Here is a 56,142-nt window from a genome sequence, read left to right on the forward strand (position 1 = left end):
CACCAGGTCCGCCTTGGTGAGCAGCACGACCGGCTCGGGGCGGTGCTCCCCGGGGCCGTTGCCGTCGCCCAGCAGGGCCGCGCCGCCGGAACTCGACAGGGCGAGCGCGAGGAAGCGCTCGATCCGCCCGAGGTCCAGCTCCACGGCGAGCGAGACACAGATGGCGATGTGGTCGATGTTGGTGGCGAGGACCTGGCCGTCGGACCGCTTCGAGGAGGTCGAACGGACGAAGGCGGTACGGCGCGGCAGCAGCGTACGGACGAACCGCGGGTCGCCGTCCGCGTCGAGCGCCACCCAGTCGCCCGTGCAGACGATCCGCATCGGGTCGCGCGGCACCACGAACGCGGTGTCGGCCCGGACCGGGCCGTCGGAGGTGATCACGTCGCACTGACCGCGGTCCACCCGCACCACACGCCCCGGCACGAGGCCCTGCTCGGCGTGGGGGGAGAAGGCCGTGGCCCAGTCGTCGTCCCAGCCGTACGGAGCCAGCGGGTGCGAGGAGGACGGAACCGGAAGAAACGGGAGAGACAAGGGAAACCCTTCACAGGGTGGCCCCGGCACCGCGCGCTCGGCGCGGGAGATATGTGACGAAAGGTCAGCCGGCGGCCACAGGGGGGAGAACGATGATCTTCTGGTTGCGGGCAGTGCCCGTCGCAACGACAGTCATCAATGTCCTCACCTCCTGATTCCTCGGGTCTTCCGCGTACGTACGTCTCTCCGTACGCGCTGCGGCGTACGGAACGTCGCTCACCTTAGCCCCGGGGCTCCCCACGGCGTCAACGGGTTTTCGGCGCACCCCCTGACGAGGCGTCCGACGGGTCGACGTCACCACCTTCGTTGGGTTTGCTCCACGATCTACCTCGATCGGGTGATACGCATGCATACCGACCGGTCCGGGGCCGTTAGGGTGCCGGTCATGACCACACCTCAGACCTCCAGCGGTACGTTCGCACCGGCCCAGTTGGGCACCCAGATCCTGATCGGCTGGAGCAGCCGGCAGCCCGACGCCGACCAGGACACCGCCTACCTCCTCGCCTACTCGCTGGGCGACGGACGGGACGGCCCGGAGGTCGGCCGGCACGCGCTGCGCACCGCGCTGGAGCGGGCGGGCCTCCAGGTCGGCGGCCCGATCCAGGACGCGGCCGAGGCACCGGGTATCCAGGCCAAGCTCCTCGTCCAGGCTGGTCAGGCCATCCTGACGATGCCTCACCTCAAGGCGCAGTACCCGGCCCCCGATGAGTGGCTCGCGGCAGCCCTGGCGCAGGGCCAGGTGTACGGGATGTTCGCCACCACCCCGTGGCCGGAGGCCGTTCCGGGGCAGCCGGTCAGCGAGGACCAGCTGCGGGCCTTCGCGGCGAACGAGGAGGTCGTCCGCAGCGCCGCCCACTGCCTGCTCCCGGTCCGCTCACTCGGCTGACCCCTCCCCCACCGGTCTTCCCGGACACGAAGATGCCCACCACCCCCCATGGAGTGGTGGGCATCCCCGTGTCACGGTGGCGCGGTGGCCGGACAACGAGGGCGGGCGGCCCGGGGAGTGACCCCGGACCGCCCGCGCTCGATACATCAGGCTGTGGTGCGTCAGTTGTTGCCGACGCCGTTGCCCGACAGGACCGGGATGTCGTCCAGGATGTGCGACAGCGGCTCGTCGCCCTTGGCCTGGGTGGAGTTGTCGGTGCACTGCTGGTTCTGCGGGTTGGACAGGACGTTGATGTCCTGGACCGTGATCGGCACCAGGCCGACGAGCGAACCGACGTTGACCTTGGCCGGCAGGCCGACGCAGAGCTTGTTCAGGGTGCCCTGGACGAGCTGGTTCTGCGGGCTCCAGTCGCCCTCGGTCTCGGCGTTGCCGATCTCCGACTCGGCACCGTTGCCGTTGACGGTGGTGGTGCCACCGTCGTTGCCGATCGCCATGGCCGTGGGAGCCGCGACTGCGGACAGGCCGAGCAGGGACACGGCCACTGCGGCGCCGGCCATCATCTTCTTCATCAACTTCACCTTTCGGAGCGTCCCGTTGTGGAACGTACTGATCAACTGCCGGCGGACCCGATCGGTTGCGCGGTACCACTCAAATGGGTTCGTTCCGGCGCAAGGTCGACGCCGCTCGCCGGTTCTCCGGGGCCTCAGCCGCCAGGAACCTCGGCGGGGGTGCGTGCCGCCGGCACGAAACCGCCGGTGCGGCGGGGGGCGGGTTCCTGGTGCGGTTCGGCGAGGGGGTGGTCGTGTCCGGCCGCCTGCCACTCGGCGACGAGCCGGTCGTAGATCGGTGTGCCGCCCGGCGCGGGCCGCCACTGACTGCTCTGCGGGGTCTGACTGTCGTACGGATCCATGCGGAGGCCCTACCCGGCCGGGCACGGTTCTCCAGCCGGGGCTACGGCATCCGGCCCAACCAGGCGCTCCTCGCGCACCGGGAGCGCCGCGCACGGCGTCGCGCACCGGGAGCGCCGCGCACGGCGTCGCGCACCGGGAGCGCCGTGCACGGCGAAGGGCCAGTCCGTCCGGTCCGGCGAAGGAGGGTCGCCGGACGGATGGACTGGCCCCACGCGGGTCACGCGGTGCGGACCGGAGCTACCCGGTCTCAGTTGTTGCCGGCGCCGTTGCCGGAGAGGATCGGGATGTCGTTCAGCAGGTGCGACAGAGCCTCGTCACCCTTGGCCTGGGTGGAGTTCTCGGTGCACTGCTGGTTCTGCGGGGAGGACAGGACGTTGATGTCCTGGACCGTGATCGGCACAAGGCCGACGAGCGAACCGAGGTTGGCCTTGGCCGGCAGGGCGATGCAGGGCTTGTTCAGCGAACCCTGGATCAGCGCGAACTGCGGGCTCCAGTCACCGTGGGTCTCGGAGTTGCCGTAGGCCTGCGAGGCACCGTTGCCGTTGACCGTCGTGGTGCCGCCGTCGTTGGCGATGGCCATGGCGGACGGGGCTGCCGCGGCGGAGACACCGACGACGGAGACAGCGACGGCCGCCGAGGCCATGATCTTCTTGAGCATGAGAGAGCCCTTCTGGGGAGTGATGCGGATCGGTACGGGAACCAGCGGGAACGGTCGTGCCGCGGCGGTCAGCCGCCGAGGGGAACTCCCCCGAGCAGCGGGGCGGCACCCTCGGCCGCACCGGTCGCCTGGCCCGCCAGCTTGCCGACCGTGCCGTCCTTCGAGACCGTCTCGGCGGTCTCGGCGACCGTGCCCACGAGGGGGTTCACGACCTGCGGGGCGTTGGCCATCACCTGGTTGAGGCCGCTGTCGAGGCTGAAGCTGGGGACCGTGGGGACAGTAACGGCGAAGGCGGGAGCCGCCGTTCCGAGGGCAGCCACGGAACCGACGACGAGTGCGGCGGTCTTCGCGTACTTCACTTTTCTGGTTCCCTTCTGCGCGGCGTCTGCTTCGGTCACGTTTCCGTGCCGCACACAAGCTTTCTTTACCTGTGACTTCTGCCGCTTTCCTCAGGGATAACGATCAGGCCGCGTACGGGAAACTGCGCCCGCGCGACTTTCTCCCGCCGGGAACGGGAAACCGGCGGGCAAGACAAAGGCCCCGGGCGACCGTTGCCGTCCGGGGCCGACCGGTTCCGGGCGCTGGGCCCGGCCGGTCAGATACTCACTTGTTGATGCAGGTGTTGCCGAAAGCCGGGTTCAGCAGACCGATCACGTTGATGGTGTTGCCGCAGATGTTGACCGGGATGTGCACCGGCACCTGCACGATGTTGCCGGACAGGACGCCCGGGGAGTGCGCGGCGATGGCCTCGGCACCCGAGTCGGCCATGGCCGGCGCGGCGGCGCCCATCGCCATGAGCGTTCCGGCGGCGACCGCGGCAACCTTGGTGTACTTCACTTTTCGTCCCTTTCCTCGGCGGAGTCCGGTGCGGCCACGACTGTCGTGCCCGCCCGAGCCAGGTCCTGATGGCTCATGACTCCGGCGCTGTCCTACGTAACGATGAACGCCCGGGATCGAAACTGCTCGACGGGGGGATTCCCGGATTGTCCGCCCGAATGCCGCAATGCCCGTCGGGCCGGCGCGCGGCAAGGAATGCGGACGGGGAAACGATGCCGCATTCCGGGGAAAGTGGACGGGCCCGAGCCGCTCGGTGGAGGAACGCCGATGGCCCGGACCCGAGTAGGGAGGCTGCTGATCAGCCGTTGCCGACACCGTTGCCGGAGAGGATCGGGATGTCCTCCAGGATGTGCGACAGAGCCTCGTCACCCTTGGCCTGGGTGGAGTTCTCGGTGCACTGCTGGTTCTGCGGGGAGGACAGGACGTTGATGTCCTGGACCGTGATCGGCACCAGGCCGACGAGCGAACCGAGGTTGGCCTTGGCCGGCAGAGCGATGCAGGGCTTGTTCAGCGAACCCTGGATCAGCGCGAACTGCGGGCTCCAGTCACCGTGGGTCTCGGAGTTGCCGTACGACTGCGAAGCGCCGTTGCCGTTGACCGAGGTCGTGCCTCCGTCGTTGCTGATCGCCATGGCCTGCGTCGAGCCGAGCCCGAGGATGGAGGCGGCGACAGCGCCCGTAGCCAGAACCTTCTTGATCACGATTAACCCTTCTCGTACCGGTCGCCCCGTAGCGGGGCGCCCTGATCAACTCGGCACCGGGTGTTTGGTTCCGCGCGTTCACCCGAATGCCGGGCATGCCGCTGTTCGCACGGTCATCTGTTCGTGAAGGAATTGCGAACGCGCCGTTCGGCGGGATCGTCCGAACGGGTCGACATGAGTGGACCGCCGTCCCGCCGCACTCCCGCTTCGGCGGCGTCCGCTCGAAGGGTCAACAGCGTTCGCGCGGACGAAAGTTGGGGCCGAATCGTTTCCCTTCAACGGCGGCCGGGTCAGCGTGCGGCTCACCCGATTCACCCCTTCGGGTGATGACACAATTTCCACGCTTCTCCGAGTTTCCCGCGCGGCCACCGGTCGTTATGGCAGTCGTCCAGCGCGTATGTCTCACGACTTTCACCACGGCTCGCCCGCGGGATGGACACGGGGGTCCCGGCACAGCGGCGGCACCACCCGATGGCCCCGCGCGCGAAGCACCCACGCGAATGTCCCCGCGAATGTCCTAAGGAAGGGCAAGTAATGCGACAGGCCTTGAACAAGAGCATGATCGTCATGGCGGCCGCGTCAGGCCTCCTGGCCGCGGCCGGCGGCTCCGCGCACGCCGATGCGTCGGCCGAGGGCGCGGCCGTCGGTTCGCCGGGGGTCGGCTCGGGCAATGCCGTACAGGTGCCGGTGCACGTTCCGGTCAACCTGTGTGGCAACACCGTCAATGTGATCGCCCTGTTGAACCCGGTGTTCGGCAACACGTGCGCGAACGTGAGCGACCCGGACCACGAGTACCCGCCCACCGAGCCGCCGACCGAGGAGCCTCCGGTCGACGAGCCCCCGGTCGACGAACCCCCCACGGAGGAGCCGCCCTCCGAGGAGCCGCCCGTCGACGAGCCGCCGACCGAGGAGCCCCCGGTGGACGAGCCGCCCACCCAGGAGCCCCCGGTCGACGAGCCCCCCACCGAGGAGCCCCCGGTCGACGAGCCGCCGACCCAGGAGCCGCCCGTCGACGAGCCGCCGGTCGACGAGCCCCCGGCCGAGCAGCCGCCGACCGACACCCCCGGGTCGAACACTCCGGGTACGCACACCTCCGGTTCCGGGACCCCGGGTCTCGCCGACACCGGTGCGGCCGGTCTCGGCATGGCGGCCGGCGCGAGCGCCGCGCTGCTGCTCGGCGGGACGGTGCTGATGCGCCGCACCCGCGACGCGCGGGACTGACCACCGCCCGCCGCAGGAACGAGGTCCGGCCGGACAGCGGGGACTGTCCGGCCGGGCCTTTCGCGCGTCCGGAGACCGGAACGCCCCGGGGATGGTCAGAGGCCCCTGGGCCGTGGCGGGGTGCCGTCAGCGGGTGACGCGTTCGAAGACCGCGGCGAGCGCCTGTCCGCCGCCGATGCACATCGTCTCCAGGCCGTAGCGGCCCTCGCGGTGGTGGAGCTCGCGGGTGAGGGTGGCGAGGATGCGGGCGCCGGTGGCACCGACGGGGTGGCCGAGCGAGATGCCCGACCCGTTGACGTTGATCCGCTGCTCGTGGTCGCTCTCGCCGAGGCCCAGCTCCCGGGTGCAGGCCAGGACCTGGGCGGCGAACGCCTCGTTCAGCTCGATCAGGTCGAGGTCGGCGAGGGTGAGTCCGGCGCGGTCCAGTGCCGTGCGGGTGGCGGCGACGGGGGCGATGCCCATGGTCGCGGCCGGGACGCCCGCGCGGGCGCAGGAGACGAGGCGGACGAGCGGGGTGAGGCCCAGGCGTTCGGCGGTCTCGGCGCTGGTGACCAGGCAGGCGGCGGCCGCGTCGTTCTGGCCGCTGGCGTTGCCCGCCGTGACGGTGGCCTCCGGGTCGGACTTCGCCATCACCGGGCGGAGGGCGGCGAGTTGCTCGGCGGTGGTGTCGGGGCGGGGGTGCTCGTCGGCCGTGACGGTGCTCTCCCCCTTGCGGGTGCGTACGGTGACGGGGACGGTCTCCGCCGCGTACCGGCCCTCGGCGGTGGCGGTGGCCGCCCGCTGCTGCGAGCGCAGGGCCAGGGCGTCCTGGTCCGCGCGGCTGATCCCGTACTCCCGGCGCAGGTTCTCCGCGGTCTCGATCATGCCGCCGGGGACCGGGTGGTGGACGCCGCCCGCGGTGACCCGGCCCCGGGCGAGGGAGTCGTGGAGCTGGAGGCCGGGTCCCTTGATGCCCCAGCGTCCGTCGTGGGTGTAGTAGGGCGCGACGCTCATGACGTCGACGCCGCCGGCGATCACGACCTCGCTGAACCCGGTCTGGATCTGCATCGCCGCGTCCAGGACCGCCTGGAGTCCCGAGCCGCAGCGGCGGTCGATCTGGCTGCCGGTGACCGTGCTGGGGAGTCCGGCGTCCAGGGCCGCGACCCGGCCGATGGCGGGCGCGTCGCACGACGGGTAGGCGTGGCCGAGGATCACCTCGTCCACCCGGTCCGGGTCGATGCCCGTGCGGGCCACGACCTCGGCGATGACGCGCGCGGCGAGCGAGGCCGGTGTCTGCTGCGCGAACGCTCCGCCGAAGCGTCCGATGGGGGTGCGCAGCGGTTCGCAGATGACGACTTCGAGCGGCACGGCGGGGCCTTTCCTGAGGCGGTGACGGGGCGGGCGGGAGCGGGTGGCCTTTCCTCCGGGTGACCTTCGCATCGCGCTACTGAGTCGGTCCAATATCGAATGCGCACCGGGTTGAGAGGCTCCACGTCTCAATCGGGGGTGAGCGGGGGTGTCGGCAGCGCTTCCTCCGCCACGGCGAGCACCGCGCGCAGGGCGGCGGAGGGGTTGTCGGCGCGCCAGGCCAGGGCCGCCCGGAGGCGGATCGGAGGTCCGGCGACGGGGCGGTAGACCAGGCCGTTCTGCTGGATGTGCTGGACGGAGGTGACCGTGAGGGTGACGCCGACCCCGGCGGCGACGAGGGCGAGGATCGTGTACGAGTCGGGGGCCTCCTGGACGACGCGCGGGGTGAATCCGGCGCTCTCGCAGGCCTCGGTCATGGCGTCGCGGACGGTGGAGCCGGAGTTGGCGGGGAAGGAGACGAACGGTTCGTCGGCGAGTACGTCGAGCGGTACGGTCCCGCGCCGGGCGAGCGGGTGGTCGAAGGGCAGCGCGCACACCAGCTCCTCCTCGTCGATCACCCGGTGGGCGACGCCGGGCCGGGTCACCGGGAGCCGGACGAAGCCGAGGTCCAGCGAGCCGTCCGCGACCCGGGACAGGGCGGTGTTGGCGTACGTCTGGCCGGTCATGACGAGTTCGAGCCCGGGGTGCGCGGCGCGCACGGCCCGGGTGAGGCGGGGCAGCGTCTCGTGGCTGGAGGCCCCGGCGAAGCCGATGGTGACCCGCCCGTACTCACCGATCCCCGCCGATCTGGCGGCCCGGACGGCGGTGTCCAGGTCGTCGAGGACGGTCCGTACGGGTTCGAGGAACGACTCCCCCGCGCTGGTGAGCCGGACCGAGCGGGTGTTGCGCCGCAAGAGCTCGACGCCGAGCTCCTTCTCCAGCTGGCGGATCTGCTGGCTCAGCGGCGGCTGGGCCATCTGGAGCCGCTTGGCGGCCCGGCCGAAGTGCAGTTCCTCGGCCACGGCGAGGAACGCGTTGAGGTGGCGTAGTTCCATATTCATACTCCTGGCGTCCTGATCCGACCCTAATTCGGTATTGGACAGCCATCAATGGGTGCTGACACCGTGGGGCCGGCGCATGCGGAGGTGAGGAGCACGGTGGAGCGGACGGCGGTGATCGGGGGGTGGGAGCGCCCGGCGGTCCGGCTGCCGGGCTCGGGGGGTGCGGTCGAGGTGATGGCCAACGCCCGTGAGGTCTTCGTCGTGACGCGCCGCCACACCCCGCGCTCCTTCGCCGGCACGCTCGACTTCCGCACCACGCCCGGCCCGGACCGGGCGCTCGCGGACGGCATCCGCCCGCTCGGCGTCGGCGTCACCCGGGTCATCACCGAGCTGGGCATCCTCGCCCGGGACGGCGTCGGCGACGAGCTGCGGCTGGTCGCCGTGCACCCCGGGGTGAGCGTGGAGCAGGTCAGGGCCGCGACCGGCTGGGAGCTGAAGGTGGCCGACACGGTCACGACGGTGGAGCCTCCCACGGACGCGGAACTGCGGCTGCTGCGCGACGATGTCGATCCCCACCGTTTCTACCTCCGCTGACACCCCCATCATGACCATCTCCGCCGGAAGGGCCTCAACTGCCATGCGTATCAGGATCGTCGGAGCCGGGGCCATGGGCCGCGGCATCGCCCAGTGGGCGGCGAGCGCGGGACACACCGTGGAGCTGGGTGACGTACGCGCCGAAGCGGTGGCGGACGCCGTGGAGTTCATCGGCTCGATGCTGGACCGGGCGGTGGCCAAGGGCCGGATGTCCGCCGCCGACCGGGACGCGTCCGTGGCGCGGCTGGTGCCGCTCGGCGACCCGTGGGCGGCCGGGCCGGACGTGGAGCTGGTCATCGAGGCCGTACGGGAGGACCTGGAGACCAAGGCCGAGGTGTTCCGGCAGCTGGAGCGGGCGCTGCCCTCCTCGGCCGTCTTCGCGACCAACACCTCGTCCCTGTCGGTGACCCGGATCGCGGCGACCCTCCAGGACCCCTCGCGCCTGGCCGGGCTGCACTTCTTCAACCCGGTGCCGCTGATGCGGATCGTGGAGGTGGTGCCGGGCGCGGCGACCCGGCCGGAGATCCCGGGCGCGCTCACCGAGCTGGTGGAGGGGTGCGGGCACCGCGCGGTGACCGTGGCCGACACCCCCGGCTTCCTGGTCAACCACGCTGGGCGCGGGCTGGTGACGGAGGCGCTCGCGCTGCTGGAGGAGTCGGTGGCCGGGCCCGCCGACATCGACCGGATCGCGCGGGACGTGCTGGGGCTGCGGATGGGCCCCTTCGAGCTGATGGACCTGACGGGTCTGGACGTCACGGCCGCGGTGATCGACTCGATCTGGCAGGGCTTCCGGTACGAGGACCGGCTGCGCCCCTCCTACCTCACCCCGAACCGGGTGGTGGCCGGGCTGCACGGCCGTAAGACGGGGCGGGGCTGGTACGCCTACGGTGAGAGCGCCGCGGGACCCGCGCCGGAGCCGGCGGTCTCCGGGAACGGCGACCGGCCGGTGTTCCTGGCGGCGAGCGGGTCCGTGGAGACCACGTCGTACGTCGAAGCCCTCACCGGTGCTCTGGAGGCGGCGGGGGTCCGGGTCGAGCGGGGCGAGGGGCCGTCCGGCGGGGCGCTGGTGCTGGTGCCGGTCTGGGGGACGACGGTGTCCGGTGCGATCCGGGCGGGCGGGCTGCCGGCGGAGCGGACGCTGGGCGTGGAGGTGCTGCCCGCGGCCGGGCGGCGGCGGGTCCTGGCGGTGACGGCCGCGACCGATCCGGCGGCGGCCCGGGACGCCCGGGCGGTGCTGGCCCGGGCGGCGGCGGACGAGCCGCACACCGTGACGGTGGTGCGGGACACGGCGGGGTCGGTCGCGCAACGGCTGCTGTCGTCGATCGTCGCGGTCGGCGCCTCGATCGCGGAGCGCTCGCTCGCCACCCCCGACGACATCGACCTGGCGGTGACGACCGGCCTGGGCTACCCGGCCGGGCCGCTGGCCTGGGGCGAGCGGATCGGGGCCGCCAGGCTGCTGGAGCTCCAGCGGGCGCTGCACGCGGTGACCGGCGACCCGCGCCACCGCCCGACGCGATGGGTGACCGAACGGGCGGATCTGGGGCTCGCGCTGACCGGGGCGGGGACTTCGGTGGACGACTGCCGGGGGTGACTTCGGTGGACACCCCGTGTCCGATTGGTACAAGACCCCGGGGGCGGCGAGCGCCTACCGTCGTTCCATGACTCCACGATTCGACGCGATCAGCATCATCACGGCCGACCTGGCGGCCTCGCTCGCCTTCTACCGCAGGCTCGGCCTCGACATCCCGGCCGGGGCGGAGTCCGCCCCGCACGTGGAGGTGGACCTGCCCGGGGGGCAGCGGCTGCTGTGGGACACCGAGGACGTCATCCTCTCGTTCGACCCGAGCTGGGAGCGTCCGGCGGGCGGGGAGCGGCTCGGGCTGGGGTTCGTCTGCGACAGCCCGGCGGAGGTGGATGCCCGGTACGCGGAGCTCATCGGTGCCGGGTACGCCGGGCACCTGAAGCCCTGGGACGCGGTGTGGGGGCAGCGCTACGCGGTGGTGCTGGACCCGGACGGCTGCGGGGTGTCGCTGTTCGCCGACGCCTCCGTGCCGTCCGCCGAGAAGTAGGCCCCCCAGGGTCGTGCCGGCCAGGTCGCGCGTCTCACGGGCGAGATGGGCCTGGTCGGTGCAGCCCGCCGCGCAGGCCGCTTCGGCGTACGGCCGCCGAGGGCCAGAGGTCGGCGAGCTCGGCCCGGTGGTCGCGCAGTTCGTCCGCCGGTACGCCGAGGAGTACGGGCGCGGTGCCGGGGCGAAGCGGATCGCGGCGCACGAGGCCCGGTTCTGCGGTTCCACCTCGAAGGCGCGGGTGTCCGGGCCCGCGACGACCAGGCGGCCACCGGTCCCGATCAGGTCCGTGCAGCCGTCCGGCAGCACGGAGCGGGCCCTCCCGGGCGGGTGGTCGGGGGCCTCCCAGGTCCGGACGACGGCACCGGGCAGCCGGGAGGGCCGTTCCCGGTACCGCTGCTGTTCCTGGGGCATGTCGCCACGCCGACGCGGGGTCAGGAGAACGGTGGCCCGGAGTCGTCCCGGGGCTGTCCGGACTCCTTGCCCGACCTGCTGTTCTCCCTGCCGGCCTGCTCCTTGGGCTCCTTCGCCTCCCTCGGCTCCTTCTCCCAGGTCGACTGGAGCCGCGCCTTGACGTCGTCGGGGGGCAGGAAGCGGGACCAGCGCTCCGGGAACTCCGAGGGCATGTAGGCGGGGTCGTCGTCCTCGTCGTCGTCCATGCCGTCCCAGGACGGGCGGGTCCGGGCGACGAACTCGGCGGCCTGCGCGGCCCGGACCCGTTCGGTGGCTTCGCGGGCCGCGGCGGTGGCGACGGAGGGCCACACGTGGTCGATGGCCGCGTTGACCGCGGCGCCGACCAGGACGGCGAAGGCGGAGATACCGATCCAGAGGAGGACGGCGATGGGCGCGGCCAAGGAGCCGTAGATCGTGGGGCCTTCGACCGTGTTGGTGAGGTAGATCCGCAGCAGGAAGCTGCCGAGCACCCACATCGCGAGCGCCACGAGCGCTCCGGGCACGTCCTCGATCCAGGGCGATCGCACGGGGACGGACACGTGGTAGAGGGTCGTGAGGAACGCGATGGTCAGCAGTATGACCAGCGGCCAGTACAGGACGGCGATGACCTCGGTGCCCCAGGGCACGAACTCGACCACCCGGTCGGGGCCCACGACGAGCAGCGGCAGCACCACCGCGCCCAGCAGCAGGGCGACGACGTACAGCAGGAAGGCGAGCAGCCGGGTCTTGACGATGCCGCGGTGGCCGTCGAGGCCGTACATGACGGTGATGGTGTCGATGAAGACGTTCACCGCGCGGGAGCCGGACCACAGCGCGATGGCGAAGCCGATGGAGATGACGTCGGGGCGGGCGCCGGTGGTGACGTCGTCCAGCAGCGGTCTGGCGAAGTCATTGACCCCGCGCTCGGAGAGCACGGTCTGCGAGGCCGAGAGGATGTTGCGCTCGATGGAGGCGACCGTGGTGGTGGTCGTCCACTCGTCGACGTAACCGAGCAGGCCGATCAGGCCGAGCAGCAGCGGCGGCAGGGAGAGCAGGGTGAAGAAGGCCGCTTCGGCAGCCAGCCCGAGGATCCGGTACTCGATGCACGAGTTGACGGTGTCCTTGAGCAACTGCCATGCCATCCGCCGCTTGGAGACGTTGCGGTAGAGGGCTCGGGCCCGGTGGAGCCGGCCCGGTGGCCGCTCGGGTGTTTCATTTGCTGCCTGCACCTCCTTACCGTATCGGCATGGCAGCCACCACCCACACAGTGACCAATCAGGTTCCGCCGCTGGTCGGCTATGACGTCTTCACCGCCGACCGGGCCCTGTCCGAGGCCGTCGAGCGGCACATCGAGCCGGGCGTTCTGCCCGGGGCGCGGGAGGAGCTCGTAACGCTCGGGCGGTCCGCGGGTTCGGCGCAGGCCCAGGAGTGGGGTGCGCAGGCGAACGAGCACCCGCCCGTGCTGCGCACCCACGACCGGTACGGGAACCGGATCGACGAGGTGGAGTTCCACCCGTCCTGGCACCGGCTCCTGGGCCACGCCGTCGCCGCCGGACTGACCGACGCCTGGGGCCGCCCGGCCGGGCATGTCCGGCGTGCGGCCGGATTCCTGGTCTGGACGCAGGCCGAGGCGGGGCACGGCTGCCCGCTGTCGATGACGCACGCCGCGGTGCCCGCGCTGCGGACCGACCCGGCGCTGGCCGCCGAGTGGGAGCCGCGGCTGACCTCGTACGTGTACGAGGAGGGGCTGCGGCCCGCGTCCGAGAAGGCCGGGGTGCTCTTCGGGATGGGCATGACGGAGAAGCAGGGCGGCACCGACGTGCGGTCCAACACGACCCGGGCGGAGCCGCTCTCCGGTGAGGGCGAGTACCTGCTCACCGGGCACAAGTGGTTCTGTTCGGCGCCGATGTCGGACGGGTTCCTGGTGCTGGCACAGGCGCCGGGCGGGCTGACCTGCTTCCTGGTGCCTCGGGTCCTGCCGGACGGTTCGCGCAACGTCTTTGCGATCCAGCGGCTGAAGGACAAGCTCGGCAACAAGTCCAACGCCTCCAGCGAGGTCGAGTTCGACGGGACCTGGGCCCGCCGGGTCGGCGAGGAGGGGCGCGGGGTGCGCACCATCATCGAGATGGTGGCGGCGACGCGGCTGGACTGCGTGGTGGGTTCGGCGGCGCTGATGCGGCAGGCGGTGGCCCAGGCGATCCACCACAGCACCTACCGCAGTGCGTTCGGCGGGCTGCTGATCGACAAGCCGCTGATGCGCAACGTCCTGGCCGACCTGGCGCTGGAGTCGGAGGCGGCGACGGTGCTGGCGATGCGGCTGGCGTCGGCGTACGACACGGACACCGAGGAGGAGCGGGCGTTCCTGCGGCTCGCGGTGCCCGCCGCGAAGTACTGGGTGACCAAGCGCTGCACCCCGGTCGTCGGCGAGGCGCTGGAGTGCCTGGGCGGCAACGGGTACGTGGAGGAGTCCGGGATGCCCCGGCTGCTGCGCGAGGCGCCGCTCAACTCGATCTGGGAGGGCTCGGGCAACGTACAGGCGCTCGATGTGCTGCGCGCGCTCCAGCGGGAGCCGCAGGCGCTGGACGCGTTCCTGCGGGAGGTCGGGAAGGCGCGCGGGGCCGATCACCGGCTGGACGCGGCCATCAAGGACCTGCTGACCGAGCTGGCGGACCTGGAGGGCATCGAGGCGCGGGCCCGGCGGCTGGTGGAACGCATGGCGCTGGTGCTCCAGGGGTCGCTGCTGGTGCGCTGGGCGCCGCCGGAGGTCTCCGACGCGTTCTGCGCCTCGCGGCTCGGCGGGGACTGGGGCACGGCGTTCGGGACCCTGCCGCACACGCTGGATCTGGCCTCGGTGGTGGCGCGGGCCCGGCCCGTCGCGGAGTGAGCGGGGCCGCGGAGTAAGCCGGGGGAAGCGACGGAGGGTGGTGCTGCGCCGACACGGCACCACCCTCCATGCTGGAACCGTGCCGATCGCCGGGCACGGGCCCGGCGTACGGCACGCTGCCACTCTCGTACGGTCCGGTGGGGCATCGCCAGAGTTGCAGGGGGTTGCAACCGATGTGGGGACTGCGCGATGGGGACGTCCCGGCAGCGGCAGGATGGGGTCGGAGAGCGCGAAGTGTTTCGGGGGGAACGGGGACGGACCATGAGTCGGACAGGTTCTGCCGGGGTGGTGCGGGTGATCGGCCAGGAAGCGGACCGCGCGACCCGGCTGCTCCACCTGGCCAGGGAGGCCCGGCTGGCGGGCGAGCGGTCCTCCGTCGCCCCGCGGGCGGAGATCGACGCCTCCTGGCAGCGGGTGGTGCGCAGCGGCATCGACCCGGAGCAGTCGCCGGAGAGCGAGCTGCTGCGGGCGGAGGAGATCGAGCACCGGCGGCACAGCACGGCGCTGGGCGAGGTGATGCCGCTGCTGCGGGCGGGGCTCGCCTCGATAGCCGACGCGGCGCAGCAGATCATGGTGGTCACGGATGTGGAGGGCCGGGTGCTGTGGCGCCAGGGCGACTCCGGGGTGCTGCACCGGGCCCATGACATCTGCCTGGAGGAGGGGGCCGCCTGGGCGGAGGCGGCGACGGGGACGAACGCGATCGGTACGGCGCTGGCCGCCCGCGCGCCCATCCAGGTCCACTCGGCCGAACACTTCATCCGGGCGCTGCACAACTGGACCTGTGCGGCGGCCCCGGTCCGTGACCCCCGGGACGGGCGGCTGGTGGGGATCGTCGACATCAGCGGTCCGGCCGCCATGTTCCATCCGGCGACGCTGGCCCTGGTGGACTCGGTGGCGCGGCTCGCCGAGGCCGACATCCGCACCCGTCACCTGGTGGCGATCGAACGGCTGCGCGCGGTGGCGGCGCCCATCCTGTGCCGGCTGGGCGGCCGGGCGATGGCGGTGGACACCCACGGCTGGCTGGCGGCGGTGACCGGGATGCCGCCGGTGGACCGGCTGCCGCTGCCGAAGTCGCTGCGGGCGGGCCGGGTGTGGCTGCCCTCGCTCGGGATGTGCCGGGTGGAGCCGCTGCCGGGTGGCTGGCTGGTGCAGGTGTCGGACGGTACGGCGGAGGGGGCGCCGCGCCGGGCGGTGCTCGACCTGAGCCGGCCGCGGGCGCTCGCCGTGCATCTGGTGGGTCCGCTGGGCACCTCGACGCAGCGGCTCTCGCCGCGCCACGCGGAGCTGCTGTACGCGCTGGCGGTGCACCGTGAGGGGCGTACCGCCTCCGAGCTGGCGCAGGACATCTTCGGGGACGCGACCCGGACGGTGACGGTACGGGCCGAGGTCTCCCGGCTCCGGCGCCACCTGGCGGAGGTGCTGGCGCACCGCCCGTACCGCTTCGGGGACGGGGTGGAGGTGGAGGTGGTCCACCCGGAGCACCCCGCCGACCTGCTGCCGCACTCGAAGGCGCCGGTGGTGACGGGGGCGCGGCGGGGGGCCGCACCGGCCTGACCGGGGCGGAGGGGCGGGCCGGCGGGCGGGCCGGGGCGAGGGCCGGTGGGCGGGCCGGTGGACGGTCCAGGGCGAGGGCCGGTGGGCGGGCCGGTGGGCGGGCCAGGGCGAGAGCCGGAGGGCGGGCCGGTGGCGGGCCCGCTGTGCGCCGGCCGGTGGCGGCATGGTTTTCTGGCCGCCATGAGCAACCCCACCCAGCCCACCGCGTCCCGTACCGAGGCGACCGCCGAATCGATCAGCGAGGCGACCACCGAGGTGACCATCTGGTCGCTCGAACAGACCTCGCCCGCCGATCTGCGGCCCGCCGCCGTACCCGAGGGTGACGTGCGGATCGTGCGGTCCGAGGTGCCGCTGCCGGAGTTCAGCCGCTTCCTCTACACGGCGGTGGGCGGCGACATCCGGTGGACCGACCGGCTGGGGATGACCTACGCCCGGTGGCAGGAGGCGCTGGAGCGGCCCGGGGCGGAGACCTGGGTGGCGTACGCGAACGGGACGCCGGCCGGGTACGTGGAGCTGGACCCGCAGGACGACGGCGTGGTCGAGATCATGTACTTCGGGCTCATCCCGGCCTTCCGGGGCCGGCGGATCGGCGGCCACCTCCTCTCGTACGGGGTGGCGCGCGCCTGGGACCTGGCGGAGCGGTGGCCCGAGCGGCCGCGGACGGAGCGGGTGTGGCTGCACACGTGCTCGAAGGACGGCCCGTACGCCATGGACAACTACCTGCGCCGCGGCTTCCGGCTCTTCGACACGAAGACCGCGGTGGAGGCGGAGGTGGCGGCCCCGGGGCCGTGGCCGGGAGCGTACGGCGGCTGATCCTCCCCTCCGCCCCACCCTGGGGCGATTCACCCCGCTTGCCCCGCTTGCCGCCGTTGCGGCACGTGACCGAGACCACAGTGTCTCGATCCGCGAGACGATGTCGTCCACATCGTGGATAGTGGTGGACTGCCCCGAGATCCGCGTGACACGCTTCCGTCATGTCTGGAACTGGAATTGCCCTGGTGAGTCGGCGCCACGTCGACCTCTGCCGCATGTCCAGCGCCATCTGTCCGGCGGGCTGAGAGTCCCAGCACCCGCCGCACCCTCTTACCTCTGCCTGAACCCAGCGCACCGCCGCGCCTCAGCGCGAGTGCGCCGTTCAGAGCCGCCCTCCCGCAGTCCCGAAGGACGTACTGTCATGGCCGCAACCCCGGAACAGCCTGCGACCACCACGCCCCGCCGCAAGGCCGGACGCCACCGTGGCGAGGGTCAGTGGGCCGTGGGCCACCACACCCCCCTCAACGGGAACGAGCAGTTCAAGAAGGACGACGACGGTCTCAACGTACGGACACGTATTGAGACGATCTACTCCAAGCGCGGCTTCGACTCCATCGACCCGAACGACCTGCGCGGCCGTATGCGCTGGTGGGGGTTGTACACCCAGCGCAAGCCCGGCATCGACGGCGGGAAGACCGCGGTGCTGGAGCCGGAGGAGCTGGACGACAAGTTCTTCATGCTGCGCGTCCGGATCGACGGCGGCCGGCTGACCACGCGGCAGCTGCGGGTGATCGGGGAGATCTCCCAGGAGTTCGCGCGCGGCACCGCCGACCTCACCGACCGGCAGAACGTGCAGTACCACTGGATCCGCATCGAGGACGTGCCGGAGATCTGGCGGCGCCTGGAGGAGGTGGGCCTGTCCACCACCGAGGCCTGCGGTGACACACCGCGCGTGATCCTCGGCTCCCCCGTCGCGGGCATCGCCGAGAACGAGATCATCGACGGCACCCCCGCGATCGACGAGATCCAGCGCCGGTTCATCGGCAACCCCGACTTCTCCAACCTGCCCCGCAAGTTCAAGTCCGCGGTCTCCGGCTCCCCGCAGCTGGACGTGGCGCACGAGATCAACGACATCGCGTTCGTCGGCGTGAACCACCCGGAGCACGGTCCCGGCTTCGACCTCTGGGTCGGCGGCGGCCTCTCCACCAACCCCAAGCTCGGGGTCCGCCTCGGCGCCTGGGTGCCGCTGGACGAGGTCGCCGACGTGTACGGCGGCGTCATCGGGATCTTCCGCGACTACGGCTACCGGCGGCTGCGCACCCGAGCCCGCCTGAAGTTCCTGGTCGCGGACTGGGGCGCGGAGAAGTTCCGGCAGGTCCTGGAGGACGACTACCTCCAGCGCAAGCTGGTCGACGGCCCCGCCCCCGAGCAGCCCGTCCAGACCTGGCGCGACCACCTCGGGGTGCACCGGCAGAAGGACGGCCGCTTCTACGTCGGCTTCGCCGCGCGGGTGGGCCGGGTCGACGGGACCACGCTCACCAAGATCGCCGACCTGGCGGACCAGCACGGCTCCGGCCGGGTGCGGACCACCGCCGAGCAGAAGATGATCGTGCTGGACGTGGCCGAGGAGCAGGTCGAGTCCCTGGTCGCCGGTCTGGAGGCGCTCGACCTGCGGGTCACGCCCTCCCCGTTCCGGCGCGGCACGATGGCCTGCACCGGCATCGAGTTCTGCAAGCTGGCGATCGTCGAGACGAAGGCGCGCGGCGCCTCGCTCATCGACGAACTGGAGCGCCGCATCCCGGAGTTCGACCACCCGATCACCATCAACGTCAACGGCTGCCCGAACGCCTGCGCCCGTATCCAGGTCGCGGACATCGGTCTCAAGGGCCAGTTGATGCTGGACGACGACGGCAACCAGGTCGAGGGCTACCAGGTCCACCTCGGTGGCGCGCTCGGGCTGGAGGCCGGGTTCGGCCGCAAGGTCCGTGGTCTGAAGGTCACCTCGGCCGAACTGCCGGACTACGTCGAGCGGGTGCTCGGCCGCTTCCAGGAGGAGCGCGAGGACGGCGAGCGCTTCGCGACCTGGGCGGCGCGCGCCGGTGCGGAGTCGCTGTCATGAGCGAGCGAGCCGCCCCGTTCCACTGCCCGTACTGCGGCGACGAGGACCTGCGCCCCAATGAGACCGGTCACGGCGCCTGGGAATGTGCCTCCTGCAACCGTGCGTTCCAGCTGAAGTTCCTGGGGCTGCTGACCCGGGGCGTCCAGCGCAACGACGGTGAAGGGGACCGGATATGACGGACACTCTGCTGAGCGGCGAGCTGACGGACAGCGAGTTCCAGGAGCTGGCCGAGCGGGCGGGCCGGGAGCTGGAGGACGCCTCCGCCACCGAGATCCTGAAGTGGGCGACCGACACCTTCGGGCCGCGCTTCTGCGTCACCTCCTCCATGGAGGACGCCGTGGTCGCACACCTGGCCTCGCGGGTGATGCCGGGCGTGGACGTGGTCTTCCTGGACACCGGCTACCACTTCCCCGAGACCATCGGGACCCGGGACGCGGTGGACGCGGTGATGGACGTCAACGTCATCACGATCACCCCCCGGCAGAGCGTGGCCGAGCAGGACGCGGAGCACGGCCCCCGGCTGCACGACCGCGACCCCGACCTGTGCTGCGCGCTGCGCAAGGTCAAGCCGTTGGAGGACGGGCTGACCGGGTACGCCGCGTGGGCGACGGGGCTGCGCCGCGACGAGTCCCCGACCCGGGCGAACACCCCGGTCGTGGGCTGGGACGCCAAGCGCCGCAAGGTGAAGGTCTCCCCCATCGCCCGCTGGACCCAGGACGAGGTGGACGCCTACGTCGCCGAGCACGGGGTGCTCACCAACCCGCTGCTGATGGACGGTTACGCCTCCGTCGGCTGCGCGCCCTGCACCCGCCGGGTGCTGGAGGGCGAGGACGCGCGGGCCGGCCGCTGGGCCGGACGGGGCAAGACCGAATGCGGGTTGCACGGCTGATGACGACTGATCAGGAGAGTTCGATGAGCGTGACGGAGACGGGAGCCACCATCTGGCTCACCGGTCTGCCGAGCGCGGGCAAGACCACCATCGCGTACGAGCTGGCGGGCCGGCTGCGGACCGAGGGCCACAAGGTGGAGGTGCTCGACGGCGACGAGGTCCGGGAGTTCCTCTCCGCGGGGCTCGGCTTCTCCCGCGAGGACCGGCACACCAACGTGGCCCGGATCGGCTTCGTCGCCGAGCTGCTCGCCGCCAACGGCGTGAAGGTGCTGGTCCCCGTCATCGCCCCGTTCGCCGACAGCCGCGAGGCGGTCCGCAAGCGGCACGCCGCCGAGTCCACCACCTACCTGGAGGTGCACGTGGCGACGCCCGTCGAGGTGTGCTCCGTACGTGATGTGAAGGGGTTGTACGCCAAGCAGGCGGCGGGCGAGATCAGCGGTCTCACCGGGGTCGACGACCCCTATGAGGCACCCGAATCGCCCGACCTGCGGATCGAGTCGCACCAGCAGACCGTGCAGGAGTCCGCGGCGGCGCTGCACGCGCTGCTCACCGAGAGGGGCCTGGCGTGAGCACCGTCACCACCGTGCCGGAGGGCACCGTCCATCCGTACGCGCTCAGCCACCTGGACTCCCTGGAGTCGGAGGCGGTGCACATCTTCCGTGAGGTGGCGGGGGAGTTCGAGCGGCCGGTGATCCTGTTCTCCGGCGGCAAGGACTCCATCGTGATGCTGCACCTGGCGCTCAAGGCGTTCGCGCCCGCGCCGGTGCCGTTCACGCTGCTGCACGTGGACACCGGGCACAACTTCCCCGAGGTCCTGGAGTACCGCGACCGTACGGTGAAGAAGCACGGGCTGCGCCTCCATGTCGCCTCCGTGCAGGAGTACATCGACGCCGGGAAGCTCCGCGAGCGCCCCGACGGCACCCGCAACCCGCTCCAGACCGTCCCGCTGACCGAGGCGATCCAGCGGCACCGCTTCGACGCGGTGTTCGGCGGCGGGCGGCGCGACGAGGAGAAGGCGCGCGCCAAGGAGCGGGTGTTCTCGCTGCGCGACGAGTTCTCGCAGTGGGACCCGCGCCGCCAGCGCCCCGAGCTGTGGCAGCTGTACAACGGCCGGCACGCCCCCGGTGAGCACGTCCGGGTCTTCCCGATCTCCAACTGGACCGAGCTGGACGTCTGGCAGTACATCGAGCGGGAGTCCATCGAGCTTCCGGAGATCTACTTCGCCCATGAGCGCGAGGTCTTCTCCCGCAGCGGCATGTGGCTGACGGCCGGCGGCTGGGGCGGTCCGAAGGAGCACGAGGCGGTCGAGACCCGGCTGGTGCGCTACCGCACGGTCGGCGACATGTCCTGCACCGGTGCCGTCGACTCCGACGCCACCACCCTGGAGGCCGTGATCACCGAGATCGCCGCCTCCCGGCTCACCGAGCGGGGCGCGACCCGCGCCGACGACAAGATGTCCGAGGCCGCGATGGAAGACCGCAAGCGCGAGGGGTACTTCTAAGATGACCACACACCTCGAATCGGGTGCGCAGTTGAGCGCCACCACCCTGCTGCGGTTCGCCACCGCCGGGTCGGTCGACGACGGCAAGTCCACCCTCGTGGGACGCCTGCTGCACGACTCCAAGTCGATCCTCACCGACCAGCTGGAGGCCGTCGAGCAGGTGTCGCTGAGCCGGGGCCAGGAGACGCCGGACCTGGCGCTGCTGACCGACGGGCTGCGGGCCGAGCGCGAGCAGGGCATCACCATCGACGTCGCCTACCGCTACTTCGCCACCACCCGGCGCCGGTTCATCCTCGCGGACACCCCGGGCCATGTGCAGTACACCCGCAACATGGTCACCGGCGCCTCCACCGCCGAGCTGGCCGTGGTGCTGGTCGACGCCCGCAACGGGGTGGTCGAGCAGACCCGCCGGCACGCCGCCGTCGCCGCGCTGCTCCGCGTCCCGCACGTGGTGCTGGCGGTCAACAAGATGGACCTGGTCGACTACGCGGAGCCCGTGTTCGCCGCGATCGCCGAGGAGTTCACCGCGTACGCCGCGTCCCTCGGCGTCCCGGAGATCACCGCGATCCCCATCTCCGCGCTGGCCGGGGACAACGTGGTGGAGCCGTCCGCGCACATGGACTGGTACGGCGGTCCGACCGTCCTGGAGCACCTGGAGACCGTCCCGGTCAGCCACGACCTCACCGCCTGCCACGCGCGCTTCCCCGTCCAGTACGTGATCCGCCCGCAGACCGCCGAGCACCCGGACTACCGGGGGTACGCCGGTCAGATCGCCGCCGGGGTCTTCCGGGTCGGCGAGGCCGTCTCCGTACTCCCCTCGGGCCGCACCACCACGATCACCGGCATCGACGCGCTCGGCGAGAGCGTCGACATCGCCTGGGCGCCGCAGTCGGTGACGCTCCGGCTGGCCGATGACATCGACATCTCGCGCGGCGACCTGATCGCCCTCACCGACGACGCGCCGCCGGTGACGCAGGACGTCGAGGCGACCGTCTGCCATGTGGCGGACCAGCCGCTCTCGGTGGGTCAGCGGGTGCTGCTGAAGCACACCACCCGTACGGTCAAGGCGATCGTCAAGGACATCCCGTCCCGGCTCACCCTGGACGACCTCTCCCAGCACCCGGCGCCGGGGCAGCTGGTCGCCAACGACATCGGCCGGGTCGTCGTGCGGACCGCCGAGCCGCTCGCGCTCGACACGTACGCCGACTCCCGGCGCACCGGATCGTTCCTGCTGATCGACCCCGCGGACGGTACGACGCTCAGTGCCGGCATGGCGGGGGCCTCCTTCGCCGCCGCTCCGGAAGCGGCCGGGGCCGACGACGACGCCGAGTGGGACTTCTGATGACCGACGACTTCTTCTCGACCTTCGCGAAGGAGGGCGGCCGCGTGGGCAGCGGCGCCCTCGGCAGCGGCCAGGGAGGCGAGGGGCGATGTGCGTGATGACGTACGCGCACCGCTTGCGCGCCCACCCGCACCACCCGCACCACCCGCACCGCCCGTACCGCCGAAGACCTGCCGATCTCCCGGCCGCGCCCCCCTGACCACCAGCGGGACGCGCGTACCGGGCCAACGAGAGGAAAGCCTCCCGTGCCTGCCCCCCGTTCCACCGTTCGCCGCTCCATCGCCGCTGTCGCCGCCCTGCCGCTGCTCGCCCTGGCCGCCACCGCCTGCGGCTACGGCTCCGACGCCAAGGACGACGACGCGAAGAAGGCGAACGTCTCCAGCGGAGAGAAGAAGCTCTCCGCGGACACCGTGAAGATCGGCTACTTCCCGAACCTCACGCACGCCACCGCCCTGGTCGGTATCCAGGAAGGCACCATCCAGAAGGAGCTGGGCGGCACCAAGGTCGAGTCCACGACCTTCAACGCCGGCCCCTCCGAGATCGAGGCGCTGAACGCGGGCTCGATCGACATCGGCTTCATCGGCCCCTCCCCCGCCATCAACGCCTACGTCAAGTCCCAGGGCAAGGCCCTGCGGATCGTGGGCGGCGCGGCCTCCGGAGGCGTGAAGCTGGTCGTCAACCCCAAGAAGATCAAGACCCTGGACGACCTCAAGGGCAAGCGGATCGCCACCCCGCAGATCGGCAACACCCAGGACGTGGCCTTCCTCAACTGGATCTCCGAGAAGGGCTGGAAGGTCGACCCGCAGAGCGGCAAGGGTGACGTCTCCGTGGTCCGCTCGGACAACAAGGTGACGCCCGACGCCTACAAGTCCGGTTCGCTGGACGGCGCGTGGGTCCCGGAGCCGACCGCATCCAAGCTGGTCTCCGAGGGCGCGAAGGTGCTTCTCGACGAGAAGGACCTGTGGCCGGACAAGAAGTTCGTGATCACGCACATCATCGTGTCGCAGAAGTTCCTCGACGCGCACCCCGATGTCGTCGAAGCAGTGGTCAAGGGGTCGGTGTCCACCAACAAGTGGATCAAGGCCAACCCCGAAGAGGCCAAGGCGTCGGCCAACAAGGCGCTGGAGAAGCTGAGCGGCAAGCCGCTGCCGAAGGAGATCCTCGACCCGGCGTGGGAGTCCATCGAGCTCACCAACGACCCGCTGGCCACCACGCTCAAGACGCAGGCCGGGTACTCGGTCAAGGCCGGTCTCCTTCAGGACCCGAAGCTGGAGGGCATCTACGACCTGGGCCCGCTCAACAAGATCCTGAAGGCCGACGGCCAGCCTGAGGTCGACGACGCCGGTCTCGGCGTCAAGTAGCCCGCCCACCCGTACCCGGACCCGTCGGATTCCCAGGATTCCCAGGAGGTGACGACCATGGCGACCACCACCCTCACCAAGGCCGAGGACCGTACGGCGGTCGAGCACGCCGCCCGTCTCTCGCACGTCTCGAAGTCCTTCGCCGGACCCACGGGGCAGCAGCTCGTCCTGGACGACATCTCCCTCGATGTCGCTCCGGGTGAGTTCGTCACCCTCCTGGGAGCCTCCGGGTGCGGCAAGTCGACGCTGCTCAACCTGGTGGCCGGACTCGACCGCCCGACCGCGGGGTCCATCGAGACCCCCGGCGGGCGGCCGGCCCTGATGTTCCAGGAGCACGCCCTCTTCCCGTGGCTGACCGCGGGCAAGAACATCGAACTGGCCCTGCGGCTGCGCGGGGTCCCCAAGGCGCAGCGCCGCACCGAGGCCGAGCGGCTGCTCGCGCTCGTCCGTCTCGGCGGTGCGTACGGCAAGCGGGTGCATGAGCTCTCCGGCGGTATGCGGCAGCGGGTGGCGATGGCCCGCGCGCTCGCCCAGGACAGCCAACTGCTGCTGATGGACGAGCCGTTCGCGGCGCTGGATGCCATCACCCGCGATGTGCTGCACGACGAGCTGACCCGGATCTGGCGCGAGACGAACGCCTCGGTCCTCTTCGTCACGCACAACGTGCGCGAGGCCGTACGGCTCGCGCAGCGCGTCGTGCTGCTGTCGTCCCGGCCGGGCCGGATCGCCCGGGAGTGGACGGTCGACATCGAGCAGCCGCGCCGTATCGAGGACACCGCCGTGGCGGAGCTGTCCGTCGAGATCACCGAAGAACTGCGTGGGGAGATCCGCCGACATGGCCAGCACTGACATCACGTCCGGCCGGAAGCGGCCGGACGGACCGGCCGGTCCCGTCGACGCGAAGCCCGACGATCTGGCGGGGCTGGAGGCCGGTCTCGACGCCCTGGACGCGGTGCAGATCCGCCGCACCCCGGTGCGCGAGGTCCTGCGGAGCAAGGTGCTGCCGCCCGTCGTGGCGGTGGCGCTGGTCCTGGTGGTCTGGGAGCTGCTGGTCCGCGCCCAGGTCACCGAGGTCTACAAGCTGCCGCCGCCGTCCGCGGTGTGGGACAGCGCCAAGGCGATGTGGCTCCAGGGCACGCTGCTGGAGGTCGTCTGGACCAGCGTCTCGCGCGGTCTGCTCGGCTTCCTCCTCGCGGTGGCGATCGGTACGCCGCTGGGGCTGCTGGTCGCCCGGGTGAAGCTGGTCCGGGCCGCGATCGGGCCGATCCTGTCCGGGCTCCAGTCGCTGCCGTCGGTGGCGTGGGTGGCCCCGGCGGTCATCTGGCTCGGGCTGAACGACAGCATGATGTACGCGGTGATCCTGCTGGGCGCGGTGCCCTCGATCGCCAACGGGCTGGTCTCCGGTGTCGACCAGGTGCCGCCGCTGTTCCTGCGGGCGGGCCGCACCCTGGGCGCGTCCGGGATCCGCGGGACGTGGCACATCGTGCTCCCGGCCGCGCTGCCCGGCTACCTGGCCGGGCTCAAGCAGGGCTGGGCGTTCTCCTGGCGCTCGCTGATGGCCGCCGAGATCATCGCCTCATCCCCCGAACTGGGCCTGGGTCTTGGGCAGTTGCTGGAGAACGGCCGAAGCAACTTCGACATGCCCGGGGTCTTCCTCTCGATCCTGCTCATCCTGTTCGTCGGCATCGCCATCGACCTGCTGATCTTCAGTCCGCTGGAGCGGTGGGTGCTGCGCAGCCGCGGTCTCCTCGTCAAGAACTGAGTCACGCCATGTCCCACCCCGTCCTCCTCGTCATCGCCCACGGCAGCCGCGATCCTCGCCACGCCGCGACCGTGCACGCCCTCACCGAGCGGGTGCGGGCGCAGCGGCCGGGGCTGCGCGTGGAGACGGCGTTCCTGGAGTTCAACGCCCCTTCCGTGCCCCGGGTGCTGGAGCGCCTGGCCGCGGAGGGGACCGACGATGTGGTCGCCCTGCCCCTGCTGCTGACCCGGGCGTTCCACGCCAAGACCGACATCCCCTCGGTCCTGCGCGAGGCCCGGGCGAGGCTGCCCCGGCTGCGTATCCGCCAGGCCGACGTGCTCGGCCCGTCCCCGCTGCTCCACGCCACGCTGGGGCGACGGCTGCGGGAGGCCGGGGTCCGCCCCGGCGACCTTCCCCGGACCGGGCTGGTGCTGGCCTCGGCGGGGTCCTCCGACCCGGAGGCGATCGCAGTGATCGCTGAAATCGCGCGGGAGCTGCGGCACACCGGTTGGTGCGCCGTGCGACCTGCGTTCGCCTCCGTATCCCTGCCCCGCACCGAGGACGCGGTACGGGCCCTGCGCGCCGAGGGCGTGGAGCGCGTGGCGGTGGCGCCGTACGTCATCGCGCCCGGCCGGCTCCCCGACCGCATCGCGGCGGGCGCGGAGGCGGCCGGGGCGGACGTGCTGGCCGATGTGCTGGGCCCCGCACCGGAGTTGGCGCGGCTGCTGCTGGACCGGTACGACGAGGCGCGGGTGACGGCGCGGGCCTCGCTGTCGGCGTGAGCCCCCGGCCGGTCAGTCGTAGGACAGGCCGCCCGAGCGGGCGCGCTTGAGCTCGAAGAAGCCCGGGTGGTTGGCCAGCACCCGGAAGCTGTCGAAGAGTCCGGCCGCCTCCTCACCGCGCGGGATCGCGTTCAGGACCGGACCGAACCACACCGTGCCGTCGACGTGGATCGTCGGCGTGCCCACGTACGCGTCCTGCTCCGGGTCCTTGCCCGCGTCGTGGCCGCGGGCGACCTCTTCGTCGTACGCCGTCGAGTGCGCGGCCCTGACCAGCTCGGCGGGCAGGCCCAGTTCGGCGAGGGAGGCGGCGATCACGGCGTCGAAGTCCTGCTCCTCGTGCTGGTGGATGCGGGTACCCAGCGCGGTGTAGAGGTCCCGCAGGATCTCCTCGCCGTGGGCGGCGGACGCGGCGACGGCGACCCGGACCGGACCGATCGACTTGTCGACCAACTCGCGGTACCAGGGGGCCAGTTCGTTGCCCTGGTTGTGCAGGTACAGGCTCATGGGCCGGAACCGGAGCTCGATGTCGCGCCGCTGCTCCACCTCCAGCATCCAGCGGGAGGCGATCCAGGCGAACGGGCAGGCGGGGTCGAAGAAGAAGTCGACGGTGGTGCGGTGCGGGGTGCTCATGGTCCCAGCCTAGGAACCGATTGGCGCGGGCTCCCGGGCCAATCGCGTTCCGCTACGGTGGGCCATTCGGGGCTCCACCGGGCGTCCCGGCCGGTCAGGCGAGCGTCTCCGGCGGCCGGCCGGCGGCCGGGGTGTGGTGGCGGCCGACCGGGATCACCAGCGGGGTCCGGCTCACCGGGTCGGTGGCGACCTGGCAGCGCAGTCCGAAGACGTCCTCGACCGTCCCGGCGGTGATGACGTCGGCGGGGGCACCCTCGGCGACGATGGCGCCCTTCTTCATCGCGATGACGTGATCGGCGTACCGGCAGGCCTGGTTGAGGTCGTGCACGACCATGACGATCGTGCGTCCCTCACGGCGGTTGAGGTCGACGACGAGGTCCAGGACGTCGATCTGGTGGGCGAGGTCGAGGTAGGTCGTCGGCTCGTCCAGGAGGAGGACCGGGGTGCCCTGGGCGACGGCCATGGCGATCCAGGCGCGCTGGCACTGGCCCCCGGAGAGCTCGTCCACGGCGCGGTCGGCGAGGTCGGTGGTGCCGGTGGCGGCCAGCGCGTCGTGCACCGCCTGCTCGTCGGCCTTGGTCCACTGCCGCCACCACGTCTGGTGCGGGGAGCGCCCCCGGTTGACCAGGTCGATGACGGTCAGGCCCTCGGGGGCGACAGGCGACTGCGGGAGGATGCCGAGCCGCTGGGCCAACTCCCGGGTGGGGATGGTGTGCAGGGCGCGTCCGTCCAGGCTGACCGCCCCTTCGCGGGGGGCCAGCAGCCGGGCCAGGGCGCGCAACAGGGTCGACTTCCCGCAGGCGTTGGCGCCGACGATGGCGGTGATCCGCCCCGGCGGCACGGCCAGGTCGAGTCCGGAGACGACGGCCCGGTCGTCGTAGCCCAGGTGCAGGCCTTCGGCCCTCAGTTCGGGTTCGGCGGTGGACATCGGTCAGCCTCCTGAGCCCGCGCGGTTGACGCGGATGAGCAGCCAGAGCAGCACCGGGGCGCCGAGCACTCCGGTGACGATCCCGACGGGCAGTTCGGTGCCGGGGATCAGTTCGCGTGCCAGGACGTCGGACGCGAGGACGATGACGGCGCCGGTCAGTCCGCCGGCGAGCGGGGGCGGCCAGGCCGTGCGGCAGAGCCGCTGGGCGATCTGCGGGGCGGCGAGCGCCACGAACGCGACGGGCCCGGCCGCCGCAGTGGCGAAGGCGACCAGGCCGACGCCGGTGAGCAGCACGGTGAGACGGACGGCTTGGACCCGGGTGCCGAGCCCCCTGGCGACGTCGTCGCCGAGTTGCAGCGTACGCATCAGCCGGCCGATCAGCAGGGCCGCGGGGACCAGCACGATCAGGGAGTAGGCGAGGGGCGCGGCCTGCTGCCAGTCGCGGCCGTTGAGGTTGCCGACGAGCCAGCCGAGCGCGGCCTGCGCCTGGAAGCGGCCGCCCCGGGCGAGCAGGAAGTCGGTGACGCTGAGGCAGATCCAGGAGACGCCGATGCCGACGAGGATGATGCGGTAGCCGGTGGTGCCGCGCCGCCAGGCGAGCCCGTAGACCAGCAGGGCGCTGGTGAGGGCGCCGAGCAGGCCGAGGGCCTGGGTGCCGAGGCCGAGGTCCCAGCCCAGCACGATGCCCGCGACGACGGCGGTCCCGGCGCCCTGGGTGAGGCCGATCATGTCGGGGCTGGCCAGCGGGTTGCGGGTCATCGTCTGGAACAGGGCCCCGGACATGCCGAACGCGATGCCCGCGAGCAGTCCCGTCATGGCCCGGGGCAGCCGCAGCTCCTGGACGACGAGCAGGGTACCCGGATCGCCGGAGCCGGTCAGGGCACGGGCGACGTCCTTGAGGGGGATGCCGTACTCGCCGATGGAGACGTTCCAGCACAGGGCCACGAACACGGCGACGGCGAGGCCCGCGCAGACGGCGAGCTGCCGGGGGCGCAGGGTGCCGGAGACCGGCGGGAAGGCGAGGCGGAAGGGGCGGGCGGCGGTCTTCGAGCTCAGGGAACGCGTGGTCACGGTCATACCTCCGCGAGCCGGCGTCGGCGGACCAGGGCGATGAAGAACGGGCCGCCGACGAAGGCGACGATGATCCCGGCCTGGACCTCGACGGGCCGGGCGATCACCCGGCCGAGGATGTCCGCGCCGAGCAGCAGCCCGGCCGCGAGGGCGGCCGAGAGCGGCAGCAGCCAGCGGTGGTCGGGGCCGAGTCCGGCGGACTGGGCGAGGACCCTGGCGACGTGCGGGACGACCAGGCCGATGAAGACGACGGGGCCGATCACGGCGACCGCCGCACCGGTGAGCAGGGTGACGGCGACGACGCCCTGGAGGCGTACGAGGCCGAGTCTGCGGCCGAGGGATGCGGCCACGTCGTCGCCGAGGGCGAGGCTGTTGAGGGCGGGGGCGCTCGCCAGGGCGAGGAGGGTGCCGAGCCCGAAAGGGCAGGATCCGCAGCACGGTGGAGGCGTCCTGGTTGGCGAGCGAGCCGGCCGACCAGAACCGGAAGCGGTCCAGCGCGGCCGGGTCGGTGAGGACGACGGCGCTGGTCAGCGAGGAGAGCACGGCGGTCACCGCGACTCCGGCGAGGGCCAGTTTCACCGGCGTCGAACCGGAGCGTCCCATCCGACCCAGCAGATAGACGACGATGCTCGCCGCCATCGCCCCGGCGAACGCGAACCAGATGTAGCCGAGCAGTGAGCCGATCCCGGCGACCCCGGCGGCGAGCACGATGGCGAAGGCGGCACCGGCGCTCACGCCGAGGATGCCGGGGTCGGCCAGCGGGTTGCGGGTGAGCGCCTGCATCACACAGCCGGAGAGGCCGAGGGCGGCGCCGGCAGCCAGCCCCAGGGCCGTACGCGGCACGCGCACCGACCAGATCACGTCCTCGATGCGGGGCCCGGCCGGTTGCCCGGTAAGCGCCTTGAGGACGTCGCCCGGCGGGATCCGGAGGGCCCCTAGACCGAGCGAGAGCAGGCAGAGCACCACCAGCACGGTGGCGAGCACGGCCACGAGCAGGGCGGGGCGCCATCGGGCGGGGCGGGTCACGGGGCTGGCTCCACGGTCCGGTTCCTCACGGGGGGTTCAGCAGGGGGTCCGTCCCGACGCCACGGGCGGTTCGGCGGGGGTGGTCGGTCCGTCCCGCCGGATCGCGGCGGGGCGGGGTGGGCCGAGGAAGGCGTCAGGAAGCGGGGTGCACGACCTTCGTGTCCGTCTTGCCGTCGACGGCGGCCGACAGCATCGGGACCAGGCGGTCGACGGTGTACGGGATGCTCAGCGGGCTCACGAAGGAGATGGCGCTGCCGAAGTGGCTGCTCTCCTCGATCATCACCTCGCGGCCTTCCTTGACCGCGTCGAGCTTGCCGTACAGCGGGTCGGCGTGGAGCTTCTTGGCGTCCTTGGCCGGGTCGGTCACGATCCAGGCGACGGCGTCGGTGTCGAGGAGGTCGGTGCGCTCCTTGCTGATGTTGGCGCCGAACGCCTCACCGACGACCTTGTCGAGGCCGGTGGGGAGTTGGAAGCCGAGGCCGGTCAGCACGCGGGAACGGTTGTCCTGCGGACCGTAGACGTACATGCCCTCGTACGGCGTCGCCATGACGGCGGTCTTCCCCTTGAACTCGGGGTGCGCGGCCGCGGCGTCGGTGATGTGCTTCTCGGTCCTGGCGACCAGCGCCTTCGCCTCGTCGCTCCTGCCGAGGGCCTTGCCGACCTGTGCCGTCTGGTCCTGCCAGGAGATCCCCCAGTCCGGGACGTCCTTGGGCTGGGCGACGACCGGGGCGATCTTGGAGAGGGTGCGGTACTGGTCCTTGGTGAGACCCGAGTACAGGGCGAGGATCAGGTCGGGGCGGAGCGAGGCGATCTTCTCGACCTGGGGGCCGGTGCCGTCGTCGTGGAGGACGGTGGGGCGTGGCTTGTCGCCGAGCGCCTTCTCGGCCCAGGGGCCGACCGCGCCCTTGAACTCGCCGAGCCACTCGGTGGTGCCGACCGGGGCCTTGCCGAGCGCGAGGACGGCGTCCTGGTCGGAGAGGCCGACGGTGACGATGCGCTTCGGCTCGTTCTTGACGGTGGTGGCACCGTACTTGTGGTCGAGGGTGACCGGGAAGGCCCCCTTCTGCGCACTGTCGGCGGACGGGGCCGCGGAGTCGCCGCTCTCGTCGGACCCGCAGGCGGCGGTCCAGCAGGCGGAGTTCGCCTTCGACGGCCGCGGCCACGGCGGGCGATGGCTCAGACACGTGTCATCTCCACCAGTTTCGCCACGGTGTTCCAGTTGCGGGTGGTGGCGGTCAGGCCCGCGGTCTGCCGGGGGCGCGCCAGCGCTTCGGCCAGCTTGGAGCGGCCGAGTCCGTCGGGAGCGTACAGATAGAGGCAACGGTCACCGAGCGAGAAGGCCTCCGGCAGATAGGCCTGCGCGTCGAGTGCGGCGAAGCGTTCCTTCTCCACGGCCCGGTCGAAGTAGGTGACGTGGAGCTGCTTGCCCTCCAGCTCGGCGGCGGGGAAGGGGCAGGCGTCGGCGACGGCGGTGAGATAGGTGCCGCCGCGGACGATGCAGCCGACGGAGAATCCGAACCGGGCGAGCAGGGCCTGCTCCAGGGAGGCCGCGAGTGCGCTCTCGTCCTCGCTGTCGCTGCGGAAGACGGCGTTGCCGCTCTGCAGGTGGGTGGCGATGTCGGTGTGCCCCAGTTCGCCCAGCACAGTGCGCAGTTCCGGCATCGGGACCCTCTTGTGGCCGCTCACATTGATCCCGCGCAGCAGCGCCGCGTACGTGGTCTTCATGGCCCCACACACTAGTGCGATCTTCCTTCCGGCGCGCAGCCGCCGCGCCCCGTGGGGGAGGGCGCGGCGGCGGCTGTCACGCGAGCGGTGCCGGACGGTGGCGGTGGGGCGCCGCCGTCCGGCAGCGGTGCTACTCGACGATCTTGAGGAGCTTGTTCGCCGTGCCCTCGGTCGCGTTGGAGATGGCGTCCGGGGTGGCTCCCCCGGCGAGTGCCGCGGCGACCTGCTCCGGGGTGGCGTCCTGGTGGCCCGCCAGGTAGACGGCGGCCGCGCCGACGACGTGCGGGGTCGCCATGGAGGTACCCGAGATGGTGTTGGTTCCGGTGTCGCTGTCGTTCCAGGTCGACGTGATGTCCGAGCCCGGCGCGTAGATGTCCACGACAGAGCCGAAGTTGGAGAAGTCCGACTGCTCGTCGGCCTCCGTGGACGAGGCGACGGTGATCGCCTCGGGGACGCGGGAGGGCGAGCCCTGGCCGGCGTCGCTGGACTCGTTGCCCGCGGCCACGCCGAAGGTGATGCCGGCGGCGATGGCCTTCTGGACGGCCCCGTCGAGGGCCGGGTCGGCGCCGCCACCGAGGCTCATGTTGGCGACGGACGGCCCGGAGGCGTTGGCGGTGACCCAGTCGATGCCGGCGATGACCTGCTCGGTGGTGCCCGAGCCGTTGTCGTCCAGGACCCGGACACCGACGATCTTGGCCTTCTTGGCGACCCCGTGCGCGGCCCCGGCGATGGTGCCCGCCACGTGGGTGCCGTGCCCGTTGCCGTCGTCGGCGTCGTCGTCGTTGTCCACCGCGTCGAAGCCCGAGGTGGCGCGACCCTCGAAGTCCCCGTGGGTGACGCGGACACCGGTGTCGATGACGTACGCGGTGACGCCCTCACCGCCGGCGTCGGGGTAGTTGTACGCCTTGTCGCCCGCGGTCCCGGCCTGGTCCACGCGGTCCAGACCCCACGACGGGGGGTTCTCCTGGGTGGCGTTGATGCTGAACTTCTTGTTCTGCACCACCTTGGCGACGGACGGGTCGGCGGCGAGGCGCTTCGCCTCGGTCTCCGAAAGGCCGCTGGCGGAGAAGCCGTTGATGGCGGAGGAGTAGTTGCGCTGGAGCTTGCCGCCGTACTCCTCGGCGAGCTTCGACTTGTCCGCCTTCTCGCCCAGCATGACGATGTAGCTGCCGGAGACGGCGGTCGCGGCGTCCGTGCCGTAGACCGTACCCAGGGGGGCCGGCGAGGCTCCGGCGAACGAGGTTCCGAAGAAGGTGACTCCGGCCGCGGCTGCCACGGCGGTGATCGCGGCGGTCAGCTTGGTCCGGTTGGTCCGACGGGCGGTGCGCTGGTGCTTGGCCATGAAGAGGGGTCTCCTCGTCAGTCTCTGTGGGGGGATTGACCTCCGGCCGGAAGATCTCCGGGGGTTGGCTCGAAACCCTGACCGATTGACGAGCACAGATCAAGACCCCCTTGCAGCTGTGACTTACTCAACAAGGTTTCGTAACAAGAAATCGGCCACGGCGGGCCACAACGGGCGGCGAGCGTCAACACGCCGGAAACAACGGCGGATCGGCAGGCCGCGAATGGGGTTCGAACACAAAGAACCAGCAGCTCACGGCCGTTGCCGGAGCCGGCGCTCCACCGCACACCGCCCTCACGTGCGCCCGGCACCGGCACCGCCCGGCGCACACGGGTATGCGTGGAGAGACGTGAACGTGCGTGAAGAAGTGCGCGAGAGGCGTGAAGTCCCCTGGTGGAGGTGTGGAGTCACACGGGGATGCGTGCAGATGCAACGACCACCGGGATCACACAGACGAACGCCCCGCCCCGCGCCACCCCCTTGTACGGCGGCGCGGGGCGGGGCGGACAACGTCCGGATATCAGTCCGGCCGATCCGCTCAGAGGGGCAGTTCGGCTCCGATCGGCTCAGCTCGGAGCGGCGGTTCGGCCTCGGTCAGCGTCAGTTCGGCCTCGGTCAGCGTCAGTTCGGCCTCGGTCAGAATCAGTTCGGCCTCGATCAGCGTCAGTTCGGCCTCGACAGCGTCAGTTCGGCCTCGATCAGATCGGCCGCCCGGGGCGTGCCGCCCTCCTTCGCCATCCGCTCGCGCAGCCGGGCCGACCGCTGCGCCACCTCCGGGTCGCCGACCAGGGCGAGCACGGCCTCGCGCAGCGTCGCCGCGTCGGCCTCCTCCATGGGCACGTGCCGGGCCACGCCGAGCGCCTGGAGCATGTCGGCGTTGCCGAACTGGTCCACGGCCTGCGGTACGGCCACCATCGGCGTCCCGGTGGCGAGCCCCTCCTGGCTGCCGCCCGCACCGGCATGGGTGATGAACGCGTCGGCCTGCTTCAGCACCGCCAACTGCGGCACCCACGGGTGCACTTCCACGTTCGCCGGTACGTCACCGAGCTCGGCCGTCTCGACATGCGCGCCGATCTGGAGCACCACGTGCCAGCCGGGCAGCCCCCCGAAGGCGGCGACGCACTCCCGGTAGAAGGCGGGCCGCTTGGTGAACGAGGAGCCCAGCGAGACCAGGAGCACCTTCTCGGCGTCCTCCGGCCGTTCCCACTCCCCCTGGCCGGCGCGCTCGCCCTGGCAGGCGCCGACGAAGGTGTACATCTCGCGATTCACCCGGTCGGCGTTGGGCTGGAGCGCCTCGGGGATCAGGACGAGACCGCGGCGCGGGCGGGCCACGAAGTCGTCGCTGGAGACATGGCCGAGGCCGTTGTCGGCGAGCCAGCCATCGAAGCGGGCGTAGTACGCCTTGCCGCGCTCGGTCTGCTTCAGCTCGGCGGTCATCGGCTCGCCGACCTCTTCCTCATACCCCTCCCAGGGGACCAGGTTGGGCCAGAGGGAGACGGCGGGGACGCCCCAGCGGTGGGCGAGGACGCGGGCGGGATAGGAGGTGATGTCGTGCAGGACCAGGCCGGGCTCATCACCCTCGAAGGCGGCGACGAGCTGCGGGAGTGCCTGGACGGCGTCGGCCAGGAACGGTTCGAGGTTGTCGATCAGTTCGGTGCCCCAGGCCTCGGGGTCGTCGTCCGTCGGCAGGGTCGAGGTGTAGATCACCGGCTCGGCGCCGGTGGCGGCGACCTGGTCGGCGAACGAGGCGGGGATGGCGTAGCTGACGCGGTGTCCACGGCTGACGAGCTCCCGGATGACGTCGAGGCTCGGGTTCACATGTCCGTGGGCGGCGATGGAGAACATGGCGATGTGGGCACGCGGTGATTCGGTCATGAGTCGGACCATAGACGAGACGGAACGTCTCGTCTAGCAATTTCCGATGTCCTCTTCAGCGCTGGTAGCGGGCGAGGACCCGGTTGCCGTCCTCGACCAGCCGTTCACGCAGCTCATCGGTGCCGATCGCGCCGCTGTAGTACTCCTGGAGAGCGGGGGTGGCGACCTTGTCCTTCCACTCGGGGTAGCCGCGCACGGTCTGGGCGGGCGCCGGACGCAGGTACCAGGCGAGCGCGGTCCCGGTGGCCCAGCCGTTCTCGGCGGTGTGCAGGGAGGGGTGGGCGAGGGCGGTGGTGCCGGTGGGCAGCATCCAGTCGCCCCGGGCCAGGCGCACCATGTTCGGTGGCCGGAGCAGGAAGTCGATGAAGGCGACGGCCTCCTTCTTGTGCGGGCTCTCCTCGGCGACGGAGAGGGTCTGCGGGCTCACCCCCTGGGCCGGCCCTCCGGCGCCGGCCGGAGCGGGCAGGACCGTCCATTCGAACCCTTCGGGGGCCTGCTCGACGACCTGCTGGCGGTAGGCGAAGCCGAGCGGGAGCATGGCGTACCGGCCGCCGAAGAAGCCGGGCAGGGCGTCCGAGCCGCCCATGCCCAGCGCCGTACGGGCCGCGCTGCGGTCGGCGTTGACCTGGTCGCGGATGGTGCCGGCCACCACCCGGTCGCCCTCCTCGAAGCGCAGCTGCGCCTTGCCGTCCGGGCCCCGGTGGAAGAGCTGCCCGCCGCCGGAGAGGCCCAGGTTGAGGGTGACGGAGACGGGTTCCTTGAGCGGCCAGGCGATGCCGTAACGGTCCTTGCCCGTCAGCTCCTTGGTGACCCGCCGGAACTCCGCCCAGCTCCAGGGGCGCTCCGGCGTCGGGATGCGCACACCGGACGCCTTCAGGATCTTGGTGTTGGCCAGGAGGACCCGGGGCTCCTGGAGGAAGGGGACTCCGTAGATCCCGCCGTCGAAGGTGGTGGTGCGCCAGGACTGCTCGGGGATGTCGTCCTTCAGCCGGTCCGGGAGGAGGGTGCTCAGGTCGGCGAGGTAGCCGCCGTACGCGAAGTCGGCGAGGTCGTCGGAGGCGTCGTGGATGATGTCGGGCGCCTCGCCGCCCTCGAAGGAGGTGAGCAGCTGGTCGTGGACGTTGTCCCAGCTGCCCTGGACGTAGTCCACCTGTACGCCGGGGTGGGCGGCGTTCCACTCCCTCACCAGCTGCCTGTTGGCGTCGACGGACTCCTTCTGCCAGGCCAGCGACTGGAACCTGAGCCGGATGGTGCCGTCGGCGCCCCTCCCGTCCTCGCCGCCGCCGGAGCAGCCGGTGAGCAGGAGGGCGAGGACGGTGGCGGCGGCTGCGGCCCGCCGGGCCAGGGCGCGCATCAGCCCCTCACCGCCCCGGCCGTCATACCGCCCGTGATCCGCCGCTGGATGAAGGCGAAGAGGGCGAGCGAGGGCAGCGTGGCGAGGAACGCGGCAGCGGCCAGCGGCCCGAGGGCGGCCACGCCCTCCGCGCCGAGGAAATGGGTGAGGACGACCGGCAAGGTCTGCTGCTCCGGGGTCTTGAGCAGGACGAGCGCGAAGAAGAACTCGTTCCAGGCGGTGATGAACGCGAAGAGGGCGGTGGCGACGATCCCGGGGGCGAGCAGCGGGGCGACGACCGAGACGAGGGTCCGCACCCGGCCCGCGCCGTCGACGGCGGCGGCCTCCTCCAGCTCGGCCGGCACGGCCCGGACGTAGCCGGCGAGCATCCACAGCGCGAAGGGCAGCGACCAGACGACGTACACCAGGATCAGCCCCCACAAGGCGTTGATCAGATGCAGGTTCTTCAGGACCAGGAAGAGCGGAATGATCACCAGCACGAACGGGAACGCCTGGCTGACCACGACCCATCCGGTCGCGGCGGTGGCGAGCCGGCCGCGGTGGCGGGCCATCACATAGGCCATCGGCGTGGCGATGACGACGGCGATCAGGGCGGTGGAGACGGCGGCGATCAGCGAGTTGGCCGCCGCCTGGAGCAGCGGCTGCTCGTCGAAGGCCTGGCGGAAGTTGTCCAGGGTGGGCTGCTCGGGGAGCCAGGTGGGGTGCAGCGAGCCCAGTTCGCGGGCGGGCTTGAAGGCGGTGGAGAGCAGCCACAGGAACGGAAAGGCCAGGAAGACCAGGTACGCCAGGAGCGCGAGGTACTGACCGGTGCGCGCGGCCCTGCTGGTGGGGAGACTCATCGCGTCCCGCCTCTCCTGAGGATGCTCATCGCTCCTCGCCTCCCCTGATCCGGCCGACGAGGTAGCAGGCGAGGAGCACGGAGATCACCGCGACCATCACACAGCCCATCGCGGCGGCGTAGCCGAACTGTCCGTAACGGAAGGCCTCTTCGTACGCGAAGAGCATCGGCAGCCGGGTGCGGCCGCCGGGCCCGCCGCTGGTCAGGACATAGACCAGGGCGAAGGAGTTGAAGTTCCAGATCAGGTTGAGCGCACTGATGGCGAGGGCGATGGGTTTGACCGCGGGCCAGGTGACCGTACGGAACCGGCGCCAGGCGCCCGCCCCGTCCAGGGCCGCCGCCTCGTGGAGTTCGTGCGGGGTGTTCTGGAGTCCGGCGAGCAGGGCGACGGTGGTCTGGGGCATGCCCGCCCAGATGCCGACGAGGATCACGGCGGGCAGCGCGGTGGCCAGACCGGTGAGCCAGTCCCGGCCGTCGCCGAGGCCGAGGTCACGGATGGTCTCGTTGAGGATGCCCGCGTCGGGGTTGTAGACCAGGCGCCACATGATGCCGACGACGACCTCGGGCATCGCCCACGGGATGATCGCCAGCGCCCGCGCCAGCCAGCGCAGCCGCAGCTTCTGGTTGAGCAGCAGCGCGAGACCCAGCGCGAGGAGGAACTGCGGGACGGTGACACCGGCCGCCCACAGCAGGCCGATCCGGAACGAGTCCCAGAAGAGGGTGTCGTGCAGGAGGTCCTGGAAGTTGAGGGTGCCGATCCACTGGGTGGATCGGGTACGGCCGGACTGGGCATCGGTGAAGGCGAGCGAGATGCCGTAGAGGAGCGGGCCGACGCTGAGGATCAGGATGGGGAGGAGGGCGGGCAGAACGAGGAACCAGGCCGCCCGGTCGCGGGCCGCCGCGCGGGCCCCACCGCCCGGCCCGTTGCCCGCACGGCCCGGCCCGTTGTCCGCACCGCCCGGACCGGACCGCTTCTTCACGGTCACCCATGTCACGAATAGTCCCCTTCACCGCCTAGGAGAGGTTCATCCCGTTCTGGCCGCTCGGGTGGCCCTCGCCATCGTGCTGACGGGCCGTCGGTTCGTCAAGGTGGCCTGCACGGATGCGAAAATCGCACCCATGGACGAGATGCGTGCGCGTGAGGTGCTGACGGCCGCCGGTTTCCCCGGCGCGGCGGAGCTGCTCGCGCTGGGCGAGAACGCGGTCTTCGCGGCCGACGGTCTGGTGGTGAAGGTCGGCCGGGACGCCACCGGCCACCCGGAGCTGGCGGCCCGGGCCGAACGGGAGGTGGCGGTCGCCGACTGGCTCGCCGCGTCGGACGTCCCGGCGGTCCGGGCCGCCGAGCACCGGATGCGCCTGGTCGAGGGCCACCCGGTGACGGTGTGGCACCGCCTGCCCGCCCCCGTACGCCCCGCCGAACCGCGCGACCTGGCGCCCCTGCTCTCCCGGGTGCACGCGCTCCCGGCCCCGGCGGACTTCACGCTCCCGCGCCGCGAACTGCTCGGCGGGGTGGAGCGCTGGCTGACCCTGGCGGGCGACATGATCGACCCGGCCGACGCCGACTACCTCCGCGCCCGCCGCGACGGATTCGCCGCCGCGGCCGCCGCCCTGGCCCCCCACCTGCCACCGGGCCCGATCCACGGCGACGCGCTCCCCCGCAACGTCCACATCGGCCCCGAGGGCCCGGTCCTGGTCGACCTGGAGACCTTCTCCACGGACCTGCGGGAACACGACCTGGTCGTCCTCGTCCTGTCCCGGGACCGCTACGGGCTCGACCCCGCGGCCTACGACGCCTTCACCACCGCGTACGGCTGGGACGTACGGGAGTGGGCCGGCTGCACGGTCCTGCGCGGCGCCCGCGAGACGGCCAGCTGCGCCTGGGTCGCCCAGCACGCCCCGGCCAACCCGAAGGCGCTCACCGAGTTCCGCCGCCGGGTGGCGTCCCTGCGCGCGGACGATCCCGAGGTCCGCTGGTACCCCTTCTGAACGGTTCGGGGTGACGTTCCGGTGCCCGGTGACCCTTCCGCAGCAGAGCTGGACCGACCAGATGGCCAAGGCGGTCAAGGCCGTCGACGACGCCGACCGTCTTCTCCGGCACACGGGCTCTCTCCCGGAGTGCGCTGACCGGAATGGTCAACGCATCCGGGGGATGAGCGGCCAGGCCTGCTCAACGACCGCCGTCGGATCCGCGTTGCGCCGCAGATACGTCTGCAGGGACAGCGACTGCTCGGCTGCCGCGTGCACCTGGAGGCCGTGCAGGTCCGCCAGGGGCATCACTCCGACCGGCTGATACTTCTCCCCCATGCGTCGCACCACGCGCGCGGCGGCCACGGCGTCCGCCCGCGCGTCGTGCGCGTCGTCGAGCGATACCCCGTAGTAGGCGCAGAGCGCGTGCAGGGCCCGCTTCCCCTTCCGGTACTTGTCGACGTGCTTGTCGATGACCAGCGGATCGATGACGGGCGAAGGCGCTTCGCCCAGCCGCTCGCTGACCGAATCGACGCCGTGGCGCCGGCATTCACGGTCGAGCAGGGACAGGTCGTAGCGCGCGTTCATCACCACCAGAGGTATCCCCGAGCGCAGCCCGTCGGCGACCGCGCGGGTGATCTCCTCGATCGCGGCGGCGGCCGGGACCCCGTGCTCGCGGGCGCGTTCCGTCGAGATGCCGTGGATCGCCGATGCCTGCTCAGGTATGGCCACACCGGGATTCAGCAGCCAGGTCCGCTCCTGGGACACGGATCCGTCCGTCTCCAGCCGGACGACCGCCGCGGCCACGATGCGGTCGGACTCGACATCCGTCCCGGTCGTCTCCAGATCGAACGCCATCAACGACCCGCTGATCCAGCTCATCCCGTACCTCCGTCTGTGGTGCTCTCCCCCAAGTGATGACCACCTTCGCACGCACCACTGACAACGCAGGCGGAGCGTCAGGAGACCGGCCTGGAGTCCGTCCAGACCGATTCGAACTCCTCGCGGTAGATCTCGAAGAGGCCGTGTTCGCTGTCCTGCCCCGCCCGCACCACCGTGCGACGGCCGCCGCCGCGCAGCACCAGTACCGGCGCCTCCATGCCCCGGGCCCGGCGCAGATAGGGCTGGACGACGCCCACCGCGTCCGGTCCGTCGCCGTCCACCAGGTACGCGGTGAAGCGCGGGGTCTCGTCGAAGACCTGGATCTCGAAGGCGCCCGGGTCGCGGAGCTTGGAGCGGACCCGGCGCATGTGGAGGATGTTCATCTCCACCGAGCGGCTCAGCTCGCCCTTCTTGAGGCCCAGTTCCCGCTCCCGGCGCTTCACCGCGCTGCTGGCCGGGTTGATGAACAGGAGCCGGACCCGGCACCCCGACTCGGCGAGCCGGACGAGCCGGCGGCCGGAGAAGTTCTGGACGAGCAGGTTGAGGCCTGTGCCGATGGCGTCCAGCCGCCGCGCCCCGCCGAACAGGTCCTCGGCGGGCAGCTGGCGCTGGAGCCTGACCCGGTCGGGGTGGACGGAGACCACGTCCGCGTACCGGTCGCCGACCAGCTCCTCCACCGCGTCCACCGGCAGCCGGTCGGCGGAGGGCACCCCCGCCCCGCTGCCCAGGATGTCCAGGAGGCGCGCCGAGGCCCGCTCCGCCTGGGCGAGCACCGCCTCGTTCAGCGCGCGGTTGCGGGAGACGACGTTGCGGGCCACCTCCAGCTCGTCCAGAGCCAGCTCGACGTCCCGCCGGTCGTCGAAGTACGGCTCGAAGCACGGCCAGTGCTGGACCATCAGCTCGCGCAGCTGCGGCAGTGTGAGGAAGCTCAGGACGTTGTCGTCGGCCGGGTCCAGCAGATAGCCCTTGCGGCGCGAGACCTCGCGTACGGCGACGGCGCGCTGCACCCACTCCTGCCCGGCCGGTCCGGCCGCGGCCACCACCCAGTCCTCGCCGTGCACCGGCTCGTAGATCGGCCGGAGGACCGCGGCGACGACGGCGCGCAACCTCTGTTCGACCAGATTCAGCCAGATATAGGCGCGCCCGGCCCGCTGGGCGCGGGTGCGCACCTCGCTCCAGGCCTCGGCACCCCAGTCCAGCTCCGCGCCGATCTCCATGGGCTGCGCGAGGGACACCGCCCCGGGCGGCGCATCGGTCGATTCCCCCTCGTGACCTGCGTCACCTGGGGGTAGCTCGAACCCTCCCGAGCTCACCCGCGTACCGCCTTCCACTCCCCCACCCAACGATCAAGGAAGGGTACTCCGGGAGCGCGATCCGGTGCAGCCCGATGGTCGGTCCGGTTTCTCAACTCCCGTATCGGCGAGGCCTGTTCCCTGCGGCAAGATCGGGTGGAGTGAGCTGATTCATAGGGATTGGGGACCCTGGCGAAGGCCGCGATCCGGACGCCCGCCGGCCGGGCGTGTCCGTAATCGCGTCCGGGGCGGCACCCCGGTGTCCGAAGTTGACCGGTGTGGCCGGAGCCGGGCGACGGGACCCGGCCGCACCGCGCGACGTACTAGGTGCGCGCCCCACTTTCGGGGAGTATTCGAGGAGTAACGGGCCGAGGAAAGCCACCGCACCCGGATCAGAAGTGGAAGAGTCTCATCTATGCAGGTCTGGCCGGGACACGCTTATCCCCTCGGCGCCACCTATGACGGCGCCGGAACCAACTTCGCGGTCTTCTCCGAGGCCGCCCACCGGATCGAGTTGTGCCTGTTGCACGACGACGGTTCAGAAACGGCGGTGGAGCTCCGCGAATCCGACGCCTTCGTGCGCCATGCCTATCTGCCCGGCGTGATGCCGGGCCAGCGGTACGGCTTCAGGGCGCACGGGCCCTACGAACCCCAGAACGGGCAGCGGTGCAACTCCGCGAAGCTGCTGCTCGACCCGTACGCCCGGGCGGTCGCCGGGCAGATCGAGTGGGGCGAGGCGGTGTACGGCTACCCGTTCGGGAAGCCCGACGCCCGCAACGACCTCGACTCCGCGCCGCACACCATGAGCTCGGTGGTGGTCAACCCGTACTTCGACTGGGGCGACGATCGCCGCCCTCGTACGGACTACCACCGCACGGTGATCTACGAGGCCCATGTGAAGGGCCTCACGATGCTCCATCCGGGGCTCCCGCCCGAGCTGCGCGGTACGTACGCCGGGCTCGCGCACCCGGAGGTCATCGCCCATCTGACCGAACTGGGCGTCACCGCGATCGAGCTGATGCCCGTCCACCAGTTCATCCAGGACCACCGCCTGGCGGACATGGGGCTCGCCAACTACTGGGGCTACAACACCATCGGCTTCTTCGCCCCGCACAACACCTATGCTTCCTGGGGCGACCGGGGCGAGCAGGTGCTGGAGTTCAAGCAGGCGGTGAAGGCCCTGCACCAGGCGGGGATCGAGGTCATCCTCGATGTCGTCTACAACCACACCGCCGAGGGCAACCACCTCGGGCCCACGCTCTCCTTCCGCGGGCTCGACAACGCCTCCTACTACCGCCTGACCGACGACCAGCGGTACTACATGGACACCACGGGCACCGGGAACTCGCTGCTCATGCGGTCCCCGCACGTGCTCCAGATGATCATGGACTCGCTGCGGTACTGGGTGACCGAGATGCATGTGGACGGCTTCCGCTTCGACCTGGCGGCGACCCTCGCCCGCCAGTTCCACGAGGTGGACCGGCTCTCCTCCTTCTTCGACCTCGTGCAGCAGGACCCGGTGGTCAGCCAGGTGAAGCTGATCGCCGAGCCGTGGGACGTGGGCGAGGGCGGCTACCAGGTGGGCAACTTCCCGCCGCTGTGGACCGAGTGGAACGGCAAGTACCGCGACACGGTCCGCGACCTGTGGCGGGGCGAGCCACGCACCCTCGCGGAGTTCGCCGGGCGGCTCACGGGCTCCTCGGACCTCTACCAGGACGACGGGCGCCGCCCGCTCGCCTCGATCAACTTCACCACCTGCCACGACGGCTTCACGCTGCACGACATGGTGTCGTACAACGACAAGCGCAACGACGCCAACGGCGAGGGCAACCGGGACGGTGAGAGCCACAACCGGTCCTGGAACTGCGGCGTGGAAGGGGAGACGGACGATCCGGAGGTCCTGGAGCTGCGGGGCCGGCAGATGCGGAACTTCATCGCCACGCTGATGCTCTCGCAGGGCGTGCCGATGCTGAGCCACGGGGACGAGTTCGCCCGGACGCAGCAGGGCAACAACAACGCCTACTGCCAGGACAACGAGCTGTCCTGGATCCACTGGCCCGACCCGGACGCCCCGGACGACGAGTTCCGGCGCAACCTGCTGGAGTTCACCCGGGCCATGGTGTGGCTCCGCCGCGACCACCCGGTCTTCCGGCGCCGCCGCTTCTTCCACGGGCGGCCGGTGGAGGGCACCCACGACGAGCTCTCCGACATCGCCTGGTTCACGCCCGAGGGTGAGGAAATGACCCAGACGGACTGGCAGGCGGCCCATGCCAGGGCGATGACCGTGTTCCTCAACGGCCAGGCGATCTCCGAGCCGGGGCCGCGCGGGGAGCGGATCACCGACGACTCGTTCCTGCTGATGTTCAACGCGAGCGCCGAGACGCTGGAGTTCGCCGTTCCGGTGAACCACGGGGAGCAGTGGCAGGTCGTCGTGGAGACCGCCCGTCCGGAGGGGGTGCCGCCGGGCGCGGGTCCGAAGGTGGCCGAGGGCGAACGGGTGACGCTGCTCGGACGCAGCCTCACCGTGCTGAAGCGTCCCGGCTGAAAGGGGCGGCAGGAGTGAGTGGCCGGCCCGGGGTGACACAGATCGCCCCGGGCTGGGTACGTAGAAGGCCATGACGCCCACCGCCACGTACCGGCTTCAGCTCCAGCCCGACTTCCCCTTCCCGGCGGCCGAGAAGGCGGTGCCCTACCTGGCCGCGCTCGGCGTCTCCCATCTGCATCTCTCGCCCGTCCTGGAGGCGGTCCCCGGCTCCCGGCACGGTTACGACGTGGTCGACCACAGCCGCGTACGGGAGGAGCTGGGCGGTGAGGAGGGGCTGCGGAGTCTCGCCGCCACGGCCCGGGAGCACGGGCTCGGGCTGGTCCTGGACATCGTGCCCAACCACATGGCCGCCGTGCCCCGGCACAACCGGCAGCTCTGGGAGGTGCTGCGCGAGGGCCGCGCCTGCCCCTACGCCCGCTGGTTCGACATCGACTGGGCGGCGGGCGGCGACCAGGTGCTGCTGCCGGTCCTGGCGGGACCGCTCGGCGGTGAACTGGACGCGTTCTCCGTCGACGTCGACGGGGAGGTGCTGCGCTACGGTGAACAGGAGTTCCCGCTGCGGGCGGGCACGGCGGACCTTCCGCTGACCGAGTTGCTGGACGCCCAGCACTACCGGCTCGCCTGGTGGCGGCTGGCCCGTACCGAGCTGAACTACCGCCGGTTCTTCACCATCTCCGAGCTGATCGGGGTCCGCGTCGAGCACCCCGAGGTCTTCGACGCCACCCATGGCAAGGTCCTCGAACTGCTGCGCGACGGGGTCCTGGACGGGCTGCGCATCGACCACCCGGACGGCCTCGCGGACCCGGCGGCGTATCTGCGGCAGCTGCACGAGGCCACCGGCGGCCGGTGGACGGTGGTCGAGAAGATCCTCACCGGCGACGAGCACCTCCCGGCCGACTGGGCGGTCGCGGGGACGACCGGGTACGACGCCCTGCACCGGATCGACGGGCTGTTCACGGACCCGTCCGGGGCGGCGGAGCTGCTCGGCCGCTACCGGGAGTTCGCGGGCCCGCCCGGGGACCGGGGCGGCTACTGGAAGGCGACCGCGCGCCGGGCCGCCTACCGGGTGGCGACCCACGAACTGGCCGCCGAGACGGCCTGGCTGACCCGGCAGGCGGTCTCCGTCTGCGCCGGGGACCCCGCCCTGCGCGACCACGCGCCCTGGGCCCTGCGCACGGCGATCCGCGAGCTGCTGGTGCGGGTTCCGGTCTACCGGCCGTACGTCACGGCGGGCGGGCCGCCGACCCGGATCGCGGAGGAGAGCCTCCCGGACGATGCCGTACGGGACGCGAAGGCGGTGTTCTCCGTGCCGGAGGAGGCCGCCGCCGTCGACACCGTACGGGATCTGGCACTCGGGCGGCTGGGGGACGGGGAGGAACACGCGTCCTTCTGCGCCCGGTTCGCCCAGACCGCGTCCGCGTTGCACGCCAAGTCGGTGGAGGACACCGCGTTCTACCGGTACGTGCCGCTGATCTCCGCGACCGAGGTGGGCGGGGACCCGGGGCAGCCGGCTGTGACACCCGAGGAGTTCCACGCCTTCGCCACCCGGATCGCCCGGGACTGGCCGGCCACCGGAACGGTCCTGACCACCCACGACACCAAGCGCAGCGCCGACGTACGGGCCCGGATCGCGGTCCTGTCGGAGTGCCCGGAGCGGTGGGCGGCCCTGGTGGCCGAGCTGACGGACGCCACAGCCGTCGCGGCGCCGGACCCGCAGCTGGCCTGGCAGGCCTGGCAGTCGGGTTACGGCTGCGCCCCGCTGCCCGCCGAGGAGCTGGGCGCCCGGCTGGAGCCCGCCCTGCTCAAGGCGGTACGCGAGGCGGGGCTCCGCACGAGCTGGACGGAGCCGGACGCGGCGTACGAGAGGGCGGTGACGGACTTCGTCGCGGCCGGCCCGGGCGGCGGCTCCGGTGCGGCCCGCAGGCGGGCGGCCGCGTTCGCCGAGTCGCTGGCCCCCCATGTGCGGGCCAATGTGCTGGGGGCGGCGCTGGTGCAGCTGACCATGCCGGGGGTGCCGGACCTGTACCAGGGGACGGAGAGCGAGTACCTGGCCCTGGTCGACCCGGACAACCGCAGCCCCTTCCGGCGCCCGGAGGGACCGGACGAGAAGCAGGCCCTGACGGCGGCGGCGCTGGGTCTGCGGCGGGAGCTGCCGGAGGTGTTCGGGGAGCCGGGGTCGTACGTGCCGCTGAGGGCGCGGGGCGCGGCGGCCGGGCATGTGGTGGCGTTCAGCCGGTCGGGCGAGGTGGCGGTGGCGGTGACCCGGCTGTCGCTGCGGCTCGCGGAGGGCGGCGGCTGGCGGGACACGGTGCTGGAGCTGCCGGACGCGGGCCGGTGGCAGGACGTGCTGGCGCCCGTGCCGGGGCGGGAGTTCGCGGGGGGTGCGGTGGCGGCGGACGAGCTGTTCGCGGAGCGGCCGGTGGCGCTGTTGCGGAGGGTGCGGGGGTGAGGGGGGCGGTGCCCTTGCCGGCCGGGCTCAGGACGGGCGTACGAGCAGGGTGCGCGGCCCTCGCGTGAGCACCCCGCTGGACGTCGGGCGGAAGCCGTCGGCCCAGCGGATGCGGGGCATCGCCGTCAGCAGGGCGCGCAGCCCGTGTTCGGCCTCCAGCCGGCCGAGCAGGGCGGCGGGGCAGCCGGCCGGCCCGGGAAGCAACGGGTCGGCGTCGGCGCGCAGCGGGTCGAACCGGTCGGGGGCGGTGAACCGGGCCGGGTCGCGGCCCGCCGCGCCGATGAGACAGGCGACGGGCGCCCCGCCGGGCAGCGTGCCGCCGCTGACCCGGACCTCGGTGCGGGTGCGGCGCAGCACGATCTGGACGGGCGGGTCGCGGCGCAGGGTCTCCGCCCAGGCCCGGCCGGGCAGCGTCCCGGACCCGTCCCCGCCCGCCACGGCGGCCAGCAGGTCGGGGTCGTCCAGCATGTTCGCCAGGAACGAGGCGAGGGCCCGCTCGCGGAGCCCGGTGTGCCGGGCGCAGTCACCGGCTCCCCGGCCGGGGCGGGGCGGGGTGTCCAGGTCCGGGCAGGAGAGCCCGGCCGCCACCACGTCGGCGCCGGCCGGGAGCCATCGGCAGAACTCGCCGACCAGGTCGGCCCGGGCACGCCCGGCCAGCCGGTGGGCCAGGACGTAGGCGGTGCGCTCCACGGCGGCGGGGGTCGTGGGGGTGGCGGGCGCGCTCCCCGGGAACTGTGCCCCCGCGGTGCCCGGCAGCGGGGTACAGACGAGACTGCCCCGGCAGAGCCCGAGCGGGGCGGGCAGCGGACCGCGCGATGCCCCGTCGTGCGGATAGCCGGTGAAGCGGGGATCGGTGAGGGCCAGGGCCACATCGGCGTACCGGCTGAGCAGCCAGGCGCCGAGGCCCGGGTCGTATCCGAGCGGGAAGTCGGTGCGCAGGACGCGGTAGAGGCGCAGGCGGTACGGATCGGTCGCGGCGCCCGGCTCCAGCAGGCCCGGTTGTCCGCCCGCGAGCCGGAGCGGATGTCGGGCCGCGGGCAGGGCCTCGGAGCGGTCGGCCGGCATCCCTCGTCGCCCCCTGCGGTCATGGCGTCGCCTGTCGACGCACCTGGCTCTCAGCGGACCACCGCCGGGGGCTCCCCGCAGTCGACGTACACCCGTTCGGGTGAGGGGGGCGCCGGGAGAGCGGGGGTGGGCGGCGGGAGCGGGATCAGGCCGGCGGGCGCGGCGCGGGGGCGGAGAGCGGGATCAGGCCAACGGGCGCGGCGCGGGGGCGGAGAGCGGGATCAGGCCGGCGGGCGCGGCGCGGGGGCGGTCAGGCGGAAGCTCATCCTCCCGAAGCTGACCTGGTCCCCGTCCCGCACCGGGATCGAGCCGACGAGCCGCTGGCCGTTGACGCAGGTGCCGTTGGTGGAGCCGAGGTCGCGCAGGACCCAGCGGCCGTGGTGCACGGTGAGTTCGGCGTGCAGCCGGGAGACCGTCTCGTGGTTGAGGCGCAGCCCGTTGCCCGGGTCGCGGCCGATGAGCAGCGGATAGGGGCTCGGCGCGGGGAGCAGCAGCTTCGGGAGCCGTTCGGTCTGCCAGGCGCGGCGCAGCCGTCCCGGGAAGGCGGATATCCCGCCGACGGCCCGGACCAGTCCCTGGGAGAAGCGGCCCCCGCTGTCCAGGTCCGAGGTGAGGGTTGCCAGTTCCTCGGGGCGGCGGGCGACGAGGGCGAGCTCCATGCGCCGCATGAACGTGTCGTGCGACAGCTTGCCCTGTGCGGCGCCCTCTCTGAGCACGCCGAGGACACGGTCGCGCTGGGCGTCCGACAGCCGTGCGGGAGGCGTGGGGAACTCGAAGGAGGACGTCACGTCGACGATTGTCGGGCCGAGGGGCCCGAGGTGTCCAGAACGATCCCGCTTCCCGCCCGCGCTGACCTGCGGCGGGGCTCGGTGGGACCCGCACGTCCCGGATGGTGCGGCCCGGGACGGCCGTGGGGCGACCGGGCCGGGGCGGGGGCGTCGGTCATTCGGGAGGAGCCGCGTAAGTCCCTTCGGCCGTACGGTTGCGGGTCCGGTTCTTCTGGGCGTGGATCAGGTCGCGGTACCAGGCGTAGGAGGCCTTCGGCGTACGGGTGAGGGTCTCGTAGTCGATATGGACCAGGCCGAACCGCTGCGAGGCCCCCTCCGTCCACTCCACGTTGTCGGTGAGCGACCAGGTGAAGTAGCCGCGTACGTCGACCCCGGCGTCCATCGCCGCGCGCAGGGCGGTGAGGTGGCTCTCCAGATAGGCGATCCGGCGGTCGTCGGCGTGCGGTTCGGCCAGGGCGCAGCCGTTCTCGGTGATGTGGAGCGGCGGGAGGCGGTCGCCGTAGCGGCGGTGCAGCAGGGTGAGGATCTCGGTGAACCCCTCGGGGACCACGGGCCAGCCGAAGCCGGTCTTCTCGTACCCCTCGATCTCGCGTATCCCGAAGGGGAGTCCGTCGGGCATCGTGAAGCCGGAGAAGGTCTCCAGGGCCTCCGGCGTGGGGGCGCCGACGAGGGTCGGGTTGTAGTAGTTGACGCCGTACCAGTCGAGCGGGGTGGAGATCACCTTGAGGTCGTCGGCGACCGGACCCGGCATCAGGGCGGCGACCGACTCGTCCGGGTAGTGGCCGGTGAGGACGGGGTCGGCGAAGAGCCAGTTGGTGAGGGTGTCGTACAGCTCGGCGCCGAAGCGGTCCTCGTCGGAGTCCCCGGCGGTCCACACCGGGGCGTGGGAGAGGGCGATGCCGATGTTGTCGGCGCCCGCCGCGCGCAGGGCGCGGACCGCGAGGCCGTGGGCGAGGAGCTGGTGGTGGGCTGCGGGCAGGGCGTCGAAGAGAAGGGTGCGGCCGGGGGCGTGCTCGCCCAGCGCGTAGCCGAGCATCGTGACCTCGGCGGGTTCGTTGACGGTGATCCACATCGGGACCCGGTCCGCGAGCCGCTCGGCGACGATCCCGGCGTACTCGGCGAAGCGGTACGCGGTGTCCCGGTCGAGCCAGCCGCCCGCCTCCTCCAGCGGGAGCGGGGTGTCCCAGTGGTAGAGGGTGGGGGCGGGGGTGATGCCGTGGGCGCAGAGCTCGTCGACGAGCCGGTCGTAGAAGTCGAGGCCGTCGGCGTTGACGGCCCCGCTGCCGCCCGGCACCACGCGGGGCCAGCTGACGGAGAACCGGAAGGCGTCGGCGCCGAGCCCGCAGAGCAGGGCGACGTCCTCGCGGTAGCGGGCGTGGAAGCCGGTGCCCCGGGTGGTGTCGGTGCCGTCCTTGATCCGGCCGGGCCGGGCCGCGAAGGCGTCCCAGCCCGAGGGGCCCTTGCCGTCGGCGTCCACCGCCCCCTCGGTCTGGAAGGCGGAGGCGGAGGCTCCCCAGAGGAAGCCGGGCGGGAACTGCGGTACGGGCATCTCGGCCTCCATGAGCCGTACGGATGAACGGAGCCTGTATGAGCGGGAGCCGGGCCGGGCAATGATCAGGACCAGACCTTAATGGCCGGTGACGGGCCGGTTCCAGGGGTGCGCGGTCGCGGGTCCTGGGGACCGCCTCCGGACGACGGGGCGACCTGGCGATCCGTTACGGACGAGGAGTGGTGGATGCGGTTCGAGGTGTGGGCCCCCGATGCGGACACGGTCGTGCTGGAGGCGGCGGCCGTCCGGTACCCGATGGAGCGCGACCCGCTGCGGGAGGGGTGGTGGGGCGCCGAGGCGGAGGCGGGGGACGGGGAGCGTTACGGGTTCCGGGTGGACGACGGACCGCTGCTGCCGGACCCCCGCTCGCGGCGTCAGCCGGACGGGCCCGACGGCCTGAGCGCGGTCGTCGACCAGGGGGCGTACGCCTGGCGCGAGGTCTGGGCGGGGCGGCGGCTGACCCGCGCGGTCCTGTACGAGCTGCACGTGGGGACGTACACCCCGGAGGGTACGTTCGACGCGGCGGCGGCACGGCTGGGCCATCTGGCGGAACTGGGGGTCACCCATGTGTCGCTGATGCCGGTCTGCCCGTTCCCCGGCACCAACGGGTGGGGGTACGAGGGTGTCTCGCTCTGGGCGGTGCACGAGCCGTACGGCGGCCCCGAGGGGCTGAAGCGCTTTGTCGACACGGCGCACGGGCTGGGGCTCGGGGTGGTCCTGGACGTGGTCCACAATCACTTGGGCCCGTCCGGCAACTACCTGCCCGCCTTCGGCCCGTACTTCACCGACACCCACCACACCCCGTGGGGCGCGGCGGTCAACCTGGACGCCCCGGGCTCGGACGAGGTGCGGGCGTTCCTGCTGGGCAGCGCGCTGGCCTGGCTGCGGGACTACCGGCTCGACGGGCTGCGGCTCGACGCGGTGCACGCGCTCGCCGACACCCGGGCGCTCACCTTCCTGGAGGAGCTGTCCACGGCGGTCGACGCGCTCGCGGTGGAGGTGGGCAGGCCGCTGGGGCTGATCGCCGAGTCCGACCTCTGCGACCCGCGCACCACCACTCCGCGCCCGGCCGGCGGCCTCGGGCTGCACGCCCAGTGGAATGACGACTTCCACCACGCCCTGCACACCGCGCTCACCGGAGAGTCCCAGGGCTACTACGCGGACTTCGCCCGCTTCCCGCTCGCCGCCCTGGCCAAGACGGTGACCTCCGCGTTCTTCCACAACGGGACCTACTCCACCTTCCGGGGCCGCACCCATGGCCGCCCGGTCGACGTGACCCACTCCCCCGCCCACCGCTTCGTCGGCTACGCGCAGACGCACGACCAGATCGGCAACCGGGCCATCGGCGACCGGCTCGCCGCCTCCCTCTCCCCCGGCCTCCAGGCGTGCGCCGCCGCCCTCGTCCTGACCGGACCGTTCACGCCGATGCTCTTCATGGGCGAGGAGTGGGGGGCCCGCACCCCGTGGCAGTTCTTCACCGACCACACCGATCCGGAGCTGGCGGAGGCCGTACGCAACGGCAGGCGGCGGGAGTTCGGCGCGCACGGCTGGGCGGAGGAGGAGATCCCCGACCCGCAGGACCCGGCCACCCGCGACCGCTCCTGTCTCGACTGGGACGAGCCGGGGCGCGAACCGCACGCACCGCTGCTGGCCTGGTACCGCGAACTGATCGCGCTGCGGCGGGCGTTGCCCGACCTCCACGACCCTGACCTGGCCTCGGTGAAGGTCGCGTTCGACGAGGACGCCCGCTGGTTCGCCTACCGCAGGGGCGATCTGCGGATCGCGGTCAACCTGGCGGACGAGCCGGCGGTGATCCCGCTCGGCCTCGGCCGCCACCGCCGGTCCGGCGGACGGGTGCTGGCGGCCTGGGAGCCGGTCCGGGCACCCGGGCCGGACGGGGTGCTGCGTCTGCCGCCGGAGTCGTGCGTGGTGCTGGCGGACGACTGAACTCCCCGGCGCTGCCGGCTACTCCACGATCGCCAGCTCGCGTGCGGTGGCGTTGAGGCGGCGGCCGCCGTCCTCGGTGACGGTCACGATGTCCTCGATCCGGACCCCGAAGCGGCCGGGGAGGTAGATGCCCGGTTCCACGGAGAAGCACATGCCGGGGACGAGCGGCTGCTCCTCGCCCTCGATCATGTACGGGGGTTCGTGGGTGGTGACGCCGATGCCGTGGCCGGTGCGGTGGATGAACCGCTCGCCGTAGCCGGACTCGGTGATCACCGCGCGGGCGGCGCGGTCGATCTCCTGGCAGGCGACGCCCGGGCGGACGGCGGCGCAGCCCGCCTGCTGGGCCTCGCGGACGATGTCGTGGACCCGCTGCTCCTCGGCGGTGGGCTCGCCGACGTGGACCGTACGGGAGGTGTCGGAGCCGTAACCGTGCTTCAGGCCGCCGAAGTCCAGGACGACCATGTCGCCGCGTTCGATGGTGCGTGTCCCCGCCTCGTGGTGCGGGTTGGCACCGTTGGGGCCCGAGCCGACGACGGTGAAGTCGACCTGGGAGTGGCCGAAGTGCCGCAGCAGCGCGGCGAGGTCGGCGGCCACGTCGGTCTCCCGGCGGCCGGAGAACCGCACCTTCAGGATCTCCTCGTACGTGGCGTCCGCCGCCGCCCCCGCTGCCGCCAGGCGCTCCAGCTCGGCCGTGTCCTTCACCGCCCGGAGCATCGGGAGCGCCTCGGTCAGAGAGGTGTAGGCGGTGTCGGGCAGCGCCCGTTGGAGGCCGAGGAGGTGCATCGCCCAGGCGTTGTCGCTGACGCCGAAACGGCCCCGGGGGCCGAGCAGGGGGGCGGCCACGGTGTACGGGTCCGTGCCGTCGGTCCAGTCCCGCAGGGCGAGGGCGGGGGCTCCGGCGGCCTCGGCCGCGTCGGGCGCCTCCAGGGTCGGGACCACCAGGACCGGTTCCGCACCGGCCCGCAGGACGAGGAGGGTGAGGCGTTCGGTGGAGACGGGCTGATAGCCGGTCAGGTGGACGAGGTCGGGGCCGGGCGCGACGACCACCCCGGCCAGCCCGGCCTCGGCGGCGGACTCGGCCGCCTTCGCCATCCGAGCCCGGTAGACCTCGGTGGTGAACGGCACGGGATGCGGCGCGGGCGGGGTGGGGCTGGACATCAGGACCTCCTGGCGGCGGAACGGCACAACGGGGCGGGGTGCGGGGCTGGGCAGGGCAGGGCAGGGCTCTCTGCATCCTGCCCGCCTCGTGGGGCGTACGCGAACGAGTTCCCGGGAGGCGGGTGGGGCGTACGCGAACGAGTTCCCGGACGGCGGGCGGGGCGTACGCGAACGAGCTCACGGACGGCGGGCGGGGCGTACGCGACCCGCCCGGTCACCCCTGCACCCGCCCGGTCACGACGGCAGCCGCACCACCGCGTCGGCCCGGTCCCGGCCGCGCTCCACCAGCCGGGCGTTCGCCTCGTCGGAGCGCTCCACCCACGCCCGCGCGTACGCCGGAGGCTTCCCGTACCGCACATGACGCTCGACGAGCCGGCGCACCCGGACCTCCGGATCGAGGTCCAGGAACCAGACCTCGTCCAGCAGCCCACGCACCGCCGCCCACGGCCCCTCGTCCAGGAGCAGGTAGTTGCCCTCGGTGATGACGAGCGGTACCTCCGGCGGTACGGCCAGGGCTCCGGCGACCGGCTCCTCCAAGGCCCGGTCGAAGGCGGGGGCGTACACCGGGTGGTCAGGATCGGGGTCGCGCAGGCGGCGCAGGAGGGCGGCGTACCCGGCCGCGTCGAAGGTGTCGGGGGCGCCCTTGCGGTCGGCGCGGCCGAGGCGGCCCAGCTCGGCGCCGGCCAGGTGGAAGCCGTCCATGGGGACCAGGACGGCGCGTCCCTCCAGGGCCTCGGCCAGCCGCTGGGCCAGGGTGGACTTCCCGGCCCCGGGCGGTCCCGCGATCCCGAGGACGCGCCGCTGTCCGGTCCCGGCGAGGCGGCGGGCCCGGTCCGTGGCGGCGGCGAGGCCGCCGGTGGTCGTGGCGTCCAGGATGTCCATGCGGGGCATTGTGCGGGGCGGGGGCCGGAAGCGTTAGTGTTACGTATAACCACGTCAGCGTCACGTATGACGACGTCTCGATCCTCTGGAGCGGCCCATGTCCCGCATCGCCCTGGTCACCCTGGTCGTCCGCGACTACGACGAGGCCCTGGCCTTCTATCGCGACGCACTCGGCTTCGAGCTGGTGGAGGACACCGACCGGGGCGACGGCTCCCGCTGGGTGGTGGTGCGCCCGCGCGGGGCGGCGGCCGGTACGGGGCTGCTGCTGGCCCGTGCGAAGGACGGGGCGCAGGAGGCGTGCGTGGGGGCGCAGACCGGCGGAAGGGTCGGCTTCTTCCTGCACACCGAGGACTTCGCCGGTGACCACGCCCGGATGAGCGCGGCGGGGGTGCGCTTCCTGGAGGAGCCCCGGCACGAGACGTACGGCTCGGTCGCGGTCTTCGAGGACCTGTACGGCAACCGCTGGGACCTGCTCCAGCCGGCCTGAGCCGGGGGGCGCGCACGAGGTGTGCGGTCGCCATTCGGCCCACAGCCGGCGCGCTGCCCCGAGCCGCCGCCGGTGACCATGGGCCCATGGAGCAGCCCAGGGGTCCCGGCGCCCCGCCCGTGGTGGCCGAGCGGCACGCCGGCGGGAACGAGCTGTTCTTCGACCTGGTCGTGGTCGCCGGCGCACGCCGCCGCGCCCGCACCGCCCGGGCTCAGCGAGGCGCGCGTCGACACCGCGCACCTGGGGAAACGGCTCGGGCTGTGGCGCTGGTGTGCCGGCAGGTGGTCGCCATCGGGAGCGGCGCTCACGCCCGTGCCAGCCCCGCCTCCCGTACCGCCACCGCCTCCATCGCGTCCAGCACCGGCCGGATCAGCGGATGGCCCTCGGCCCCCTGGCGTACGGCCGCGAAGACGCGGCGGGTGGGGGCGCTGCCCTCCACCGGGCGGACGACCACCCCGGTCAGCTCCATCCCGCGCAGGGCCGACCTCGGCACCAACGCCACCCCCGCGTCCGCCCCGGCCAGCGCCACCACCGCCCGGAAGTCGTCCGACGCGTGCTCCAGGCGGGGTTCGAACCCGGCGAACTCGCAGGCCAGGACCACGACGTCATGGCAGGGGTTCCCCCGGTACGGCCCGATCCACGGGTCCTTGGCCAGGTCGGCCACCGCCACGTGGTCCTGGTCCGCGAGGCGGTGGGCCACCGGGAGCACCGCGTCGAACGGCTCCGAGTAGAGCGGGACGCGGGTCAGGCGCCGGTCGTCCTCGGCGGGGGCGCCCCGGTACTCCACGGCCACCGCCACATCGACCTGCCGGTCCAGCACCATCGGGACGCTCGCGTCGCCCTCCGCGTCCTGGACCTTGACCCGGATGCCGGGCGCGGTGCGGGCCAGCTCGGTGAGGGCGGGGGCGAGGACCAGGCCGATCCCGGTGGCGAACGCGGCGACCGTGACCGTACCGGCCACGCCCGCGCTGTAGTCCGCCAGCTCCGCCTCGGCCCGCTCCAGCTGGGCCAGGACCACGTTGGCGTGGCTGAGCAGGATCTCCCCGGCGGCGGTGAGCCGGGCGCCGCGCGCGCCGCGTTCGACGAGGCGGTGGCCGGTCTCCTGCTCCAGGGCGGCGAGCTGCTGGGAGACGGCGGAGGGCGTCAGGTACAACGCGGCGGCGGCCGCGGTCACGGTGCGGTGGTCGGCCACCGCACGGAGGATTCGCAGCCGCCGCGCATCGATCATGTGCCCATTGTCCCAGGTCGTGGCGGATACCCCGACCCGGTGAGCGGTCAGGCCTCCAGGGCCGCCCGGGCGTCGACGAACGCGTCCACGGCACGGTTCACATCGGCGGTGGAGTGGGCGGCGGAGAGCTGGACGCGGATGCGCGCGGCGCCCTGCGGGACGACGGGGTAGGAGAACCCGATCACGTACACACCGCGCTCCAGCAGCAGCTCCGCCATCCGGCCCGCCTCGCCCGCGTCCCCGATCATGACGGGGGCGATGGCGTGGTCGCCGGGCAGGATGTCGAAGCCCTCCTCGGTCATCCGGGAACGGAAGAGGGCGGTGTTGGCGGCCAGCTGCTCGCGCAGGTCTCCGGCGGACTCCAGCAGGTCGATGACCTTGAGGGAGGCGGCGGCGATGACCGGGGCGAGGGAGTTGGAGAAGAGGTAGGGGCGCGAGCGCTGGCGCAGCAGGGCGACGATCTCGGCGCGGGCCGCGACGTAACCGCCGGAGGCACCGCCGAGCGCCTTGCCGAGGGTGCCGGTGATGATGTCGACCCGGTCCATGACGCCGTGCAGCTCGGGTGTGCCCCGGCCGCCGGGGCCGACGAAGCCGACGGCGTGCGAGTCGTCGACCATGACCATGGCGTCGTAGCGGTCGGCGAGGTCGCAGATCTCCTGGAGCGGGGCCACGTACCCGTCCATGGAGAACACGCCGTCGGTGACGATCAGGCGGCGGCGGGCGCCGGACGCCTCCTTGAGCTGCTTCTCCAGGTCGGCCATGTCGCGGTTGGCGTAACGGAAGCGCTGGGCCTTGGAGAGCCGGATGCCGTCGATGATCGAGGCGTGGTTGAGGGCGTCGGAGATGACCGCGTCCTCGGCGCCGAGGAGCGTCTCGAAGACGCCGCCGTTGGCGTCGAAGCAGGAGGAGTAGAGGATCGTGTCCTCCTGGCCGAGGAAGGCCGAAAGGCGCTGCTCCAGCTCCTTGTGGACCTCCTGGGTGCCGCAGATGAAGCGGACCGAGGCGAGCCCGTAGCCCCAGCGGTCCA

Annotated in this window: 50 protein-coding genes and 5 pseudogenes (2 of these 55 running past the window's edge); 24 read left to right on the forward strand and 31 right to left on the reverse strand. The window is 72.3% G+C overall.

Annotated features, from left to right (window positions below; all coding sequences use genetic code 11):
- Positions 1–531, reverse strand: partial view of a ribosome small subunit-dependent GTPase A gene (gene rsgA / locus ACIQAK_RS21365; RefSeq protein ID WP_366390015.1) — the beginning only. 624 nt of this gene lie to the left of the window's left edge; 531 of the gene's 1,155 nt are visible here — the first part of the coding sequence; its start codon is at positions 529–531; its stop codon lies off the left edge, out of view.
- A gap of 385 nt (positions 532–916) precedes the next feature.
- Between rsgA and ACIQAK_RS21370 the strand changes: the two genes are divergently transcribed.
- Positions 917–1,417 carry a DUF5949 family protein gene (locus tag ACIQAK_RS21370; protein WP_366390014.1) on the forward strand — a complete coding sequence of 167 codons (501 nt, stop codon included), beginning with the start codon at positions 917–919 and terminating at the stop codon, positions 1,415–1,417.
- A 161-nt stretch (positions 1,418–1,578) separates the two neighbouring features.
- Here the strand turns inward: ACIQAK_RS21370 and ACIQAK_RS21375 are convergent, their stop codons facing one another.
- From ACIQAK_RS21375 to ACIQAK_RS21400, 6 genes are all read right to left on the reverse strand, one after another.
- A complete protein-coding gene (locus tag ACIQAK_RS21375; RefSeq protein WP_356749510.1) occupies positions 1,579–1,986 on the reverse strand; it encodes a rodlin in 408 nt (135 codons plus the stop codon).
- Positions 1,987–2,120: 134 nt separating this feature from the next.
- Positions 2,121–2,327 (reverse strand): hypothetical protein, encoded by a 207-nt coding sequence (locus tag ACIQAK_RS21380; protein ID WP_366390013.1) that lies wholly within the window; start codon positions 2,325–2,327, stop codon positions 2,121–2,123.
- Between the two features lie 248 nt (positions 2,328–2,575).
- Positions 2,576–2,986 carry a rodlin gene (locus ACIQAK_RS21385; protein ID WP_366390012.1) on the reverse strand — a complete coding sequence of 137 codons (411 nt, stop codon included), beginning with the start codon at positions 2,984–2,986 and terminating at the stop codon, positions 2,576–2,578.
- 68 nt (positions 2,987–3,054) lie between these two features.
- The gene (locus tag ACIQAK_RS21390) at positions 3,055–3,345 is read right to left on the reverse strand and encodes a hypothetical protein (protein WP_366390130.1); all 291 of its coding nucleotides are present in this window, start codon (positions 3,343–3,345) and stop codon (positions 3,055–3,057) included.
- A gap of 244 nt (positions 3,346–3,589) precedes the next feature.
- On the reverse strand, positions 3,590–3,823 hold the full coding sequence (locus ACIQAK_RS21395; RefSeq protein ID WP_401848664.1) for a chaplin: 234 nt from the start codon (positions 3,821–3,823) through the stop codon (positions 3,590–3,592).
- A 298-nt stretch (positions 3,824–4,121) separates the two neighbouring features.
- Positions 4,122–4,523 (reverse strand): rodlin, encoded by a 402-nt coding sequence (locus tag ACIQAK_RS21400; RefSeq protein WP_366390011.1) that lies wholly within the window; start codon positions 4,521–4,523, stop codon positions 4,122–4,124.
- A gap of 534 nt (positions 4,524–5,057) precedes the next feature.
- On the opposite strand from ACIQAK_RS21400, the gene ACIQAK_RS21405 reads away from it, so the two are divergent.
- Positions 5,058–5,744 (forward strand): chaplin, encoded by a 687-nt coding sequence (locus tag ACIQAK_RS21405; protein WP_366390010.1) that lies wholly within the window; start codon positions 5,058–5,060, stop codon positions 5,742–5,744.
- A gap of 126 nt (positions 5,745–5,870) precedes the next feature.
- On the opposite strand, the gene ACIQAK_RS21410 is transcribed toward ACIQAK_RS21405, so the two are convergent.
- Both ACIQAK_RS21410 and ACIQAK_RS21415 read right to left on the reverse strand, forming a co-directional pair.
- Positions 5,871–7,091, reverse strand: coding sequence for an acetyl-CoA C-acetyltransferase (locus ACIQAK_RS21410; RefSeq protein WP_366390009.1), 1,221 nt, complete (start codon positions 7,089–7,091; stop codon positions 5,871–5,873).
- A 128-nt stretch (positions 7,092–7,219) separates the two neighbouring features.
- A complete protein-coding gene (locus ACIQAK_RS21415) occupies positions 7,220–8,125 on the reverse strand; it encodes a LysR family transcriptional regulator (RefSeq protein WP_366390008.1) in 906 nt (301 codons plus the stop codon).
- Between the two features lie 111 nt (positions 8,126–8,236).
- Between ACIQAK_RS21415 and ACIQAK_RS21420 the strand changes: the two are divergent.
- The 3 genes and pseudogenes from ACIQAK_RS21420 to ACIQAK_RS21430 form a co-directional block, all read left to right on the forward strand.
- Positions 8,237–8,665, forward strand: a pseudogene (locus ACIQAK_RS21420) (CoA-transferase); the annotation flags it as partial.
- Positions 8,666–8,708: 43 nt separating this feature from the next.
- Entirely contained in the window at positions 8,709–10,256 is a 1,548-nt protein-coding gene (locus ACIQAK_RS21425) for a 3-hydroxyacyl-CoA dehydrogenase (protein ID WP_366390007.1), read from the forward strand.
- 67 nt (positions 10,257–10,323) lie between these two features.
- A complete protein-coding gene (locus ACIQAK_RS21430; protein ID WP_366390006.1) occupies positions 10,324–10,734 on the forward strand; it encodes a VOC family protein in 411 nt (136 codons plus the stop codon).
- Here ACIQAK_RS21430 and ACIQAK_RS21435 read toward each other — a convergent pair.
- Both ACIQAK_RS21435 and ACIQAK_RS21440 read right to left on the reverse strand, forming a co-directional pair.
- Positions 10,656–11,145 (reverse strand): annotated as a pseudogene (locus ACIQAK_RS21435) (DUF6597 domain-containing transcriptional factor). The gene ACIQAK_RS21430 and the pseudogene ACIQAK_RS21435 sit on opposite strands and share 79 nt — an antisense overlap.
- Positions 11,146–11,165: 20 nt before the next feature.
- Positions 11,166–12,392, reverse strand: coding sequence for a YihY/virulence factor BrkB family protein (locus ACIQAK_RS21440; protein ID WP_366390005.1), 1,227 nt, complete (start codon positions 12,390–12,392; stop codon positions 11,166–11,168).
- Between the two features lie 17 nt (positions 12,393–12,409).
- Here ACIQAK_RS21440 and ACIQAK_RS21445 point away from each other — a divergent pair, with 17 nt between their 5' ends.
- The 14 genes and pseudogenes from ACIQAK_RS21445 to ACIQAK_RS21510 all read left to right on the forward strand — a co-directional run bounded on the left by ACIQAK_RS21445 (position 12,410) and on the right by ACIQAK_RS21510 (position 26,089).
- Positions 12,410–14,047 carry an acyl-CoA dehydrogenase family protein gene (locus ACIQAK_RS21445; protein ID WP_366390004.1) on the forward strand — a complete coding sequence of 546 codons (1,638 nt, stop codon included), beginning with the start codon at positions 12,410–12,412 and terminating at the stop codon, positions 14,045–14,047.
- 261 nt (positions 14,048–14,308) lie between these two features.
- Positions 14,309–15,601, forward strand: coding sequence for a GAF domain-containing protein (locus tag ACIQAK_RS21450; protein WP_366390003.1), 1,293 nt, complete (start codon positions 14,309–14,311; stop codon positions 15,599–15,601).
- Between the two features lie 180 nt (positions 15,602–15,781).
- Positions 15,782–16,414, forward strand: coding sequence for a GNAT family N-acetyltransferase (locus ACIQAK_RS21455; RefSeq protein ID WP_366390002.1), 633 nt, complete (start codon positions 15,782–15,784; stop codon positions 16,412–16,414).
- Positions 16,415–16,587: 173 nt separating this feature from the next.
- A pseudogene (locus ACIQAK_RS21460) lies at positions 16,588–16,659 on the forward strand (putative leader peptide); the annotation flags it as partial.
- Positions 16,660–16,775: 116 nt separating this feature from the next.
- Positions 16,776–18,473, forward strand: a complete 1,698-nt coding sequence (locus ACIQAK_RS21465) for a nitrite/sulfite reductase (RefSeq protein WP_366390001.1) — start codon at positions 16,776–16,778, stop codon at positions 18,471–18,473.
- Complete coding sequence (locus ACIQAK_RS21470) at positions 18,470–18,649, forward strand: hypothetical protein (protein WP_019767266.1); 180 nt, start codon at positions 18,470–18,472, stop codon at positions 18,647–18,649. Before ACIQAK_RS21465 ends, ACIQAK_RS21470 begins: the two co-directional genes overlap by 4 nt.
- Positions 18,646–19,362 (forward strand): phosphoadenylyl-sulfate reductase, encoded by a 717-nt coding sequence (locus ACIQAK_RS21475; RefSeq protein WP_366390000.1) that lies wholly within the window; start codon positions 18,646–18,648, stop codon positions 19,360–19,362. The genes ACIQAK_RS21470 and ACIQAK_RS21475 overlap by 4 nt, the downstream gene beginning before the upstream one ends.
- Positions 19,363–19,385: 23 nt before the next feature.
- The gene (gene cysC, locus ACIQAK_RS21480) at positions 19,386–19,931 is read left to right on the forward strand and encodes an adenylyl-sulfate kinase (protein ID WP_381098031.1); all 546 of its coding nucleotides are present in this window, start codon (positions 19,386–19,388) and stop codon (positions 19,929–19,931) included.
- Entirely contained in the window at positions 19,928–20,863 is a 936-nt protein-coding gene (gene cysD, locus ACIQAK_RS21485; protein WP_366389998.1) for a sulfate adenylyltransferase subunit CysD, read from the forward strand. Before cysC ends, cysD begins: the two co-directional genes overlap by 4 nt.
- Before the next feature lies 1 nt (position 20,864).
- Positions 20,865–22,205 carry a GTP-binding protein gene (locus tag ACIQAK_RS21490; protein WP_366389997.1) on the forward strand — a complete coding sequence of 447 codons (1,341 nt, stop codon included), beginning with the start codon at positions 20,865–20,867 and terminating at the stop codon, positions 22,203–22,205.
- Between the two features lie 245 nt (positions 22,206–22,450).
- Complete coding sequence (locus tag ACIQAK_RS21495) at positions 22,451–23,566, forward strand: aliphatic sulfonate ABC transporter substrate-binding protein (RefSeq protein ID WP_366389996.1); 1,116 nt, start codon at positions 22,451–22,453, stop codon at positions 23,564–23,566.
- Between the two features lie 57 nt (positions 23,567–23,623).
- Positions 23,624–24,415: an ABC transporter ATP-binding protein gene (locus tag ACIQAK_RS21500; protein WP_366389995.1), complete on the forward strand. Its 792-nt coding sequence runs from the start codon at positions 23,624–23,626 to the stop codon at positions 24,413–24,415.
- A complete protein-coding gene (locus ACIQAK_RS21505; protein ID WP_366389994.1) occupies positions 24,402–25,328 on the forward strand; it encodes an ABC transporter permease in 927 nt (308 codons plus the stop codon). Before ACIQAK_RS21500 ends, ACIQAK_RS21505 begins: the two co-directional genes overlap by 14 nt.
- Positions 25,329–25,336: 8 nt before the next feature.
- On the forward strand, positions 25,337–26,089 hold the full coding sequence (locus tag ACIQAK_RS21510; protein WP_366389993.1) for a sirohydrochlorin chelatase: 753 nt from the start codon (positions 25,337–25,339) through the stop codon (positions 26,087–26,089).
- 12 nt (positions 26,090–26,101) lie between these two features.
- Here ACIQAK_RS21510 and ACIQAK_RS21515 read toward each other — a convergent pair whose 3' ends face one another.
- The 11 genes and pseudogenes from ACIQAK_RS21515 to ACIQAK_RS21565 form a co-directional block, all read right to left on the reverse strand.
- Entirely contained in the window at positions 26,102–26,719 is a 618-nt protein-coding gene (locus tag ACIQAK_RS21515) for a DsbA family protein (RefSeq protein WP_366389992.1), read from the reverse strand.
- A 94-nt stretch (positions 26,720–26,813) separates the two neighbouring features.
- Positions 26,814–27,647, reverse strand: coding sequence for an ABC transporter ATP-binding protein (locus ACIQAK_RS21520; protein ID WP_366389991.1), 834 nt, complete (start codon positions 27,645–27,647; stop codon positions 26,814–26,816).
- A 3-nt stretch (positions 27,648–27,650) separates the two neighbouring features.
- Positions 27,651–28,724, reverse strand: a complete 1,074-nt coding sequence (locus ACIQAK_RS21525) for an iron chelate uptake ABC transporter family permease subunit (RefSeq protein ID WP_366389990.1) — start codon at positions 28,722–28,724, stop codon at positions 27,651–27,653.
- Positions 28,721–29,744: pseudogene (locus ACIQAK_RS21530) on the reverse strand (FecCD family ABC transporter permease). The gene ACIQAK_RS21525 and the pseudogene ACIQAK_RS21530 overlap by 4 nt, the downstream one beginning before the upstream one ends.
- Before the next feature lie 133 nt (positions 29,745–29,877).
- On the reverse strand, positions 29,878–30,924 hold the full coding sequence (locus ACIQAK_RS21535; RefSeq protein ID WP_366390128.1) for an iron-siderophore ABC transporter substrate-binding protein: 1,047 nt from the start codon (positions 30,922–30,924) through the stop codon (positions 29,878–29,880).
- Positions 30,921–31,469, reverse strand: a complete 549-nt coding sequence (locus ACIQAK_RS21540) for a DUF1697 domain-containing protein (protein ID WP_366389989.1) — start codon at positions 31,467–31,469, stop codon at positions 30,921–30,923. The genes ACIQAK_RS21535 and ACIQAK_RS21540 overlap by 4 nt, the downstream gene beginning before the upstream one ends.
- 130 nt (positions 31,470–31,599) lie before the next feature.
- Entirely contained in the window at positions 31,600–32,811 is a 1,212-nt protein-coding gene (locus ACIQAK_RS21545; RefSeq protein ID WP_366389988.1) for a S8 family peptidase, read from the reverse strand.
- Positions 32,812–33,474: 663 nt separating this feature from the next.
- A pseudogene (gene mgt, locus ACIQAK_RS21550) lies at positions 33,475–34,726 on the reverse strand (macrolide-inactivating glycosyltransferase).
- A 15-nt stretch (positions 34,727–34,741) separates the two neighbouring features.
- Positions 34,742–36,040, reverse strand: a complete 1,299-nt coding sequence (locus ACIQAK_RS21555; RefSeq protein WP_366389986.1) for an extracellular solute-binding protein — start codon at positions 36,038–36,040, stop codon at positions 34,742–34,744.
- A complete protein-coding gene (locus ACIQAK_RS21560) occupies positions 36,040–36,879 on the reverse strand; it encodes a carbohydrate ABC transporter permease (RefSeq protein ID WP_366389985.1) in 840 nt (279 codons plus the stop codon). Before ACIQAK_RS21560 ends, ACIQAK_RS21555 begins: the two co-directional genes overlap by 1 nt.
- A gap of 25 nt (positions 36,880–36,904) precedes the next feature.
- Positions 36,905–37,864: a carbohydrate ABC transporter permease gene (locus ACIQAK_RS21565; RefSeq protein ID WP_401848720.1), complete on the reverse strand. Its 960-nt coding sequence runs from the start codon at positions 37,862–37,864 to the stop codon at positions 36,905–36,907.
- 133 nt (positions 37,865–37,997) lie between these two features.
- On the opposite strand from ACIQAK_RS21565, the gene ACIQAK_RS21570 reads away from it, so the two are divergent.
- Complete coding sequence (locus ACIQAK_RS21570; protein WP_366389983.1) at positions 37,998–38,864, forward strand: aminoglycoside phosphotransferase family protein; 867 nt, start codon at positions 37,998–38,000, stop codon at positions 38,862–38,864.
- Positions 38,865–39,011: 147 nt separating this feature from the next.
- Here the strand turns inward: ACIQAK_RS21570 and ACIQAK_RS21575 are convergent, their stop codons facing one another.
- Both ACIQAK_RS21575 and ACIQAK_RS21580 read right to left on the reverse strand, forming a co-directional pair.
- Positions 39,012–39,725: a 3'-5' exonuclease gene (locus ACIQAK_RS21575; RefSeq protein WP_366389982.1), complete on the reverse strand. Its 714-nt coding sequence runs from the start codon at positions 39,723–39,725 to the stop codon at positions 39,012–39,014.
- Between the two features lie 77 nt (positions 39,726–39,802).
- Positions 39,803–41,038: an SAV2148 family HEPN domain-containing protein gene (locus ACIQAK_RS21580; protein WP_366389981.1), complete on the reverse strand. Its 1,236-nt coding sequence runs from the start codon at positions 41,036–41,038 to the stop codon at positions 39,803–39,805.
- Between the two features lie 394 nt (positions 41,039–41,432).
- Here ACIQAK_RS21580 and glgX point away from each other — a divergent pair, with 394 nt between their 5' ends.
- A complete protein-coding gene (gene glgX / locus ACIQAK_RS21585) occupies positions 41,433–43,562 on the forward strand; it encodes a glycogen debranching protein GlgX (RefSeq protein ID WP_366389980.1) in 2,130 nt (709 codons plus the stop codon).
- 70 nt (positions 43,563–43,632) lie between these two features.
- Positions 43,633–46,011, forward strand: a complete 2,379-nt coding sequence (treY, locus tag ACIQAK_RS21590; RefSeq protein WP_366389979.1) for a malto-oligosyltrehalose synthase — start codon at positions 43,633–43,635, stop codon at positions 46,009–46,011.
- A gap of 27 nt (positions 46,012–46,038) precedes the next feature.
- Here the strand turns inward: treY and ACIQAK_RS21595 are convergent, their stop codons facing one another.
- From ACIQAK_RS21595 to ACIQAK_RS21605, 3 genes are all read right to left on the reverse strand, one after another.
- Positions 46,039–47,076 carry a cytochrome P450 gene (locus tag ACIQAK_RS21595; RefSeq protein ID WP_366389978.1) on the reverse strand — a complete coding sequence of 346 codons (1,038 nt, stop codon included), beginning with the start codon at positions 47,074–47,076 and terminating at the stop codon, positions 46,039–46,041.
- Between the two features lie 221 nt (positions 47,077–47,297).
- The gene (locus ACIQAK_RS21600) at positions 47,298–47,864 is read right to left on the reverse strand and encodes a DUF1707 and FHA domain-containing protein (RefSeq protein WP_366389977.1); all 567 of its coding nucleotides are present in this window, start codon (positions 47,862–47,864) and stop codon (positions 47,298–47,300) included.
- Between the two features lie 154 nt (positions 47,865–48,018).
- A complete protein-coding gene (locus ACIQAK_RS21605) occupies positions 48,019–49,413 on the reverse strand; it encodes a GH1 family beta-glucosidase (protein WP_366389976.1) in 1,395 nt (464 codons plus the stop codon).
- A gap of 186 nt (positions 49,414–49,599) precedes the next feature.
- Here ACIQAK_RS21605 and treZ point away from each other — a divergent pair, with 186 nt between their 5' ends.
- Positions 49,600–51,360: a malto-oligosyltrehalose trehalohydrolase gene (gene treZ, locus ACIQAK_RS21610; RefSeq protein WP_366389975.1), complete on the forward strand. Its 1,761-nt coding sequence runs from the start codon at positions 49,600–49,602 to the stop codon at positions 51,358–51,360.
- An 18-nt stretch (positions 51,361–51,378) separates the two neighbouring features.
- Here the strand turns inward: treZ and ACIQAK_RS21615 are convergent, their stop codons facing one another.
- On the reverse strand, positions 51,379–52,518 hold the full coding sequence (locus tag ACIQAK_RS21615) for an aminopeptidase P family protein (RefSeq protein ID WP_366389974.1): 1,140 nt from the start codon (positions 52,516–52,518) through the stop codon (positions 51,379–51,381).
- Positions 52,519–52,752: 234 nt separating this feature from the next.
- Complete coding sequence (locus ACIQAK_RS21620; RefSeq protein WP_401848680.1) at positions 52,753–53,400, reverse strand: nucleoside/nucleotide kinase family protein; 648 nt, start codon at positions 53,398–53,400, stop codon at positions 52,753–52,755.
- A gap of 97 nt (positions 53,401–53,497) precedes the next feature.
- Here ACIQAK_RS21620 and ACIQAK_RS21625 point away from each other — a divergent pair, with 97 nt between their 5' ends.
- Positions 53,498–53,887: a VOC family protein gene (locus ACIQAK_RS21625; RefSeq protein WP_366389972.1), complete on the forward strand. Its 390-nt coding sequence runs from the start codon at positions 53,498–53,500 to the stop codon at positions 53,885–53,887.
- Between the two features lie 304 nt (positions 53,888–54,191).
- On the opposite strand, the gene ACIQAK_RS21630 is transcribed toward ACIQAK_RS21625, so the two are convergent.
- Both ACIQAK_RS21630 and ACIQAK_RS21635 read right to left on the reverse strand, forming a co-directional pair.
- Positions 54,192–55,115 carry a LysR family transcriptional regulator gene (locus ACIQAK_RS21630; protein ID WP_366389971.1) on the reverse strand — a complete coding sequence of 308 codons (924 nt, stop codon included), beginning with the start codon at positions 55,113–55,115 and terminating at the stop codon, positions 54,192–54,194.
- Between the two features lie 47 nt (positions 55,116–55,162).
- Positions 55,163–56,142, reverse strand: partial view of a glycine C-acetyltransferase gene (locus ACIQAK_RS21635; RefSeq protein WP_366389970.1) — the 3' portion only. The gene runs 214 nt beyond the window's last position; 980 of the gene's 1,194 nt are visible here — the last part of the coding sequence; the start codon falls outside the window, past its right edge — the gene reads right to left on this strand; its stop codon occupies positions 55,163–55,165.

This window comes from Streptomyces sp. NPDC088706, assembly GCF_044752765.1.
GTDB lineage: Bacteria > Actinomycetota > Actinomycetes > Streptomycetales > Streptomycetaceae > Streptomyces.

Coding starts and splice junctions, on each gene's coding strand:
- ACIQAK_RS21385 (WP_366390012.1), bottom strand. CDS start 2,986: ATGCTCAAGAAGATCATGGCCTCGGCGGCCGTCGCTGTCTCCGTCGTC.
- ACIQAK_RS21505 (WP_366389994.1), top strand. CDS start 24,402: ATGGCCAGCACTGACATCACGTCCGGCCGGAAGCGGCCGGACGGACCG.
- ACIQAK_RS21470 (WP_019767266.1), top strand. CDS start 18,470: ATGAGCGAGCGAGCCGCCCCGTTCCACTGCCCGTACTGCGGCGACGAG.
- ACIQAK_RS21525 (WP_366389990.1), bottom strand. CDS start 28,724: ATGACCGTGACCACGCGTTCCCTGAGCTCGAAGACCGCCGCCCGCCCC.
- ACIQAK_RS21465 (WP_366390001.1), top strand. CDS start 16,776: ATGGCCGCAACCCCGGAACAGCCTGCGACCACCACGCCCCGCCGCAAG.
- ACIQAK_RS21425 (WP_366390007.1), top strand. CDS start 8,709: ATGCGTATCAGGATCGTCGGAGCCGGGGCCATGGGCCGCGGCATCGCC.
- ACIQAK_RS21575 (WP_366389982.1), bottom strand. CDS start 39,725: ATGAGCTGGATCAGCGGGTCGTTGATGGCGTTCGATCTGGAGACGACC.
- ACIQAK_RS21570 (WP_366389983.1), top strand. CDS start 37,998: ATGGACGAGATGCGTGCGCGTGAGGTGCTGACGGCCGCCGGTTTCCCC.
- ACIQAK_RS21430 (WP_366390006.1), top strand. CDS start 10,324: ATGACTCCACGATTCGACGCGATCAGCATCATCACGGCCGACCTGGCG.
- glgX (WP_366389980.1), top strand. CDS start 41,433: ATGCAGGTCTGGCCGGGACACGCTTATCCCCTCGGCGCCACCTATGAC.
- ACIQAK_RS21445 (WP_366390004.1), top strand. CDS start 12,410: ATGGCAGCCACCACCCACACAGTGACCAATCAGGTTCCGCCGCTGGTC.
- ACIQAK_RS21545 (WP_366389988.1), bottom strand. CDS start 32,811: ATGGCCAAGCACCAGCGCACCGCCCGTCGGACCAACCGGACCAAGCTG.
- ACIQAK_RS21455 (WP_366390002.1), top strand. CDS start 15,782: ATGAGCAACCCCACCCAGCCCACCGCGTCCCGTACCGAGGCGACCGCC.
- ACIQAK_RS21615 (WP_366389974.1), bottom strand. CDS start 52,518: ATGTCCAGCCCCACCCCGCCCGCGCCGCATCCCGTGCCGTTCACCACC.
- ACIQAK_RS21595 (WP_366389978.1), bottom strand. CDS start 47,076: ATGCCGGCCGACCGCTCCGAGGCCCTGCCCGCGGCCCGACATCCGCTC.
- ACIQAK_RS21375 (WP_356749510.1), bottom strand. CDS start 1,986: ATGAAGAAGATGATGGCCGGCGCCGCAGTGGCCGTGTCCCTGCTCGGC.
- treY (WP_366389979.1), top strand. CDS start 43,633: ATGACGCCCACCGCCACGTACCGGCTTCAGCTCCAGCCCGACTTCCCC.
- ACIQAK_RS21500 (WP_366389995.1), top strand. CDS start 23,624: ATGGCGACCACCACCCTCACCAAGGCCGAGGACCGTACGGCGGTCGAG.
- ACIQAK_RS21515 (WP_366389992.1), bottom strand. CDS start 26,719: ATGAGCACCCCGCACCGCACCACCGTCGACTTCTTCTTCGACCCCGCC.
- ACIQAK_RS21370 (WP_366390014.1), top strand. CDS start 917: ATGACCACACCTCAGACCTCCAGCGGTACGTTCGCACCGGCCCAGTTG.
- ACIQAK_RS21540 (WP_366389989.1), bottom strand. CDS start 31,469: ATGAAGACCACGTACGCGGCGCTGCTGCGCGGGATCAATGTGAGCGGC.
- ACIQAK_RS21520 (WP_366389991.1), bottom strand. CDS start 27,647: ATGTCCACCGCCGAACCCGAACTGAGGGCCGAAGGCCTGCACCTGGGC.
- ACIQAK_RS21450 (WP_366390003.1), top strand. CDS start 14,309: ATGAGTCGGACAGGTTCTGCCGGGGTGGTGCGGGTGATCGGCCAGGAA.
- ACIQAK_RS21555 (WP_366389986.1), bottom strand. CDS start 36,040: ATGCGCGCCCTGGCCCGGCGGGCCGCAGCCGCCGCCACCGTCCTCGCC.
- ACIQAK_RS21625 (WP_366389972.1), top strand. CDS start 53,498: ATGTCCCGCATCGCCCTGGTCACCCTGGTCGTCCGCGACTACGACGAG.
- ACIQAK_RS21380 (WP_366390013.1), bottom strand. CDS start 2,327: ATGGATCCGTACGACAGTCAGACCCCGCAGAGCAGTCAGTGGCGGCCC.
- ACIQAK_RS21415 (WP_366390008.1), bottom strand. CDS start 8,125: ATGGAACTACGCCACCTCAACGCGTTCCTCGCCGTGGCCGAGGAACTG.
- ACIQAK_RS21490 (WP_366389997.1), top strand. CDS start 20,865: ATGACCACACACCTCGAATCGGGTGCGCAGTTGAGCGCCACCACCCTG.
- ACIQAK_RS21475 (WP_366390000.1), top strand. CDS start 18,646: ATGACGGACACTCTGCTGAGCGGCGAGCTGACGGACAGCGAGTTCCAG.
- ACIQAK_RS21560 (WP_366389985.1), bottom strand. CDS start 36,879: ATGAGTCTCCCCACCAGCAGGGCCGCGCGCACCGGTCAGTACCTCGCG.
- cysC (WP_381098031.1), top strand. CDS start 19,386: ATGAGCGTGACGGAGACGGGAGCCACCATCTGGCTCACCGGTCTGCCG.
- ACIQAK_RS21605 (WP_366389976.1), bottom strand. CDS start 49,413: ATGCCCGTACCGCAGTTCCCGCCCGGCTTCCTCTGGGGAGCCTCCGCC.
- ACIQAK_RS21630 (WP_366389971.1), bottom strand. CDS start 55,115: ATGATCGATGCGCGGCGGCTGCGAATCCTCCGTGCGGTGGCCGACCAC.
- ACIQAK_RS21510 (WP_366389993.1), top strand. CDS start 25,337: ATGTCCCACCCCGTCCTCCTCGTCATCGCCCACGGCAGCCGCGATCCT.
- ACIQAK_RS21405 (WP_366390010.1), top strand. CDS start 5,058: ATGCGACAGGCCTTGAACAAGAGCATGATCGTCATGGCGGCCGCGTCA.
- ACIQAK_RS21620 (WP_401848680.1), bottom strand. CDS start 53,400: ATGGACATCCTGGACGCCACGACCACCGGCGGCCTCGCCGCCGCCACG.
- treZ (WP_366389975.1), top strand. CDS start 49,600: ATGCGGTTCGAGGTGTGGGCCCCCGATGCGGACACGGTCGTGCTGGAG.